We start from the raw sequence: 52,679 nt of genomic DNA, 5'->3' as shown, positions 1-52,679 counted from the left end.
ACCTTGCGGGTGATGGCAGTGGTCTGGGCCAGCGTGCTGCCCGGCACCGTCTCGATCTTCACCTGGCTGAAATCGGTGTTGGTGGTCGGCTGGAACGTCATCGGCAGAGTCGCAAAGGCGATGATGGTGGCGCCGAAGGCGGCAAAGCCCATGCCTAGCGTCCAGACGCGATGATCGGTGAAGAAGCCGGCCATCCGGTTACCAAAGCCGCCACGCGCGCGGCGTTGCTTCGCCTTCTCGTCGTTCAACGACCAGCGCAGCACGCTCATATAGCGGTCCATCAGCCAGCCTTCGCCATGGCTTTCCTCGCCATGGGCTTTCAGGAAGTAGGCGGCGATCATCGGCGTGATGAGGCGCGCGACGGCCAGGCTCATGAGCACCGATACGACCACGGTCATGCCGAACTGGATGAAGAACTGGCCTGACATGCCGGGCATCAGCGCGACCGGCAGGAAGACGGCGACGATCGCCATGGTAGTGGCCAGCACGGCCAGGCCGATCTCGTCTGCCGCATCGATCGACGCCTGATAGGCGCTCTTGCCCATGCGCATGTGGCGCACGATGTTCTCGATCTCCACGATCGCGTCGTCGACCAGCACGCCCGCCACCAGACTCAGCGCGAGCAGCGAGATGCTGTTGAGCGTGAAGCCCAGCATGTCCATGAACCAGAAGGCGGGAATTGCCGACAGCGGTATCGCCAGCGCGGAAATCATCGTTGCGCGCCAGTCGCGCAGGAACAGGAAAACGATGACGACAGCCAGCACCGCGCCCTCGATCATCGCCGCCATCGCGCTATGATATTGTTCCTTGGTGTAATCGACGCTCGAATAGAGCTGCTTATACTCGACCTTGGGATTTTCCTTCCGCAACTGGTCCAGCACCTTCATCGCATTGTCATAGACGGTGACGTCGGACGATCCCTTGGCTTTTTCCAGACTGAAGCTGGTGACCTGACGGCCGTTCATCAAAGCCAGGCTGCGCTGTTCGGCATACATGTCGCGCACCGTGGCCAGATCGGACAGCTTGACTGTACGACCGCCGGAAATGGCGATCTGGGTATCGCCCAAAGCACGGGCGCTGGTGGCGTTGCCCAGCACGCGGATCGACTGTTCGGCGCCCGCGATTTCCGTACGCCCGCCCGCAGCATTCAGATTGACCTGCTGCAACTGCGCGTTGACCTGCGCGGCGGTAACGCCATAGGCCTGCAACTTGGCGGGATCGACGATGACGCGAATTTCGCGACTGACACCGCCGCCGCGCCGGACCGCCGCCATGCCGCTGACCGACAGCAGCCGCTTGGCGATGGTGTTGTCGACATACCAGGACAGTTCCTCCAGCGTCATGTCGGTCGCTTCAGCGCTGAAATAGGCGATCGGGCCGCCGTCGATGTCTACACGCTGGACCTGCGGCTCCAATATGCCGTCGGGCAGGTCGCTGCGAATCTGATCGACGGCGTTCTTCACGTCCGCCACCGCGCGATCGACCGGCGTGCCGATCTGGAACTGGACGTTGGTCAGCGACTGGCCTTCGGACGCGAAGGAGGTGATGTCGTCCACGCCGCTGATCCCGCGCACGGCGGCCTCGACCCGCTGGGTAACCTGGGTTTCCAGTTCGGTGGGCGCCGCGCCCGGCTGCGACACGGTGACGCTGACCATCGGGAAGCTGATGTCGGGATTATTGTTGACGTCCATCCGCATGAAGCTGACGATGCCGGCCATCATCAGGGCGGCGAACAGCACCAGCGGCGTCACCGGGTTGCGGATCGCCCATGCGGACATATTGCGAAAATTCATGACGCGCTTCCTTCACCGGGCGCGGTCAGGCGCCCGTTCCTCCCGATGTCTCCGATGCGGACGTCCGCCCGCGCCGATCTGTCAGCGGCCCTTGGCCAGTTCCGGCTTCACCTTCTGCCCCGGCGTCAGGAAGGCGCCGGCGGAGGTGACGATCTGTTCGCTGCCGGTAATGCCGCTGGTCACGGCCACGCCATTGTCGGACACCTGGCCGACGGTCACGTCGCGCCGTTCCACCTGGCCCTTGGCATTGACGATATAGACGAAGCTGCCCTTGGGATCGCTCTGCACCGCCGATTCCGGCAACAGCGGGGCGCTGCCAGACCCGCTGGTCAGCAGCGCCGATGCAAAGCCGCCGGGGCGGATTGCCGGATTATATGGGATGGCGATACGGGCGATGCCCTGCCGGGTCTGTGGATCGACCACCGGCGACACCTGCCACACCCGGCCGGCAAAGGACTGGCTGCTGCCGATCGGCGTGACCGTGGCACTGTTGCCCGTGCGCAAGGTCGCCAGATCGCCTTCGGCCACCTGCGCCTGCATCTCCATCTCGCCATCCTTGGCCATGCGGAACAGCGTCCCGCCGCCGGCCTGGACGATCTGGCCGGGCTCGACCGTGCGGGTCAGCACAAGGCCCGCGGCGGGCGCGCGAATGTCGAGCCGCCCGGTGCGGGCCTGCTGCTCGGCCAACTGGGCGGCCGCCACGCGCACCTGCGCTTCGGCCTGATCGCGGGTCGCGGTGCGCTGGTCGATGTCGGCGGCGCTGATGAAGCCACGGCCGACCAGCGCCTTGGCGCGATCGAGCTGCGCCTGCGCGAGCTTGGCGTTGGCGCGCTGCACCTCCACCTGCGCGGCGAGCGAGCGGACCTGTTCGGCCTGAACGGAGCGTTCGACGGTGGCCAGCACCTGTCCCGCGCGCACCCAGTCGCCCGGCTGCACCAGCACGCGTGTCACCATGCCGCCTTCGCCGACCACGCCGACCGGCATGTCGATCCTTGCGGCGAGCGATCCGGTCGCACTGACGGTGCGGGCGACGGTGGACCGGCCGGGGCTGACGACGGTCACGACCGGCACGGAAGCGGTGGGTGCAGCGGCATCGCCGGCTTTTTCTCCGCGCATGGATATAAATGCCGCTGCGGCCACCAGCACAACGATCACGCCGCCGCCGATCAGCAGCAGGCGCTTGCGCCGCCGGCGTGCATCCTCATCGTCGATAATCGTCATGGAATCGCCCACCAACTGGGTTTCGTAATTCATCCCGCTTCTCGTCTCTCCGGCGCTTCCGCCCTGTTGGCAACTGTGTTATATGAATATATCACCACCCTCAAGCCCCAATATCATGGTTCGAAGCAGGACGGCAAAACGATAATGTGCGGCCGACGGGTTCGGAATGGCGGCATATCGTGCCGTTCCTGTCCCTGTGGCCACATTGACTTGCCAAAAATGCGGGACTGTGGCGCAATGGGCACCGGGTCGATGCTATTATATAAAAAGGGAACGCAGCATGGACTTGCTGGGATGGATCGTGGTCGGCCTGCTTGCAGGCGCGATCGCGCGACTGATCATGCCCGGCCGCGATCCGGGTGGATGCGTGGTTACGATCTTGCTGGGGATAGCCGGGGCTTTGCTCGCCGGTTTCGTCGGGCGCCTCGGGGGCTTTTACGCACCGGGCCAGAAGGCCGGGTTCGTCGCCGCGATATTGGGAGCGGTGGCCGTACTGGCCATCTACCGCTGGTTCGCGGGGCGGCGTTGAAACAAAAAAAGAGGCTGCGCGGTGGCGCAGCCTCTTTTGCTTTTGGGTAATGTCGTGCGGGTTTAACGCACCGATCCGCGACGGACCAGATTGACGATCGCCAGCAGGATGATCGCGCCGACCAGCGACACCAGGAAGCTGTACAGCGTCAGACCTTCGTTGATCGAGCCACCACTGAAGATCAGGCCGCCGATGAAGGCGCCGACGATACCTACGACAATGTTAAGCAGGATGCCCTGCTGCGCGTCGGTGCGCATGACCATGCTGGCGAGCCAGCCGATGATGCCGCCGACGATAAGCCACAAGATGATGCCCATGATACTCTCCTTGACCACGCCCCCAGCGTGTTGGGTGCTGCATTCAACGGAGCAAAGGGCGTCCCGTTCCATGGACGAAAAATGATTCCGGGACGGAAACTATCTTGGCTTTGCGCTGTTTGTACGCGTCGCCATGCAAAAGGGGCCGCCGGATTTGCTCCGACGGCCCCTTTCATGTCCGCGTTCGGATCGTCCGGATGACGATCAATATTTCTGCTGCCGCTCATAGAGCGACTTATAATATTGGATGCGGGTGACGCGCAGGCCGTGCATGCCCGACCGGTCGACGGCGCGCTGCCAGCCGGCAAATTCCTCCAGCGTCAGATTATAGCGCGCGCAGGCTTCGTCCACGGTCAGCAGACCGCCATTCACCGCCGCGACCACTTCCGCCTTGCGCCGCACCACCCAGCGGGTCGTGTCCGCAGGCGGCAGGCTGTCCAGCGTCAGGGGCTCTCCAAGCGGCCCGACGACCTGGGCGGGCTTGATTTTCTGGTTCTCGATCATTCTTACCCTCAAAGTGCGGCACTGGCGTTACCGATTTCGGCCTTGTTCCCCTATTATGTGCGTCAGCCCTGAAGAACGGCTAAAGCGCCACGGTAAACATCGCCTTCATCTTTCCTGCCCCCTGGCTAAACGGCTCGCGATCAACGGGTTAAAGCTTCCCGCGAGACGCACGGCTTCGATCTTGCCGCCGGAACGTGGCGCGAAAATTCCCGCCAGTTCCTGGATCCAGTCATCGCTTCCGCCCTGCCCCCGCAGGACGCCCGCCACCGCCTGCGCGGTGGGACTGGCCGCCTGTGCAGCCGCCGTGGCAGCCCGCAAAAACGGCCAGGCCGGCACGCGCGGCCGGCTGAGGGGTCTGGGAACACCGGGCTTCAGCCCGCCGCCCCGAAGGAAACTCAGATCCATGCCCTCTCTTTTACGGACCAATGGATAAGGGTCCGTAAACTTGGATTGGCTTTCGTGACTCGTCCGGTCGCCCTTTCGCGTCGATCCGGCCCGATTGGGGCCAAATGGGCGTCACACTTTGTTAACTTTTGCGAAGCGACGCCCCTTGCACTATATGCCCGCCTATGCAGCCCCAGTTTCAGCTTCCCCAGCCGCTCGACCAGCGGCGCATCGTCGTCGCCATGTCGGGCGGCGTGGACAGCAGCGTCGTCGCCGCGCTCGCCGCGAAGACCGGCGCCGAAGTCATCGGCGTCACGCTCCAGCTCTATGATCATGGCGCCGCCGTCGGCCGCACCGGCAGCTGCTGCGCGGGGCAGGATATCCGTGACGCGCGCGCCGTCGCCGACCGCATCGGCATCGCGCATTATGTCTTTGATTATGAAACCGCCTTCCGCGATTCGGTGATCGCCGACTTTGCCGATGAATATATGGCTGGCCGCACCCCCATCCCCTGCGTGAAGTGCAATATGGGGGTGAAGTTCACCGACCTGTTCCAGATCGCGCGGGATCTGGGCGCCGACTGCCTGGCTACCGGCCATTATGTGCAGCGGGTCGAGGGCGCGGCGGGCGCGGAACTGCATCGCGCCGCCGATCCGGCCCGCGACCAGAGCTATTTCCTGTTCGCCACGACTCAGGCGCAGCTCGACTATCTGCGCTTCCCGCTGGGGGGGCTGCCCAAGCCGCAGGTGCGCGAAATCGCCGCCGAACTCGGCTTGTCAGTGGCTTTGAAGCCTGACAGCCAGGACATTTGCTTCGTGCCCGACGGTGATTATGCGAAGATCGTGCGGAAACTACGCCCCGACGCGGATGAGGGCGGCGATATCGTCCATATCGACGGGCGCACGCTTGGCCGGCACAAGGGGATGATCCATTTCACTGTGGGTCAGCGCAAGGGGCTGGAGATCGGTGGCCAGCCCGACCCGCTCTATGTCGTGCGACTGGACGCCGAAAGCCGCCGCGTGATCGTCGGGCCGAAGGCGGCGCTGGCGGTGTCGGGCGCGCGTCTCTCCGATATCAACTGGCTGGGCGGCGACTTCACCGGGCCGCTGACCGCCAAGGTGCGGTCGATGGCCAAGCCGGTTCCGGCGCGGCTGGATGGCGATCGCCTGCTCTTCGACGCGCCGGAATATGGCGTTGCTCCGGGGCAGGCGGCGGTCCTCTACGCCGGCGACCGCGTGCTGGGCGGCGGCTGGATCGCACAGACGCAAGCGGCGATGGCAGAGGCGGCGTAACAGCACCCACCTCGTCATGCCGGGCTTGACCCGGCATCCCGCTTTTCTTGGGGCGTAACAGAGAAGCGGGATCCCGGCTTCCGCCGGGATGACGGGCTTTTATCCTGAGATACCATTCGGAAAAAACAATATTCCGACGCACAAAAAGATGCCGCCACTCATCCAAAAGGCCAGAAGCAGCGCGAGCATCCAAAAACGGAATGGCTGATCTTTTCTGCGGCCAGAAAAGGCAAATCCCCAATAGGGCGCTTCCATTGTGCCGCTTCGGAAGCCGTCCAGCAGTTGCCACCCGGTAATCGTTGAAAGGGCCAATCCGACGATAGGTCCAACAATGGCCTCATCCACCTTCGTTCTCCGTGCTTCGGTCAAATGGCGAATATCTTAGGTTCTGCTGCCTCGCAAATATTGACCAAGCAATCATAGGCATCCCCCCAAACCTTGCCCTTTTACGCCCCCGCGCGTAAGGCGCGCGCGTCATGACTCGTTCGCTCACCTTCGCCATCCCCAAGGGCCGCATCCTCGATGAAGCGCTGCCCCTGCTCGCCAAAGCCGGTATCGAGCCGGAGGCGGAGTTTCATGACAAGAAGAGCCGGGCGCTGCGCTTCGCCACCAACCGGCCCGACGTGTCGATCATCCGCGTGCGCGCCTTCGACGTTGCTACCTTCGTCGCCCATGGCGCGGCGCAGATCGGCATCGTCGGCTCCGACGTGGTCGAGGAGTTCAACTATTCCGAACTCTACGCGCCGGTCGACCTCGATATCGGTCATTGTCGCCTGTCGGTCGCCGAGCCGGTCGACGCCGTCGACGAGGATCAGGCCGCGATGAGCCATGTCCGCGTCGCCACCAAATATCCGCATCTCACCCGCCGCTATTATGAAAAGCGCGGGCTTCAGGCCGAGTGCGTGAAGCTGAATGGCGCGATGGAACTCGCCCCCTCGCTCGGCCTTTCGCGCCGGATCGTCGATCTCGTCTCGTCGGGCGCGACGCTGAAAGCCAATGGCCTCGTCGAAACCGACATCATCATGCAGATCAGCGCGCGCCTGATCGTCAACCGCGCCGCGTACAAGATGCGCTCGGCCGAACTGTCGCCGCTGGTAGAGGCGTTCCGCGCAGCCGTGGGGGTGAAGGATGCCGCTTAAGCTCTCCACCACCGATGCCGATTTCGCATCCGCCTTCACCGCGCTGGTCGATGCCCGCCGCGAAGCGGACGAGGATGTGTCGCGCGATGTGACCGCGATCCTGAAAGCCGTGCGCGCCGGGGGCGACGCCGCGCTGGCCGATTACACCCAGCGTTTCGACTGCCACGACCTGAACGTCAGCGGCTGGGCGGTCACCCCGGCGGAAACGCGCGCAGCGCTCGACACCCTTTCGACGGACCTGCGCGACGCGCTCGAACTCGCCGCCGCGCGCATCACCGCCTATCATGAAAAGCAGAAGCCGCAGGACAGCGACGGCGTGGACAGCGCCGGCGTGCGCCTCGGCGCCCGCTGGAACGCAGTCGATGCGGCGGGCCTCTATGTGCCGGGCGGCCGCGCCGCCTATCCCAGTTCGCTGCTGATGAACGTCATCCCGGCAAAGGTCGCGGGCGTAGAACGTATCGCCATGGTCACGCCGACCCCCAATGGCGAGATCAACCCACTCGTCCTCGCCGCCGCGCAGATTGCAGGGATCGAGGAAATCTGGCGGGTCGGGGGCGCACAGGCCGTTGCCGCGCTCGCCTATGGCACCGACCGGATCAAGCCTGTGGATGTCATCACCGGTCCCGGCAATGCCTGGGTCGCCGAAGCCAAGCGCCAGCTTTACGGCGTCGTCGGCATCGACATGGTCGCCGGCCCGTCTGAAATCGTCGTCGTCGCCGATGGCAAGAATGATCCCGAATGGACCGCTGCCGACCTGCTCAGCCAGTCGGAACATGATCCGACCAGCCAGTCGATCCTCTTCACCGATGACGCAGCCTTTGCCGATGCGGTCGCCGCCGCCGTCGAGCGTCAGATCCCGACGCTCTCCACCAGCGCGGTTGCGCGTGTGAGCTGGGAGGCCAACGGCGCGATCATCCTTGTGCGCGACCTCGATGAAGCCATGCCGCTGGTCGACCGGCTCGCCGCCGAGCATCTGGAGCTGGCCGTGGACGACCCCGACCGCTATTTCGCGCAAGTCCGCCACGCCGGCTCGGTCTTCCTGGGTCGCATGACGCCCGAAGCCGTGGGCGATTATGTCGCGGGGCCGAATCACGTCCTGCCGACCGGCCGCCGCGCGCGCTTCTCGTCGGGCCTGTCGGTGCTCGACTTCATGAAGCGCACCAGCTTCCTCAGCCTCACGCCCGATGCCATCGGCGCGATCGGCCCCGCCGCCGTTGCGCTGGCGCGGGCGGAAGGGCTGCCCGCGCACGCTGCCTCGGTGGCTTTGAGATTAAGATAAGCTCCGTTCGCCCTGAGCGAAGTCGAAGGGCACGCCTGAGCATAAGCGAAGGCATTAGACCTCACTGCGTTCGGTCATGGGCTTCGACAAGCTCAGCCCGAACGGTTATGGACAGATTGATATGAACGACCGCTCCAAATCCCGCTCCGCCGCGCGCCTCGCCGCGGTACAGGCGCTCTATCAGCTCGAAATGGAAGGCACGCCCCTCCATTTGCTGCTGCACGAATTCCATCAGCACCGCCTTGGCGCCACGATCGAGGATGTCACCTACGCGCAGGCGGAAGAGCCGTTCTTCGACGATATCGTGCAAGGCGTGGATCGCCGCCGCGACGAGATTGACGGCCTGATTACCGCCCGCCTGTCGAGCGGCTGGAGCCTAGAGCGCCTCGACAAGCCGATGCGTCAGATATTGCGCGCCGGCACCTATGAACTGCTCGCCCGCGCCGATGTCGGCACTGGTACGGTCATCAGCGAATATGTCGATGTCGCCCACGCCTTCTACGACAAGCGCGAATCCGGCTTCGTCAACGGCCTGCTCGATGGCGTGTCGAAGGACGTGCGGAAGTAAAGCGCGCGTCCGCGCGCCCGTATAGAGTGGGATCATGTCCGCCGAATCCCGCTTCCTCACCCTGCTGCGTCTGCTGGCGCATGATCCTGCCGCGCAAGGGCTGGTGGATGATGTCGCGGTGTTGCCGATCGGCGGCAGCCGCCTCATCCTCACCAGCGACACGATGGTGGAGGGGGTCCATTATCTCCCCACCGATCCGCCGCAGGATGTCGGCTGGAAACTGGCGGCGGTGAACCTGTCCGACCTCGCGGCCAAGGGTGCGCGGCCGGTCGGCTGCCTGCTCAACTATGCGCTGTCGGGCGACGAAAGCTGGGACGAGGCCTTCATCGCAGGCCTTGGCGAAGCGCTGGACCGCCACGCCATGCCCCTGCTGGGCGGCGATACGGTGAAGATGCCGGCCGGCTCCGCCCGCAGCTACAGCCTGACCGCCATGGGCGAAGCGATCGGACCGGTCCCCACCCGCACCGGCGCGCAGCCGGGTGACCGCCTCTATGTCACCGGCCCGGTCGGCGATGCGGGCATTGGCCTCACGCTCGCCACCGACGATCCCGCCGCTTCGGGGCCATTGGTCGAAGCCTATCGCCGTCCGCGTCCGCGTCTGGCGGAAGGCGCGCTGCTCGCTCCCGTCGCCAGCGCGATGATGGACCTGTCCGATGGCCTGCTGATCGACGCATCGCGCATGGCGCAGGCCAGCGGCGTCGCCATCACCATCGACCATATCCCGCTGTCGCTCGCGCTGGAAAAGGTGCGCGGCGCGAGCGTCGCCGTACAACTGGCCGCTGCGCGGGCGGGCGACGATTATGAACTGCTCTTCGCTTTGCCCCATGGCGCAACGCCGCCGGTGCGCGCCATTCCTGTCGGCCATGTCGCCGCAGGATCGGGCCTGATCCTCAAGATCGACGGCGCCGTCATCCCGCTGCCCGACAGCCTTGGCTGGGAGCATGGCTAACCCTTAGCTGCCGCCCAGCACATTGATGGTGAAGGCCAGGATACCAAGGTTGAACAGGAAGGCGGCAAGGCACTGGAACAGCACCGTCCGTCGCATCGCACTCACCGTCACCGACACGTCGGACGTCTGGAAGGTCATGCCCAGTGTGAAGGCGAAATAGAGAAAATCCCAATAGCCCGGCTCATCCGTATCCGGGAAATCCAGCCCGCCCCGATCCTGCCCCTTATCACCGGGCAGGTAGAAGATATGGGCATAATGCATCGCATAAACGAGGTTCGAGAAGAGCCAGGCAATCAGCAATGTCGCCAGCAGCAGCGCGATGCTGATTGCATTCGGCCCGCCATGCTGGCTCACCGCCACGCCAACCGCGACCAATATCACTAGACTGACGATCCCGGTCAGCAGCAGCATCAATTCCCGATTCGCGTCGTTCGCCTGCGCATTGCGCCGCATCGTCGCGGACGTAGCGTCGATGAGCGGCACGACCGACATCATGAAGGCGAGGGCGGCAATGTCGAATCCCGCCATCACCGCTTCATGCCAGGGCAGGATCAGCGCCAGCGGCACGATAACCGCCAGCAGCGCCAGAAACATGCCATAGCGCCAGGGAAAAAGGGGAGGGCCGCGCATGACCGGCATCAAAGGCCCAAAAGCCACGCTTTACAAGCGCCTTGCCGTCGCATCGCTAACGATTCCTTCACCATGAGCGGGTAGCGCTGGGCATGTGGGAAAAGAAGCGCAATCCGAGACCGTCGCCCGAGCGGTGATGAAGGTCGCCAAATTGTCTGGCGACCTGGGCATCCGCACGCTCGACCTTCAGGCAGACATTAGCGAACTGGCCGATCGGGTGACGCATCAGGCGCGCACGATCGAGGCGATCAATGGCGCTGCGTCGCAATTGTCGCGCGATGGCGACAGCGTGGCGATGGCGGGACAGGCCGCACGCGAGCAGGCGGTCGCCGCCCGTGCGATCATTGACGATTCGGGCCGGCAACTCTCCACCGCCAATCATAATTTCGTCGACCTGATCGAACAGGTCAGTCGCATCCATGCGCGGCTGGACGGCTTTGGCGAAGCATTGAAGACCGTCGCCCATGTCACCAGCGTCATCAGTGGCATTGCCAGCCAGACCAATCTTCTCGCGCTCAATGCCACGATCGAGGCAGCGCGCGCCGGGGACGCCGGGCGCGGCTTTGCCGTGGTCGCGTCCGAAGTGAAGAAGCTGGCGCAGGAAACCACGGCGGCGACCCATACGATCGAACAGTCGATTGCGGCGCTGACCGGCGAGGCGGGGGGCATGCTGGCCAGCATCACCCATGGCGCCCAGACCGCGCGCACCGCCCTCAACGACACCAAGAACATAGAGGCGCTGGTGGACCGGCTCGGCGCGCTGATGCAGGGCCTGTCCAGCAACAGCGAGACGATGGCCGGCCGGATCGCGTCGATGGTGGGGTCTGCCGGCGAGATCAGGGGCGGGCTGGCGGCACTGGCCAGCACCTCGACTGACAATGCTGACGGGCTGCAACGCCTGTCCGGTCGCGTCTCCACCGCCAGCGACGATACCAACGACCTGTTGCAATATCTGGCCGAAAGCGGCGTCGATATTCCCGATTCGCCCTATATCGACTTCAGCCTGGAGAGCGCCCGGCAGGTCAGCCGCGCGATCGAGCGGGCGATCGATGCGGGCGAAGTGAGCGAAGCCGCGGTCTTCAGCGAATATTATGCCCCGATCACCGGTACAAACCCGCCGCTCTTCACCCATCCGGTGCAGGATGTGATGCTGCCGGCCGCGCGTGCCGCGCAGGAACAGGCGCGCAACTTCCCCGGCCTGTTCGGCATGACCTTCACCGATCGCAACGCCTATGGCGCGGTCGCCATGCCCGAACGCGCCCAGCAGCAGCGGCCGGGCGACGAGAAATGGAACATGGAATATGCGCGGCAGGGCGTCGTGTTCGACTTCCCCGACACGCGCGAGCAGGCGAAGATCACCCAGCCTTTCTGCATCAAGGCTTATCGCCGCCTGACCGCGCAGGGCGACGTCATCCTGCTCAAACAGGTGATCGCCTCCATCCATGTGAAGGGCCGCCATTGGGGCATTCTCCAGATGGCCTATCAGGATCAGGGCTGAGCATAAGCAAGGGGTGAATGGATCGGTTTCGGATTGGGGCAGGTCCGGTATCGGCCAGAAATGGACATGCTCCCCCTCCTGTTCACGGGAGGGGGCTAGGGGGTGGGCGGGACGTCGCCACAGCCCACCCCGCTGCGACTAACGCGCTGCGCGCGCAAGTCTCGCTGCCCCTCCCGCGAGCGGGAGGGGAATGGCAGCAATCCACCCTTAATGACTCTCCACCCCCTTGCTCCGCAGCCCCCTTGCTCTATGTCGCTGGGACATCCTCTTCGGGAGCAGTCATGGGTCGCCTTGTCAGCATAGCCAGAGGCGTGGCGATCACGCTGTTATTTGCCGTCATCGCTTTGTGCCTGGCGATTACTTTCGTACCGCCCTTCCTCGACCGGATCTATTATGAAGGGCCGGTCAGCCGCCATTATGACGGCGCCCATTTCTTCAATCCCGATGGCGCGATCGAAACGCCCGCACCGCCGGGTACCAGTCGGCAGGGCTTCATCGCCCGCTGGTTGATGGGCAATGATGATCGCCCGCCATGGCCGATCGCCATCGCGGTCAAGCCTGCGCGCCCGGCGCCCTTCGCCGCGCCGCGCGGCATGGTCGCGACATGGGTCGGCCATGCGACGGTGCTGGTGCAGGCGGCTGGCCTCAATATCCTGACCGATCCGATCTGGTCCGACTATGCCAGCCCCCTGCCGCCGTTGGGACCGAAACGGGTAGCGAAACCCGGCATCCGCTTCGACGACCTGCCGAAAATCGACCTGATCGTCCTCAGTCACAATCATTACGACCATATGGACTTGCCCACGCTAAAGCGGCTGTGGGAGCGGGACCGGCCGAGGATCGTCACCAGCCTGGGCAATGATGCCATCCTGAAGGCGCAGGGCATCCCGGCGACGGCGCTGGACTGGGGCCAGTCGGTGAGCGGCGCGGCGCTCAACGGGCTGGCCCCGCAAGCGGTGATCCAGTGCGGCAATTACGAACATTGCCCCGACTATCGCGTCCATGTGACCCGCAACCATCATTGGGGCAGCCGCTGGGGCACTGATCGCAACCGGGCACTCTGGTCGAGCTTCCTGATCGAGACGCGGGCGGGCAATATCTTCTTTGCCGGCGATACCGGCGCGGGCGACATGGGCTGGCCCTATGAGGCGAAGCGCTACGGTCCGATCCGGCTGGCGCTGATCCCGATCGGCGCCTTCCGTTTTTGGAAGGGGCAGATGGCGTCGGACGCGCATATCGGTCCGGCGCAGGCGGTGGAGGTGTTCGAACGGCTGGGCGCGTCAACCGCGATCCCGATCCATTGGGGCACGTTCCGCCTGTCCTACGAACAATGGGACACGCCGCCCAAGATGCTGGACCTCTATCTGCGTTGCGCCGGGATCGACCGAAAGCGCTTTGCTCCGCTGCGCATCGGCCAGAGCCTGCCGGTGCCGACGGTCAGCCCGGTGCCGATCGGCGCGAAACGCTGCGACGAGCGGGCGATCCGTGCGCTGGAATAATCCCGGACTTATCCACAGGCCATGCACAGGGTCATACAGCGACTGATCACAGGCTATACAGAGATGATGCACAGGAGAGTCCACAGGTGACGCAGCCGGATGAACAGCCGATCAGGCAGGCGGGGCAATGCCTGTGCGGCGCGGTCCGTTTCGACGCAACCATTGCCGATGCGACCATGGGCGCCTGCCATTGCGCCATGTGCCGACGCTGGTCGGGCGGCGTGTTCCTGTCTGTCGCCTGCACCGACATCCGCTTCGCCGATCCCGATGCGCTGGGCGTCTATGCCTCGTCAGACTGGGGCGAGCGGGGCTTCTGCAAAAGCTGCGGCAGTTCGCTGCTGTGGCGGTCGAAGGATGGCGCCCATCTGGCGGTGTCGATCCAGGTCTTTGCCGATCCGGGCGCCTTCCCCTTCGCTACGCAGATCTTCATCAAGGAAAAGCCCACCAGCTATCATTTCCGCGAATCGACGCGGGACATGACCGGCGCGCAGGTCTTCGCCGCCTTCGTGCCCGGCCAGAATAATTAGCAATCCCCAAGCCGCTCGATCGTACGGCGCAGCTTGATGACGGCGCTATGGGTATTGCCCGACGGTTCGGGAATGCGCGCGATGGTCTGGATATCGAGACGGACATAGGTTTCACCCATGCTACCCTCTGCCCGCACGGTCGGCGTCACCTCCGTCGCGCCCCATTTGCGCGGGGTGCAACGGGCGAGGCCGGAAACGGCATGGCCGTCATGCGTCCATTGTTCGACGCTGCAATCGGGAATCCGCGCGCTGATCAGGCGGGTGGCCTCCTCCCGATCGCGCAGGCGCGGTTCGCCGCACAGTTGCTCGTCCTTGACCGCCGCGTTCAACTGGTCGGTCAGGCCGCGCCGCAGTTCCGACAAGGGCACGGAGCGATCGTCCAGCGTCACGCCGATCACCTGCGTCTGGTCGCGCCAGAGGCCCAGTCTGGGCGGATTGGCGGGATCGTCTGCCGCTGGCGCGCAGCCCGCGAACGTCACGATCGACCCCGTTACCATCATCCATCCCCGCCGTCGCATTGCCTGTCCCCGATAACCTCGCCGGGACAGGTTAGGCGGCGACGCTTACCCAAGCCCTAATGGCCCAAGCCCTAATGGCCCAAGCCCTGATGACGGATCATCCTGGCTTGACGCAATCGCCGGTGCGGGTGCCGGTCAGGTCATGGGTGGTGCGCAGGACGGGCTTGCCGCCTTCCGTCTTCGTCATGGTGGTGCCCAGCGTCAGGGAATCAGCGGTGTAATTGCCCTCGACCACGATTTCCGACGTGCCGGCGCCCGCCTTGCAGCTCAATGTCGCGATCAGCCGCCCCTTGCGCGCCATCTTGTCCTTGTAGCTGCACGCCGTTCCTTCCTTGCTCGCGATCGCATCGGCGTCCGGCAGGCCATCCTTGTCGATGGCGATGCACAGCTTGTCCTCGCCGATCTGCTTCAAGGCTTCCTGATATTCGGCCGGCGTCACGGTGGGGGTGTTGTAACCGGTGGTCTTGCGGGTGAGTGTCCATTGCCCTGCCTGCATCAGGACGGGCGCCTCTTCCGCTTCGGGTGCCGGGGCGGGGTCGCTGCTGCAGCCGGCCAGGCCCAGGGTGCTGCTGCATATAAAGGCCAGCGGCAGCGCCGCATGCCAGGTCGTTCGCATATCCTCTCCCCTGTTCTCATCTAGGAACCGGACAAAGGCTCTACCGCTTGGGCACGGAGCGCAAGGGAAATTATCGCCGCCGCCGGGTGGGCGCATGGAAGTCGGCCGGCTTGTCCGCCACCCATGCCAAGAAGCGAGCGATGCCGGGCTGAGCGCGCAACGCCGGGGCGTCTGCATAGGCGCATGCCAACTCCGCATTGGACAGCGTCGCATGGATGGTGCGGTGGCAGATCGGGTGCAGCGGCACGACCGCCCGGCCGCCCCGGCTCCTGGGTAGCGGATGGTGCCACTCGACCCGCCGCCCCAGCGGCCGCTCGCACAGCCAGCAGCGATCCGGCGCGTCAGTCGGCAATATTGTCCACACCATGCTCATCGACGAGCGCCTTGACCAGATGGCCGCGCTGGGACCGGCCGAACCGGTTGAGCGGCAGGGCATAGAGTTCGGTCAGGAAACGCCGGTCCCAGTCGGTCAGGTCGATCGCCTTGTCCTGCGGCCCGAACAGGTTGAGGATGGAGGGCACTGCTGGCAGCGTCCGGCCACGCACCTCGCTCAGGCCGACGAAGGCGGCATAGTTGGTGGCGGCATTGAGCGATACGCCCTCCGCCCGGTTGACGTCGATGATGACGGTCGCGGCGGACAGCATGCGGATCGCCTGGGTCCGGATCAGGCTGGGCGCGAAGGAGCCCCCCGACGGCACGCCATCGGGCAGCATGGAAGCGCCGGCCTCGCTGTTGCCGCCGGTCACGGGTGATGGCGTCGAGCCGGTCATCGCGCCATCGCCCGATCCGATGCCGATCATGTACCACCAACGTATCGGTGCCTCGCTCTCCAGCAGCGCGCGTCGCTCCGGTCCCTCCACCTGCGCCATGCGGCCGGGCGCCTTGTTGTCGATGATCGACACGACCTCCTTGCCATCGCTGACGAACGCCACCAGGAAATTGGTGTCGCAATTTTCCTTGGCCAGCGGCGCGCCGATCGCCTCGATCGTCGCACGCAGGCGGTTGACGACGATCCGAGCATGGTCGGGCGACAGGCCCTTCACCTTGGGGCAGACGCCTTCCACCCAACGGGCGACGCTGCGACTGCCCTGCACCACGCCCAGCCTGCGGACGAAATCATTGGCCTTGGCGCGCACTTCCTCGCGGGTCAGGTGCTGGCCCTCGACCACAATCGTCTCGCCCTCCTGCGCCAAAGCGGGGACGGGCGCCAGCAGCAGCGCCAGGACTGGTCCGACCGTCAGGCGCAACATCACTGGCCCTCGGTACAGCTATCGCCGATCCACTTGCCCTCCGACCGGGCGGTCATCGCCATGGTCATATTCTGCGGCCCGCCCGCCATCTTCATATCCATGTCCATTGCATAGCTTTCCGGCGCATAGGTGCCGGACATGGTGGCGTTCATCGTGCCGCCCTGCGACTTGCAGGATATCTGCCCCTTCACCGAACCGCCCTTCGCCTCGAACCCGCCATAGGTGCAGTCCTTATTCTCCTGCCCCGCGAACATCTCGCCGCTGGGATTGGCGGCCTGCTCGGGCGTGATGCAATATTTGAGGCTGGTCTGGCTCATCATGCGCTTCATTTGGTCCTTCATATTGGCCGGGGCGCCGGGCATGTCGGACAGGTCGATATCCTTGACGGTGAAGCGGCCTTCCCACTGGCCGGGCTTCAATTGCACCTTGTCGACCTCTGCCTTCACCTCCGCCTTGCTCATCGCGTCGGTGGCAGCGATGTCTCCGGTCTTGTCGCCGGGCTTGTCCCCACAGGCGGCAAGGCCCGCCAGTACCATGAGCATCATGACCGTTCGGCGCATCGTCATCCTCCCTGTTCCTGTCCTGAAACAAACATATCAACGCTGCCGAACGGTTCAATGACGCGGCACAAAATGAAACATGTTCTTTATTTGTTCTATTTCTCCTGCTAGGTGCCAGGGTCGAACTTTGGGGGGAGTTTGTATGCAGCGGACGATGTCGAGCGAAAGGGTCGCCTTCAGCCTCTATCTGCGGACCGGCCATCGTATTGCGCCGGCAGCGGTCGAAGTGAAGTTCAATCCTTGGCATGACGAGGAGAATGGGCGATTCACCTTTACAGGGCAGGGGCGCTATTTTGGCGCTGGCGGCCGCTCGGCTGGCCCGGCGACGGCTGACTCTGGAAAGGCGCGAGACGATGATGCCGTACCGGATCGCAGTCGCAATCGGGCGGATCATCCGGATAATCATGCGATCCATATCGTACAGTCGGGCGATTCGCTTTCTCGTATCGCTGCACAACGACAGGGTCTGACGGCGCGCGATCTGGCCTGGCTCAACCAGCATGCCATCGATCAGCCCTTGCGAGTGGGGCAAAGGATCAAGCTGCCGCATCAGGCCTATCTGGATGCCAGCCAGGCGGCCAAAAATAATTTCCTTGGCCTGGCCCATTATATGGAGCGCCATGGCGGCAAGCTGCCGCCAGACCCTGGCAAAGCGCCATCGCTGGAAAGCCAGATTCTCGATGCAAACTGGAAGCGGGAGACGAAGAATGGCTATGACTTCCATATCGATGTCGTTGCGCGCAACCGAAAGACATTTGGCCAATTGTCTTTGGCGCAAAAGCTGGTGCGTTCACGCCGCAATCAGGCGGCGGCAGGCAAGCCTGACCGGCTGGCCAGCGATGACGGTGGTCATTACATCGCTGCTCGCTTCAACGGCCCCCGCGACAGCTTCAACCATTTCGCCCAGGATGCGAGTTTTAACCGCGGCGCCTATCGTGTCATGGAAGATCAATGGGCCAAGGAATTGCACGCCGGGCATAAGGTATTCGTGGTCATCGAGTCACTTTACCACGGAACGTCGAAACGTCCTTATCAACTCAATGTTTATTGGGAGGTTGATGGCCAAAGAGCCAGCCAGAAATTCCCAAACGAAGCGAAAGGCAAAGTCGGTGGCAAAAGATAAGTTCGATATTTTGAGCCATCTCTTCAATCAGATTGGCGTAGAACTGGTTGATATCGTCGGGGGAGAACCTGATGGCATATTGCTTTACGTCGAAATCGGAGAGGGTTGGATCAGTCCAAATATATTCAAGGATGAAGGCGCCCAGATTCGTTATTTCGACGAAGACGACGAAATGCTGTCCGACCTGATTTGGGAAGCCTGGTATGCCGAGCCCGATGAAGGCGGCATCAAGCGCTGGTCGATCATGGAATATGAAATCAAGGATGGGAAAGTCGATATCAGCTTTCGTTTTCCTGACGAAGTGAATGTCGAAACAATCAGCATGGAACGCCGCCAAGCCGCCCTGCGCGCGCGGTTCGGCGACAAGCCGGTCGTCTATCCGCCCATGCCCAAAGGCGCGTTCGAACTGAAGCCCTGATCCCGATTGCACCGCAGCCCCAAGCCCCCATATTGCACCCATGTCGATTCAGATCCGCACCACGCTCGATGAACCGGAAACCGGCGAGGGTTTCGTCCCCCATCGCCCCGCGCGCCCTGAAAAGAGCGAGGGGGGGCGGCCCTTCACGTTGGTCAGCGACTATGAACCCTCAGGTGACCAGCGCACCGCGATCCCCGAACTGGTGGAGCAGGCGCTGGCGGGCGAGAAGGATCAGGTGCTGCTGGGCGTCACCGGTTCCGGCAAGACCTTCACCATGGCCAAGGTGATCGAGGCGTTGCAACGGCCTGCGCTGATCCTGGCGCCCAACAAAATCCTCGCGGCGCAGTTATATGGGGAATTCAAGAGCTTCTTCCCCGACAATGCGGTCGAATATTTCGTCAGCTACTACGACTATTACCAGCCCGAAGCCTATGTCGCGCGGTCGGATACCTATATCGAGAAGGAGTCCAGCGTAAACGAGAGCATCGACCGGATGCGCCATTCGGCCACCCGCGCGCTGCTGGAACGGGACGACGTCATCATCGTGGCGTCCGTCTCCTGCCTCTATGGCATCGGGTCGGTCGAAACCTATTCGGCCATGACCTTCTCCATGAAGAAGGGCGGGATCGAGGATCAGCGCGAGATTATCCGCAAGCTGGTCGCGCTCCAGTACAAGCGCAACGATGCGGGCTTTGCGCGCGGCAATTTCCGAGTGAAGGGCGACAATCTCGAAATCTTCCCGTCGCACTATGAGGATACGGCCTGGCGCATCAGCTTCTTCGGCAACGAGATAGAGGATATCGTCGAGTTCGACCCGCTGACTGGCAAGAAGGTCGCGAGCCTCGACTATGTGAAGGTCTTTCCCAACAGCCATCACGTCACGCCCGGCCCGACGCTGAAGCAGGCGATGGAAGCGATCCGCTTTGAGATGACCGAGCGTCTCAAGGAGCTGGTCGAGGAAGGCAAATTGCTGGAGGCGCAGCGGCTGGAACAGCGCACCAATTTCGATCTGGAGATGATCGCGGCCACCGGCAGCTGCGCGGGGATCGAGAATTATAGCCGCTTCCTGACCGGCCGCCTGCCGGGCGAGCCGCCGCCGACCCTGTTCGAATATCTGCCCGAAAACGCCATGCTGTTCGTGGACGAAAGCCACCAGACCGTGCCGCAGATCGGCGCGATGGCGCGTGGCGATCATCGACGCAAGATCACGCTGGCGGAATATGGATTCCGCCTGCCCAGTTGCATCGACAATCGCCCGCTGCGCTTCAACGAATGGGATGCGATGCGGCCGCAGACGGTCAGCGTGTCCGCCACGCCCGGGCCCTGGGAAATGGAGCAGACCGGCGGCGTGTTCAGCGAACAGGTGATCCGCCCAACCGGGCTGATCGACCCGCCGGTGGAGATCAAGCCGGTCGAGGATCAGGTGGACGATCTGATCAACGAATGCCGCAAGGTCGCGGCGCAGGGCTATCGCACGCTCGTCACCACGCTGACCAAGCGCATGGCGGAGGATCTGACTGAGTTCATGCACGAGGCAGGGATCAAGGTCCGCTACATGCACTCAGATGTGGAGACGCTGGAGCGTATCGAACTCATCCGTGACCTGCGGCTGGGCGTCTACGATGTGCTGATAGGCATCAACCTGCTGCGCGAGGGGCTGGATATTCCCGAATGTGGGCTGGTGGCGATCCTCGACGCGGACAAGGAAGGATTCCTGCGCTCCGAAACCTCACTGATCCAGACGATCGGCCGCGCGGCGCGCAACGTCGAGGGACGCGTGATCCTCTATGCCGACCGGATTACCGGCAGCATGGAGCGCGCGCTCAACGAAACATCGCGGCGGCGCGAGAAGCAGGAAGCCTATAATCTGGAGCACGGCATCACGCCGACCACGATCAAGCGCAATATCGGCGACATCATCGCCCATGTGTCGAGCAAGGATCAGGTTACGGTGGAGACCGGGCTGGAGGATCGCCCGCACCTCGTCGGCCACAATCTGCGCGCCTATATCGAGGATCTGGAAAAGAAGATGCGCGCGGCGGCAGCGGATCTGGAGTTCGAGGAAGCCGGGCGGATCAGAGATGAGATCAGGAAGCTGGAGGCGGAGGAATTGGGCTTGCCGGCGGCTGAGCAGGTGGCAGCGCCGCGCGGGCGGGCAACCGAGGGGAAGCCGGGAACGCGGAAATTGCGCTATGGGAAGGTGCAGAAGAAGTTTGGGCGGTAAATTATTTTGCTACACAAGTCACTGATTATAGATCATTTCAACTATATGTTGATTTTCTTCTTGTGGACATGGCAATTTTTATTAGTATTAAAAGGCTTGCCTTGAATAATGAGACAAGCCCATGGTCAAACCCGCCAAACTTTTTCAGCGCCTGCTACAAGGTAGCCGAAACCTCAGCTTTCGCGATTTCCAGCGCCTTCTCGAAGCTTTCGGATTTCGTCTGACGCGGGTGAGCGGCAGCCATCATGTCTATGGCCGCACCGGCCTTGACCGTCCGCTCATCATCCAGCCCAACGGCAAGGACGCCAAGAGCTATCAGGTCGAGCAATTTCTTGATATGGTCGAAGCCTACGGCCTCAGCATGGATGAATGATGGACCATCATTACCATATCAATATCTTCTGGTCGAAAGAGGACAGGCTCTGGATTGCCGACGTCCCCGACTTGAAGCCCTGTTCGGCGCATGGTGGTACCCCGGCCGAGGCCATTGCCGAAGTGCAGATCGCCATTGGCCTGTGGCTCGATTTTGCCCGCGAGCGCGGTCACCCCATTCCAGAAGCCCGCTATCGCCCGGCCATCTACGCGGCGTGAACGTAATCCGTTATGCTTCGTCTGGAAGGACGATGATACCCATGACGTCGAAATCACAGATTATCACTGATCCCGACTGGCTGCATAACGCCCATGCCGGCGAGATGCTGCTGTCGGAATTCATGGAACCGCTCGATCTGACCGTCGAGCAGATGGCCGAACTGATCGCCGTATCGCCTGATCGCATTGCGTTGGTGATTGATGGCAAACGCCCGATGGACGGCGAACTCGACCTGCGGCTTGGCCGTTATTTCGGCATGTCGGAAGGCTTTTTTCTGCGGTTGCAGGATCAGTATGAACTGCTGGAAGCCAAGCGCGCGCTGAACGGCGAACTGGATCGCATCGTTCCGCGCGCAGCCTGACCCGCGACTTCCCTCAATCCAGCCGCTGCAACTCGATATTGCGAAATTCGATCGGATGGCCTTCGCTTTGCAGGGCGATATAGCCGCGCTTCAATTGCAGCGCGCCTCCGGCTGCCGTGATCAACGGTTTGGCGTCCGCATCTTCCGGGTCGAGTTCGATGCCGGAATAGCGCAGCACTGCCTTGCCATCGATATAATGGGTCACCTCGCCCGATGGCAGCACCTCCAGCTCAGCTCTGGTCCAGCGGCCGGCCGGCAATGGCAACCCGCTGGACAATATGCAGTGGCGCGGATCGCGCTTGCCCTCAAACATAACCGTGGTGCCCGGCGTGCACACATTGCCGCTCGGCTCCTCCGTCGGACGCGGCGTAGCCAGCAGCTGCATTTCCAGACTGACGGGGAAATCCTGATCGCGGCGCATCGTCTCGGGCGGCTGTGCATGGAACATCAAACCACTATTGGTCGTCTGCCAAACCTTGATGCCGGGCAGAGGCTCCCCAAACAGGCGATATTCGAACCGGATGCGATAGGCGCCGAGCGGCTCTTTCCAGAAAAGATGACCGAACTCGCCATCAAAACGCTGATAGTTGACATGGGACACGCGGATCGCGCCGTCCTGCACGATGAACATGTGGAGCGGATCTTCGCCCAGCGCCCGGCCAGTGATCTTGGGCGTCCAGCCGTCGAGCGTCTGGCCATCGAAGATGCGCTGCCATCGGGGTTCCGGCGCCGGCGCAGCCCCCATCAGCAGCGCCATGGCGGCGATCGCAAATATCTTCATCCCTCGACCACCTCTCCCCGGCATTTCAACATCAGGATCGTGCGTGATTACGACTGTTCGTCCAGCCGCACCTGACCTTTACGCCTTGTACAGCGCGTCCAGTCGCTCTGCGTAGCGCTTGCGGATCACATGCCGCCGGATCTTCATCGACGGGGTCATTTCCTCATTTTCGATGGCGAAGGGTTCGTCGGCCAGGATGAAGCGACGGACCCGTTCCAGCACGGACAGGTCATCATTCACGCGATCGACCGCCGCGCGCAACGCTGCCTGATAGGCGGGGTTGGCGGCCACGCTATCGAGGGCCACGCCCTGTTCGATCGCCCATTCGCGGGTCCATTCCGCGTCCGGCACCAGCAGCCCGACCAGATAGGGACGGCGGTCGCCATGCACCATTGCCTGACCGATCTCGCTCTGGAGCGTCAGCATGCCCTCGACCTTCTGCGGCGAGACATTGTCGCCCTTGTCGTTGACGATCAGATCCTTCTTGCGATCGGTGATGCGGATGCGCCCCTTGGCGTCGATCTCGCCAATATCGCCCGTATGCAGCCAGCCGTCCTTCAGCGCCTTTTCCGTCTCCGCCGGGTTGCGCCAGTAGCCGTGCATCACCAGTTCGCCGCGCACCAATATCTCGCCATCCTCGGCGATGCGCACCTCAACGCCATCAAGCGGCGGGCCGACCGTGTCCATGGCGATGCCGGCGGCGGGCCGGTTGCAACTGACCACCGGCCCGGCCTCGGTCTGGCCATAGCCTTGCAACAGCGTCAGCCCCATCGCCTGAAAGAACAGCCCGACATCGGGGTTGAGCGGCGCCCCGCCCGATACCAATGCCTTCATCCGCCCGCCAAAGCGCGCGCGAACCTTGGGGATGAGCGTGCGCGAGAGCAGCAGCTTCATCGGCGCATCGAGGATGCTGCCCTTGCCCGCGGCCTCCTTTGCCGCGATGCGGATCGCCTGGCCCAGCAGATAATTGGGGAATTTGCCCTGCTTCTCGATCGATTTGATGATGCGCGTGCGCAGCACTTCGAACAGGCGGGGCACGACGACCATGATGGTCGGCCGGGTTTCCTCGATATTGCTGGCGAGCTTTTCGAGTCCCTCGGCATAATAGATCTGCCCGCCCAGCAGCATCGGCAGGAACTGGCCGCCGCTATGTTCATAGGCATGGGAGAGCGGCAGGAAGGACAGGAATAGCTCGTCATCCCAGCCGAAATCCTCCGCCACGACCTTGCCCGCGCCTTCCACATTGGCGAGGATCGCACCATGATGCTGCATCACGCCGCGCGGCGCGCCGCCGGTGCCGCTGGTGTAGATGATGCAGGCCTGATCGTTGCGGGTCGCGCTCTGCGCCGCCGCGATCGCGTCCACATCGCCTGGATGGGCCGCGAGCAGGTCGCTCCACAAATGGCAGGCACAAGTGCCCTGTGCACCGCGCAGCGGTTCCATGCCGATGACGAACGCGGCCTGCGAACGGACCACAGCGGGCATCAGCGCCTGCGCCAGCTTGGCGGTCGACACGATGACGGCGCGGGCGCCGCTATCGGTCAGGATATGCTGGTGATCGCGCGTGGTGTTGGTGGTGTAGGTCGGCACGCTGATGCAGCCCGCCGCCATGATGGCGAGGTCGGCAATGCAGAATTCGGGCCGGTTCTCGCTGACCAGCATCACCGGGTCGCCGGGCTTCAACCCCTGCGCCTTGAGCGCTGCCGCAAGCGAGGCGACCTGCCGCGCGACCTCCGCCCAGCTGAGCGATTGCCACTGGCCGCCGCTCTTGCGCGACAGGAAGGGCGCGTCGCCCTTCTCCTGCGCGCGCGCGAAGAACATCGTTACCAGATTGGGGAATTTCTCAATGGCCCTCAAGGCTCGACTCCTGCGGTTTCCGGCGCGTCTGCTGCGCGCCTCCTCGTTAGACAAGGCTATAATGACGCCTTGCCGTAACGACCATGCTTTTCCGTTGGTTTCGTGGAAAGCCGTTCCTAATCTGATTAGGTCAGATTAGGAACGGCTTTAAGGTTTTGGGTTCGCCGCGTTTTCCGAGTCAGCAGGTGATGCCACCCGCTTTGAAAATGCTTCAGTCGAACAATCCGTCCTGCCCGCCGGCTGGCGGGTTGAGGCCCAGATGTTTCCAGCCCGGCCCGTTGAGGCAGCGGCCCCGCGCGGTACGGGCGATCAGGCCCAACTGGATCAGATAGGGTTCGACCACTTCTTCGATCGTGTCGCGCGCTTCGGACAGGCCCGCCGCCAGCGTTTCCACGCCGACCGGCCCGCCGCGATAGATATCGGCGATCATCATCAGATAGCGTCGATCCATCAGGTCGAGGCCCAGATGATCGACCTCCAGCCGCATCAGCGCGGCATCGGCGACTTTTCGATCCACGGTCGGCGCACCCGCAACATTGGCGAAGTCGCGCACCCGGCGCAGCAACCGCCCGGCGATGCGCGGCGTGCCCCGCGAACGGCGCGCAATCTCGATCGCGCCGTCGGACGTGATGGCAAGGTCGAGCAGCCGCGCCGCCCGGCGCACGACCAGTTCCAGTTCGTCCACCGTGTAGAATTGCAGCCGTACCGGAATGCCGAAGCGATCGCGCAGCGGCGTCGTCAGCAACCCCTGCCGGGTCGTCGCGCCGACCAAAGTGAAGCGCGGCAGGTCGATCCGCACCGAGCGGGCGGACGGCCCTTCGCCGATCATCAGGTCGAGCGCGCGATCCTCCATCGCAGGATAGAGGACTTCTTCCACCGCCGGGTTCAGCCGATGGATTTCGTCCACGAACAGGACGTCGCCCTCATCCAGATTGGTGAGCAAAGCGGCAAGATCGCCCGATTTGGCAATGACCGGGCCGGACGTGGCGCGAAAGCCCACGCCCATTTCCTTGGCGACGATCTGCGCCAGCGTGGTCTTGCCCAGACCCGGCGGGCCGAAGAACAGCACATGGTCAAGCGCATCGCCCCGCGACTTGGCCGCCTGAATGAAGATACGCAGATTTTCCCGCGCGGCCTGCTGGCCCACAAATTCGTCAAGCGACTTGGGACGCAGCGCCGCGTCGACATCCTCGGGGCGTCGCGCGGGGGTGATGAGGCGGTCGTCGGTCATGGGCGATCCTCCCTACCACCGTCATGCTGAACTTGTTTCAGCATCCATGGCGCGGCGAATCCAATGCAAGCGCGGGCAAACCGAGAGTGACGGAAAGGTCGATCCAATGCGGATTGTCTGCTTCGATAAGATTGATCTTCCACTGACGATGCCATCGCTTCAGTTGCTTCTCGCGCAATATCGCCTGTTCCATAGTATCGCACATTTCGTAGCGGACGAGCCGATGCACGCCATATCGACTGGCAAAACCCGGCAGCGCATCGGTGCGATGTTGCAGCAAACGACCCAGAAGGTTGGATGTGACGCCAATATAGAGTGTGCCGTAGGGCTGGCTTGCAAGAATGTAGACGCACGGTTCCTTCATGCCGACCTCCGTCCGATGATGACGGCAGAATGGATGCTGAAACAAGTTCAGCATGACGAGCGTACAAACCCTTCACTTCGCCGCCTTCCGCAACGCCAGCCTGACCAGCGCGTCCAGACTTGCGCCTTCGCCCAGATCCTCTTCAGCGGCGGCCACGGCAACGCTCGCTTCATGCGGCTTGAAGCCCAGATTCTGGAGCGCGGACAGCGCGTCGGCGCTGAAACCGCCGGTCGGCAACGCCACGCCGCCGCTCACCCCGACCGGTCCGCCACCGGGCGCGGCGCCGATCTTGTCCTTCAGTTCGTTGACGATACGCTGCGCCAGCTTGGGACCGACGCCGTTCGCGCGCGAAATCATCGCCTTGTCACCGGCCGCGACGGCGCGATGCAGGTCGTGGGGCTCCAGCGCGGACAGGATCGCCAGCGCCACGCGCGACCCCACGCCCTGCACATGGGTGAGCAGCCGATACCAGTCGCGCTCGTCCGCACGGGCGAAACCGACCAGGCGGATCGCATCATCCGAAACCAGCATTTCGGTGTGGATCGTCACCGCCTCGCCCACCGGCCCCAGTGCTGCGAGCGTGCGGGACGATGCGCCGACCAGATAGCAGACGCCACCCACATCGATGATGGCATGGTCGATGCCGCTACTGTCCAGCAGCCCCTTGAGTTTCGCGATCATAGCTTCCGCCCTTTGGTCATGATCTGTTCTTTACAGCCTGTTACGACACGCGCCAGCACAAAGCGCGGCACCTTTTTGCGACTGGCGCGTAGTGCAGGCCGACTTGCCGCAAAAAAAAGAGGATCGCCGATGCTGATGACTGCCCCCCTGTTGTCGCCGAAGGATTTCGAATTTCCCTCGATCATGCTGTCGGGCGTGGTCGACCATGGCATGTATCTGCATTTCAAGAACTGCCTGTCCACCGCGCCGCAGACCGGCCTTGTCGTGGTAGAACTCTCCACCCTGGGCGGCGACCCGGAGATCGCCCGGCTGATGGGCGAGGATATCCGCTTCCATTCCGACCTCTATCCCGATCGGCGACTGGTGTTCATGGGGCGCACGGCGGTTTATTCGGCCGGCGCCACCTTCATGAGCTTCTTTGCGACCGAGAATCGGTACCTCACGCGGGGTACCCGGCTGATGATCCATGAGCGGATCATCACCAAGACTATCCAACTGGCCGGGCCGCTCTCCACCTGCATCGCAACGCTGAAGGCGACGCTGAACGAGATCGAATCGTCCATCACGATCCAGAATGAGGGGTTCGCCAACCTGATCCTGGGATCGCAGGTGACGATGGAGGAACTGCTCCAGAAGGCACCGGAAAACTGGTATCTGGAAGCGAACGAGGCGCAGGCTCTGGGGCTGATCGCCGGGGTGCTTTAGAGTATTTTTAAGTCATCTGGCGCGAATGACGGCTCGCAAAATGCGGAAAACAAAAAACTCTTACAGCGACCCCATAAGCGCCAGTGCCACGCCGCTGACCACCAGCATCAGCCCGGCCACTTCGCTGCCGCGCATCCGTTCCTTCAGGTAGAAATGGCCGAACGCCATGGTGAAGGCGACCTCGATCTGCCCGACGATTCGCACCAGCGCGACCGGTGCGGTGGCGAATCCGGTGAACCAGCAGGCGCTGCCCAGAGCCGACAGCAGGCCGACCTGCCCCGACACGCGCCAACTGGCCAGCACCCGGCGCATCTCGCCCGGCTCGCGCCAGACCAGCCACGGGCCCTGCATCCCCGTCTGGACCAGCACTGTCGCCACCAGCACCAGCAAGGCAGCAAGGATGCGGTCGTCGCCGCCCACGCTCTGGGTCGCGCGGCGGATGCCGATCGCGGTCAACGCAAAGAAGAATCCCGACGCGATACCCGTCAGCGCCGCCGGCTGCGTGAGCGCTCGGAGGAAATCGCCCGGTCCCATTCGCTTGCCGCCAGTCGACAACAGCATCACCCCCATCACGCCGCAACCGATCCCGGCCCAGGCCAGCGGATGGAGCCTTTCGCCTAGCAACAGGAAGGAGAGCAGGGCACCCTGCACCGCTTCGGTCTTGGAATAGGCCGTGCCAACCACGAAATTGCGATGTTTGAACGCCATGATCAGCAAATTGGTGGCGATGATCTGCGCCAGTCCGCCCGCCAGGCAGAAGAGCAGGAAGAGCGGTCCGATCGCGGGCAGGGGCGCTGGCACAAGCAGCCTGTATCCACCCAGCAGCAACAGGGTAAAGGGGATACCATAAAGATAGCGGACGAGGCCCGCGGCATTGATCGACAGGCTATGGCTGACCCGGCGCTGCACCGCGGTGCGCCACGCCTGCACCGCGCCCGCAATCAGCGTCGCGGGTAGCCAGATGGGAGAGGTAATCATGCCGCCCCTATACAGGGCAAGCCGCCCGCGTCATCCCAGCGAGACGATCAGCGTGAGGAAGAGCGAGAGCGACACGCAGGCAAAGCCATAGAGCAAGGGCAGCCGCAGCAGCGCCCCCGCGCGCGAAAGGCTGTAGGCGTCCTTCAACTGGCGGTACATGTGCCAGAGCGCGAACAGGATCAGGCCCAGCGTCATCAGACCGCTCGTCACATGCACGGCGGTCAGGATCATCGACAGCGAGAAGAGCAGTGACATGAACGCGATTGAATAAGTGACGTAGATCGCATGGTCGTACATCTTGAAGCGACGGCTGAACGGGAAGAGCAGCCACAGGAAGGGCAGCGAGATCAGGATCAGCGCCCAGGAGAATTTATAAGCATTGGCCTTGAGCTTATAATAAGCGAATTCGGGATTCTTGGCCGCCGCGCTCACCACGCTGCCCACGCTTTTCGCGACGCCGCCCTGCACGCCTTCGCCCAATAGCGAATTGGTGAGGCCGCTGGCCAGCGACAGGCCGGCGCGATCCGATCGTGCCTCGACCAGATTCTCGTTCAAGGCTTCCTTGCGCGCGTCGGAAAGGCCCGGCTGCGCCAGCTTCGCCTCGATCTTGCGGATATCGGCATCGGCTTTGGCCTGTTCCTTGCGCAGTTCGGCCTGCGCCTCCTTGTTCATCCGGACGCCCTCGACTGCGCCTTCCGGCCCATGATGGCTGGTCAGCGAGAAAATCGCGTACATCAGGAAGGCGCTGAACAGGAACAGCGCGAAGGGCGACACGAATTTCGCCCGTTCGCCATGGATATAGCGGCGCGTCAGCTTGCCCGGCCGCAACGCCAGTTCGGGCAGGGTGGCCCAGATCTTGCCCTCGAAATGCAGCACGCCATGCGCCAGGTCATGGCCGATCGCGGCGAAGCTGCGATGCAGATGCGCCGCCTGCCCGCATTGCGCACAATAAGCGCCGGCCACGGTCGCGCCGCAATTGAGGCAGGCGCCATGGCCAGCCTGATTCGCTCCATGCCCGGCTTCGCCATGCCCCGGCTCGACCGTGCGCGCCAGCATCCCCCCGGTGATCGCATCACCTGCTGCTTCGATGTCCCCTGTCATGGGGCGGGAGGATATCAGCGGTGTATCAGTTGCACCAGACGGCTTGAAAGCCTGTCAGCTCGGCTTGGCGCCTGGGGGCAAGGCATGGGGTAAACCCTGCCGTCCCATCGTCCAGTTCGCCTGCAACCGCACCAGCGGATTGGGTGCGCACCATATCTCGCCGCTGTCGCACAGCCCCGTCACCCAGATCAGATTATGCTCCTGCCCATAGTCGATGACGGCCAGGGCATAGCCTTTGCCCTTACCTTCGACGGTGACGGGCAAAGGCGGGTCGAGCTGGGTGAAGGACATGGGGTTCTCCGGCATGAAGGATGCCGGTGAGAATGCGGGGCAAGGGTCGGGGTTCCGGGTGTTTAACCGAGATCAGTCACTTACTCGATCCTCCCCATCTTGGGATGGGGAGGATAGGAAAGTCACGCGCCTTCGAGCAGCTTCTCTTTCTTGATCTTCTCCTGCCATACCAGCGGGGCGAGGCGGTGGACATTCTGGCCTTCACTGTCGACGGCCACGGTGACGGGCATGTCCTCCACCGTGAATTCGTAAATGGCTTCCATGCCCAGATCCTCAAAGCCCACGACCTTGGCTTCTTTGATAGCGCGCGCGACGAGGTAAGCCGCACCGCCGACCGCCATCAGATAGGCGCTCTTGTGCGTCTTGATGCTCTCGGTCGCGGCCGGACCGCGCTCGGCCTTGCCGACGCAGGCGGCCAGCCCCTGTTCCAGCATCATGTCCATGAAGCTGTCCATGCGGGTCGCGGTGGTGGGACCGGCCGGGCCGACCACCTCGTCACGCACCGGATCGACCGGGCCGACATAGTAAATGACGCGGCCCTTGAAATCGACCGGCAACGCCTCGCCCTTGGCCAGCATATCCTTGATCCGCTTGTGCGCGGCGTCGCGACCGGTCAGCATCTTGCCGTTCAGCAGCAGCCGGTCGCCATGCTTCCAGCTCTGCACCACGTCCGGCGTCAGATTGTCGAGATCGACCTTGATCGCTTCCTTGCTCGGCTTCCAGTCGACCTGCGGCCAGTCGGACAGTTTGGGCGTCTCCAGATAGGCGGGGCCGGAGCCGTCCAGCGTGAAATGCGCGTGGCGCGTGGCGGCGCAATTGGGGATCATCGCCACCGGCTTGCCCGCCGCATGGCAGGGATAGTCGTGAATCTTGATGTCCAGCACGGTGGCCAGGCCGCCCAGACCCTGCGCGCCGATGCCCAGCGCATTGACCTTGTCGAAAATCTCGATCCGCAGTTCCTCGATCTTATTCTGCGGGCCGCGCAGCTTCAGCTCGCCCATGTCGATCGGGTCCATCAGGCTTTCCTTGGCCAGCGCCACCGCCTTTTCCGCCGTGCCGCCGATGCCGATGCCCAGCATGCCCGGCGGGCACCAGCCCGCGCCCATCTGCGGCACCATTTCCAGCACCCAGTCGACGATCGAATCGCTGGGGTTCATCATCTTGAACTTTGTCTTGTTTTCGGAGCCACCGCCCTTGGCTGCGACGTCGATCACGACCTTGTTGCCCGGCACCATTTCCACGTTCAGCACGCAGGGCGTGTTGTCCTTGGTGTTCTGGCGCGAAAAGGCGGGATCTTTCAGAATCGACGCGCGCAGGCGATTTTCGGGGTTGAGATACGCCTTGCGCACGCCGTCATCGATGATGTCCTGCATTGACCGGCTATTGTCGTCCAGCCGGCACTCCATGCCCCACTTCACGAAGACATTGACGATGCCGGTGTCCTGACAGATCGGTCGGTGGCCTTCGGCGCACATGCGGCTGTTGGTCAGGATCTGGGCGATGGCGTCCTTGGCCGCCGGATTGGCTTCGGCTTCATAGGCCGTGCCCAGCGCCCGGATATAATCCATCGGATGATAATAGCTGATATATTGGAGTGCGTCGGCGACGCTCTCGATGAGGTCGGCGGTCTTGATGAGCGTCATCTACCCTGGTCCCTATCTCTGGCGGCCCGCCTCTGCACGGCGGGTCTTCGCTAAGGGGCAGCGGCTAGTGCGGAATCGCCTTCAAGTCCAGTGAGACACGTTCGCAAAAGCAACCCGTCTACCCTTCGGCATAGGGGAAAAGAGGCCACCAGGGCTGCTTCTCCGCCAGCACGCGGGCAAAGCTCGGCCGCGCCTCCAGCCGCGCCAGATAGGCGGCCAGCACGGGATGGTCGCTGCTCAGCGGCTGCACCTTGTCGGCATAGAAAAGCGCGGGTGCGGCAGCGCAGTCGGCCAGAGTGAAGCTGTCGCCCGCCGCCCATTTGCGGCCCGTCATCCGCGTCTCCAGCATTGCATAGCTTTTCGCCAGCAGCGCGCGGGCCTGTTCCACTCCCGTCGGATCGCGCTGCGCTTCAGGCCGCAACCGGTCGGCGACGATCGCCTGCATGGGCGCCATCACATAATTGTCGAACAGCCGGTCCATCAGCCGCGCCTCCAGCGCCGCATCGGGATCGGCCGGGAAGGGGTGGAATATGCCCGCCTCATGACAGGCCATATATTCGATGATGATGCTGGCCTCGCCGATCGTGGCATTCCTGGACGGATCGTGCAGCACGGGGAATTTGCCGATCGGCCATAATTGCTGCCACGCCTCGGCCACGCCCGCATCCTCCAGCATCCGGGGGGTGAAGGGCGCGCCATTTTCATAAAAGGCGATCAGCACCTTCCAGCAATAGGAAGAGAGCGGGTGGTAGTAGAGAATCATCCGATATCCTCCTGTCGACCACAATATCTTGTGCCTGCCATCCTGTTTCGCCGTTCATAGACGCCTGGCCATGACGGTTGCGATGACGATCCCTGTCATCGCTTTTAGACCTTCGTCGGAAAATCGGTGGCAAGGATTTTTTATTTTTTATCTGCCCTCACCCCCCTTGCCTTTTGTGGGGGCAAGGCAACTCCGCGCGTCGCCCGATGGCCCGTCGGCGAGATGACTCATTTTGCCGACGGACGGTTTCATCATCCTGTCATGACGCGATGATTCGGCTCTTGATCCGGTCAATAGTTGGAGGCACTATCTGTGGTATCGGGTCAACGGGGGTCACCCAACAGATTGTGATTGCATCGCTGGACTATTTTCCGGCGATAGGGGCTTTTTGTCTCTGCAATCGGTCGGTTGGGCCTATTTCCGTCCCCGCGCCGATGGGGTTCATGCTAGGATGCGCGGCTTGTCGCGACCCGCTGAGCCGAATCGAACGGAACAGGAACAACGGGGACTCGCATGGACTTTCGGGATAGTGGACAAGGTGGCGACGTGGCGACTGTGATGGATGATCTGGTGGAAGAGGCGAAGGCTGTGACGGCGGCGGAAGCTCCGGCGGCTGAGCCTGTGACCTCCTCGACCGTATTGGCGCGCCGCTTTCCGGTGGTGACGGATTCCTCGCGCGACGCGCTGCTGACCGAATTCGGCAAGGACACGTTGAACGACCGCTATCTGCTGCCCGGCGAATCCTATCAGGATCTGTTCGCCCGCGTCGCGGCGGCCTATTCGGACGATGCCGACCATGCCCAGCGCGTCTACGACTATATCTCGAAGCTCTGGTTCATGCCCGCCACTCCGGTCCTGTCGAACGGCGGCACCGGTCGCGGCCTGCCGATCAGCTGCTATCTGAACTCGGTGGACGACAGCCTGGAAGGCATCGTCAACACCTGGAACGAGAATGTCTGGCTTGCTTCGCGCGGCGGCGGCATCGGCACCTATTGGGGCGCTGTGCGCGGCATCGGCGAGCCGGTCGGCCTCAATGGCAAGACCAGCGGCATCATCCCCTTCGTCCGCGTGATGGACAGCCTCACCCTCGCGATCAGCCAGGGCAGCCTGCGCCGTGGTTCGGCCGCCTGCTATCTCGACGTCTCGCACCCGGAGATCGAGGAGTTCCTCGAAATCCGCAAGACGTCGGGCGACTTCAACCGCAAGGCGCTGAACCTGCATCACGGCGTCCTCCTGACCGACGAGTTCATGGAGGCCGTGCGCGACGGGTCCGAATTCAACCTGCGCAGCCCGAAGGACCAGTCGGTGCGCGGTACCGTCAACGCCCGCGCTTTGTTCCAGAAGCTGGTCGAAGTGCGCCTCGCCACCGGCGAGCCCTATATCGTCTTCAGCGACACGGTGAACCGCATGATGCCCAAGCATCATCGCGACCTGAACCTGAAGGTGTCGACGTCGAACCTCTGTTCGGAAATCACCCTGCCGACCGGCACCGACCATCTGGGCAATGACCGCACCGCGGTCTGCTGCCTGTCGTCGATGAATCTGGAAACCTGGGACGAGTGGAAGGATCATCCGACCTTCGCGGAAGACATCATGCGCTTCCTCGACAATGTGCTTCAGGACTATATCGACCGCGCCCCGCCGGAAATGGCCCGCGCCAAGTACAGCGCCAGCCGCGAACGCTCGGTCGGCCTTGGCGTCATGGGCTTCCACAGCTTCCTTCAGGCGCGCAACATCCCGTTCGAAGGCGCCATGGCCAAGTCGTGGAACCTGCGCATCTTCAAGCATATCAATGCCAAGGTGAACGAAGCCTCGATGCTGCTGGCGCAGGAGCGCGGGCCGTGCCCCGACGCCGCCGACATGGGCGTGATGGAACGGTTCAGCTGCAAGATGGCGATCGCGCCCACCGCGTCAATCTCCATCATCTGCGGCGGCACATCGGCCTGTATCGAGCCGATCCCGGCGAACATCTACACGCACAAGACGCTCTCGGGCAGCTTCGCGGTCAAGAATCCGTACCTCGAAAAGCTGCTGGTCGCCAAGGCGAAGGACAGCAGCGCGGTGTGGAACTCGATTCTGGAGCGCGGCGGCAGCGTCCAGCATCTCGACTTCCTCAGCCCGGAAGAAAAGGACACGTTCAAGACCAGCTTCGAAATCGACCAGCGCTGGCTGCTCGAACTCGCGGCCGACCGCACCCCCTATATCGATCAGGCGCAGTCGCTGAACCTGTTCATCCCGGCCGACGTCGAGAAGTGGGATCTGCTCATGCTCCACTTCCGCGCCTGGGAACTGGGCATCAAGTCGCTTTATTATCTGCGGTCCAAGTCGGTTCAGCGCGCGGGCTTCGCGGGCGGCGTGGAGGCCGACAACACGATCGACGCACCCACATTCCAGATCGGCGAGACGACCGACTATGACGAGTGTCTGGCTTGTCAGTAACTTCGATCAAAGTGGTACTTTGACCGTGTAGGAGAATGGCCTTGACGGATGGTTGGGTCTTTCTGTCGGTTACTGTTTTAATCGCAGTCGGCGTATTTCTGAATGGCGTGCGCTTCTCACGAATGAGGAAAAATCCATTCGTGGGGCGCTCGCTGTTCGGACAGCCAATTCAAGGCACGGAATTGTCGATCCATCACATCCGATGGATCGGCAAAATTCAGATGATCTTCGCGCCGGTTTTTCTGCTGTTTGCCGCTGCAATGACTTTCGGATTTTTTGGCCCTGTTGAGGGCATCACGATAATCAAATTTAACTGAGGTCCACCATGCCCCTTCTTCAAGCCAGCAAGGTCTACAAGCCCTTCGAATATCCCTGGGCCTATGAATATTGGAAGCGCCAGCAGCAACTCCACTGGCTGCCCGAGGAAGTGCCGCTGGGCGAGGATTGCCGCGACTGGGCGCAGAAGCTGTCCGATCACGAACGCAACCTGCTGACCCAGATTTTCCGCTTCTTCACCCAGGCCGACGTGGAAGTGCAGGATTGCTACCACGAAAAATATGGCCGCGTGTTCAAGCCGACCGAGGTCAAGATGATGCTGACGGCGTTCAGCAACATGGAAACGGTCCACATCGCCGCCTACTCGCATCTGCTCGACACGATCGGCATGCCTGAAAGCGAATATAGCGCCTTCATGCAGTATAAGGAGATGAAGGACAAACACGACTATCTGCAACAGTTCGGCGTCGACAGCGACGAGGATATCGCCCGCACGCTCGCCATGTTCGGCGGCTTCACCGAAGGCTTGCAGCTCTTCGCGTCCTTCGCGATGCTGATGAACTTCCCGCGCTTCAACAAGATGAAGGGCATGGGCCAGATCGTCACCTGGTCGGTCCGCGACGAAACGCTCCATTGCGAGGGCATCATCAAGTTGTTCCATGCCTTCTGCGCCGAACGCCAGTGCCTGACCCCGGCGGTCAAGGACGACATCATGGACATGTGCCAGAAGACCGTCCGCATCGAGGACGCCTTTGTCGACCTCGTCTTCGAAATGGGTCCGGTCCCCGGCATGACGCCCAAGGACATCAAGAAATATGTCCGCTACATCGCCGACTGGCGTCTGGGCCAGCTGGGCCTGAAACCCATCTACATGATCGACGAGCATCCGCTCCCCTGGCTGACCCCGCTGCTGAACGGCGTGGAACATGCCAACTTCTTCGAAACCCGCGCGACCGAATATTCGAAGGGCGCGACCCGTGGCCAGTGGAACGACGTCTGGGACGCCTTCGATCGCCGCCAGAAGGTCAAGGGCAGCGAACCCGCCAATGCGGACACCGACCCCGACATGTTCAAGGCGGCCGGGATCGCGGCGGAGTAAGGGATTGGCCAAATTGCACTGAGATAAGGCGAAAGTGGAACCAGCATGCCCGTCATCTTCCGCATTGATGGCTGCCGGTTCCACTTTTTCGCCAACGAAGGCGATCCGCGCGAGCCAGTGCATATTCACGTCGCCAAACCCGATGCCGACGCGAAGTTCTGGCGATATCCCGATGTCGAACTGGCCTATAATCGCGGCTTCGATGCACGCAGGATAAGCGGCTTCGGGATATTGTCGAAGCCCGGCGCGCCGAGATAGAGGATGCTTGGAATGACTTCTTCGCCTAGGCCAACAGATGTTCGCTTCGATGAAGCGCAAATGTGGGTGGATCTCGAAGATGGCCGCACGCTCGGTATTCCTCTCATCTGGTTCCCGCGTCTTTTGCACGCGACGTCCGATCAGCGCGCTGACTTCTTCCTTAGTCCCAGCGGCCTCCATTGGGACGAGATAGACGAGGATATTTCTGTCGCTGGCCTTCTGGCCGGCCGCGGCGATCAGACCCGATCGCGCAAGGCTGCCGCCTGACCGCAACTCCGTCCATAACGGACCCATCTCCCGCCAAAATGGCGGGAATCGCGCTATGCTCGTTCCATGATCGAGCCAGCCCCCGTCAGTAACTTCCAGCCCCACGACGCTCCGTTGCACGCCTATGTCTGCAATGTCTGCGGCAGCGATCATGTCACGCGCGAAGCCTGGGTGGCATGGGATGTCGCCGCGCAGGTCTGGGTGCTGGAAGTCGCCTTCGACTATGCCCATTGCCATCGCTGCATGGGGGATGCGCGGCTCGACCGTGTCATCCTGATCAGTCCGCCCCCGGCTGCGGTTGCGATCAGCAGCGCCGCGCATAGCGCGCCGGGGTGAGGCTTCCTTAACCGCGCGGGCTTATGCTGCGCCTCATGTTCTTCGGCGTCCGTCTTCGCTCGCTCTTCACCAGTCGCTGGTTTGCGCTGCTCTGGGCCGTGCTGGTGATCCTGACCGCGATCCAGTTCGTCGGCCCTGGCCCTGACAAGGATGAGCAGGCGCAGGGCGACAATGCCACTGCGGCCGATGGCCTGACCAACGAACAGCGTCAGGCGATCGCCAACGCCTTCTGACCAGCTGCCACCATGCCGTGCTGTCCTATTACCGCAGGCCGGGCTATGATTGCGCAGCGCATCCGACTGCCTGCATCACCACGCAACAATATGTCGGCAATAGGACATGCAATGTCGCAATCGGCGGGAAATATGCGAAGTTAAGGCGCGCGTTTCCCATTTTCGCCGCTTCCGTCACAGCCTGTCCGCCACCTGAATGGGGCGCTTTTGTTCCGTTCATGCAACATCCTTCATGGTCATGGGTTCTACCGCCACGACCAGAGAGGGAAGGAGCCTCATCCCATGATATTTTCGCTCAAACGGGCCATCGCCGCCCTGTCGCTCGGCGCAATGGCGCTGACTGGCATCGCCGCGACCCCGGCCGCCGCCCAGTCGCGCCGCGACGTGCGGGAGCATCGCCGCGATGTGCGGGACGCCCGGAAGGATTATCGCCGCGATGTGCGGGACGCGCGCCAGGATCATCGCCGCGATGTCCGCAGCGCGAACCGCGACCTGCGCAATGATCGTCGCGACTGGCGTCAGGACCGCCGCAACGATTATCGCCGGCCCGGCCGCCCAGTCTACAGCTATGACTGGAACCGGCCCGACCCGCGCTATGGCCGCGGCTATCAGGCCAATCGCTATTATCGTGGCGGCTATGCCCCGATCCGCGTCGATCGCCGCACCCGCATCTATCGCGGCAATGATAATCGCTATTATTGCCGCCGTTCGGATGGCACCACCGGCCTGATCGTCGGCGCGGCGCTGGGCGGCCTGCTCGGCAACCAGATCGCACAGGGCGAATCCAACCTGCTGGGCACGCTGATCGGCGGCGGCGCCGGCGCGCTGCTCGGCCGCGAGATCGACCGTGGTGGGGTCAGCTGCCGCTAACCAAAGCATTTTGAAGTCGTCTGGAACAGATGACGACTAGCAAAATGCGGAAAACAAAAGACTTTTAGGGCATGGTGCGATTCAGTTCGGTTACATCATGCCCTAACACCACGGATGGCGGCTGCCGTCCCAGCGTCGGGCCAGTCCTTCGGCAACCAGCTGTTCGCCGATCGACTGGCCCCCGCGCGTCACGACCCTGAGCGCACGGCCATAGCGATCGGTCGCCCGCCCCTCGACCTCCAGCGAGAAGGGGCCGTCATTCATCAGCGCCTGCAAGCGCCGCGTCGCCCGCGTCCCCAATTCGCCCTCCGCCGTGCAGCGCGGCCCATGGGTTTCTGGCGTGTCGATGTCGGATATCCGGTATTTTTCGCCCCGGAACCAGAATGTGTCGCCGTCGACCACGCAATTGGTCCCGCCGCCGTTATGGCAATAGCCGAAATCGGCATACAGACTATCGGTCGCGACCGGGGCGGGCTGGCTGCGGGGGAGCATTGCCGGCCGATCGAACCGGGCCATCCAGTCCGGCCCATACCAGCCCAGCAACAGCCCCAGGCATAAGGTATAGATCAGCGCCGATCCGCTAAAGACCGCACTCTTTCGCGGGCGTTGGAATCGCGCGACATTACCAGCCCGCCGCGCTTCCGCGATCCATGCCTGCTGCACCCTGTCCCTGTTCGACGGCCGCTGCCGCCCTGTCCCGAATATCGCCATCACCCGGCTCTAGCGATCGACGGGCAAAGGGTTCGTTAAAGCCGCTCCACCTTTCCGCCGATCCGGCGCAAGCGTGATTTGACCCCCGTCAATGCACGGCCGTAGCGCGCTGCCATGCTGCACCGGTCCATCCGAAACGGAGCCGATCGATGAACGCCGCTGCGCCGCCCAGCCCCTATGCCCGCATCGGCGGCGACCGGCCGGTCCGCGCGCTCGCCGATCGTTTCTACGATTTGCTGGAAAGCGATCCGGCCTATGCGGACTTGCGCACCATCCACGCGGCGGACCTTGGCCCGGTACGCCATGGCCTGGCCCGTTTTCTCGTCGGCTGGCTTGGCGGCCCGCGCGACTGGTTCGAACGCGGGCCGTGCATCATGTCGCTGCACCGCGCCTTTCCGATCACCCCGGCGCTGGCCGATCAATGGGCGACCGCCATGGCCTGCGCCATTGCCGGGGCGGACGATATCGATCCGGCGCTCGCCGACGCCATGGCCGAAGCGCTCGGCCATATGGCGCGCGGCATGATCAATTTCAGCCTGAACCCCGGCAGCAGCGCCGCTGCTTAATCATCGTCCTCGGTCGGCCCGTAGGCGTCCTCTTCCTCGTCATCCATCTGCGGCTCGCCGGCATAGGCATCCATGTCGATCCGGCCCGACCGGTCCATCTCGGTCATCTTGTCGACCAGATCGGGGGTATCATCCGGGATGATCTGGGCAGGGTTGGTTCGCCCGCCATGCTCGCTCTCCCCAGCCCGATCGGTCGATCGTGCCCGTGCATCGTCCGCGACATCCTGCGCCTGTGTGCCGACCTCGGCCTGCTCGCTATTCTCTTCATAATCCCGGTCGGGGGTAGGGGGCGGCTGTGAAGGGGCCATCGTATCTCTCCTTGACTAGGCCCCACCAACGGTCGGCCAGTTCTCTCGTTCCGGAAAATACTGGACAGTCCGCAGTCTAGGGCGCAAAGGCCGCTACGATCCTTTCGCACTGCAACAGGAATCTCCATGTCCCGCCAGCTCATTTCCTCCGGCTCGCCCTTTGAGGCGCAGGTCGGCTATTCGCGCGCCGTCGTCCAGGGCGACTGGTGCTTCGTCGCCGGCACCACCGGCACCGATCCCGAAACCAAGACCATGCCCGAAGACGTGGTCGAACAGGGCCGCAATGCGCTGAAAGTCATCGGAAAGGCGCTGGACGACGCCGGCTTCTCCTTTGCCGATGTGGTGCGCGTCACTTACTACATCACCGACGCCGCCTATTGGGACGTGATGGGCGACATTGCCGGCCCGGTGTTCGGCGACATCCGCCCGGCCGCCAGCTGCGTCATCGCCGGCCTCGTCAAGCCGGAGATGAAGATCGAGATCGAAGTCACCGCCTTCAAAGGGTAACAGGAGCAGCGCATCATGATTACCATGTATGGCATCAAAAATTGCGACACGATCAAGAAGGCCCGCAACTGGCTGGACAATGAGCGCGTCACCTATAATTTCCACGACTATAAAGTCGCCGGCGTCGACAAGGCGAAGCTGGAGGAATGGGTGATGGAGCATGGCTGGGAAACCATCCTCAACCGCTCCGGCACCACCTTCAAGGCGCTGGATGCCGGTGACAAGGCGCATATCGATGCGGAAAAGGCGATCCTGCTGATGATCACCAACCCCTCGATGATCAAGCGCCCGATCCTCGATACCGGTCGCGAAACCATCGTCGGCTTCAAGGCCACGACCTACGAAAACGCGCTGCAAGGCGTGAAGGCGTGATTGGGCGGGGGCTGGCGCGCATCGGGTTGATCCTTTTGATGAGCCTCATCCCCCTCTCTACGGCTTCGGCCGAACCGCTGCTGATCGCCCATCGCGGCGCCAGCGGCGAACGGCCCGAACATACGCTGGCCAGCTATGAGCGGGCGATCGACCAGGGTGCCGACTTCATCGAGCCGGATCTGGTGCTGACCAAGGACGGCGTCCTCGTCGCCCGCCATGAAAATGAGATCAGCGGCACCACCGATGTCGCCGATCATCCCGAATTTGCCGACCGCAAGACGACCAAGCGGATCGACGGCATCGACATGGTGGGCTGGTTTACGGAGGATTTCACCCTCGCCGAACTGCGCACGTTGCGGGCACGGGAACGGTTGCCTGACCTGCGCCCGGCCAACAAACGCTTCAACGACCTCTATCTCATCCCGACCTTCGAAGAGATTTTGAAGCTGGTCCGCGCCAAGGAAGCCGAAACCGGCCGCCGCATCGGCCTCTACCCCGAAACCAAGCATCCCAGCTATTTTGCGGGCATCGGCCTGCCGCATCAGGCCGCGCTGCTCGATCTGCTCAGCCGCTACGGCTATCAGACGGAGGCCGACCCGGTCTTCATCCAGTCGTTCGAGGTCGGCAATCTGAAGGCTCTGCGCGCGGCGACCCGCCTGCGCCTCATCCAACTGGTGGATGGGGAGGGTGGCCCGGCCGATCTGCCCGGCACGACCTATGCGGATATGCTGACGGTGCAGGGGTTGAGCGACATTGCTGCCTATGCCGATGGCCTTGGCCCGACGGCGGGGCAACTGATCGACGCACAGGGGCCGACGGCTTTGGTCGGCCGCGCCCATGATGCGGGCTTGCAGGTCCATGTCTGGACGCTGCGGATGGAAAACAGCTTCCTCCCCGCCCAATATCAGCGCCCCGACGATGCGCAGGGGCGCGGCGACTTTGCCGGCTATGTCCGCGCCATCGCCAACACCGGCGTCGATGGCATCTTCAGCGACTTTCCGGGACAGGCGAAGGCGGCCCTGACGCCCGCCAATCCCTGATCGTAGCCAGAGCGCGTCGATCCGAGAAAACTTCTTTGTCCACGGCCTCGCTTGACTTGCCAAAGCCCGCCGGCACGCGAATAACGGGGCCATGTTGTCCCAGAAGACCCGTTATGCCATTCGCGCGCTTCAGCATCTTGCCGATCGCTACCGCCAGGGTCCGGTGCCCCTCAACGAAATCGCCACGCGGCAGAATATCCCGTCCAAATTCCTGACGGTCATCCTGTCCGAACTGTCGCGCGAAGGGCTGGTTGCGACCCAGCGCGGTAGGGATGGGGGCTATTGGCTGGCACTGGCACCGGTCGATATCAGCTATGGCGACATCGTCCGCCTGACCCGCGGCTCGCTGGCGCTCACCCCTTGCGCCAGCCGCTTTGCGCATGAAAGCTGCACGAACTGCCTGCCCGAATCGGAATGTCGCCTGCACCGCGTGATGCTGCGCGTCCGTGACGAGACGGCCAAGGTGCTGGACAGCATCAGCCTGGCCGAACCTTTTGCGGCGATGGACGAGGCATGACCTTAATAAGCCCTCCCTTTCAAGGGAGGGGTTGGGGTGGGTGCGAGCATAGCGAGCCTCCAGCCTATCGTTGATAGAGCGCCGCTGATCCCCCTCTCTTCTTTCAAGGAAAAGGCTGATCCGGTAGGATCAGAGAGGGGTTGCGCCCATGCCTCCGCTTCGCCACATCAGCCATATGACCACGCCGCCGCTCAAAGCCACGCTCATCCCCGTCACGCCGCTCCAGCAGAATTGCACCCTCTTCTGGTGCACGGAAACGATGCGCGGCGCCTTCGTCGATCCGGGCGGCGACCTGCCGGTGCTCAAGCAGGCGGTGGCCCAGTATGGCGTCACGATCGAGAAGATCCTCGTCACCCATGGCCATATCGACCATTGCGGGCAGGCCGGCGTGCTGGCCCGCGACCTTGCTGTCCCGATCGAGGGACCGCATGAGGATGACCGTTTCTGGATCGACCGACTGCCACAGGATGGTGAACGCTGGGGCCTGCCGGGCGAGAGTTTCGAGCCGGACCGCTGGCTGAACGACGGCGATCAGGTAACGGTCGGCAACCTCACCTTCGACGTGTACCATTGCCCAGGCCACACGCCCGGCCATGTCGTCTTCCACCACGCGCCCAGCAAGCTGGCGATCGTGGGCGATGTGCTGTTCCAGGGGTCGATCGGCCGCACCGACTTTCCGCGCGGCAATCATCAGGATCTGATCGACGCGATCACCGGCAAGCTCTGGCCGCTCGGTGGCGAAACCGCCTTCGTCCCCGGCCATGGCCAGATGAGCAATTTCGCCCATGAACGCCGCACCAATCCCTTTGTCGCCGATTCGGTGCTGGCGGGGTAGTTTGCCCTGACTGTGGTGGCGGAAGGAGAAAGTCTGATCAGAATCGCGTATTGCGTCGCCTGCGCTGCTTCTTTCCCTGTCGCTCTGGACAGCATAATGGATTGGTGCGGATATGAAGGATATTGCGCGCGGAACTCATTCGTTCAGATTGTGATGGCGCTCATGCCGTCCATCGGTTTGGGAACGTCCACCAGCTATATCGTCTATCGCTTGATGCGACGTTTCTCTCCCGATTGAGGGGGGAGGGCACTCGCTTACCCCCGTGCGGCCATCGCCGGCGGCGCTGTGACCTCCCGCGTCGCGCCATAAGCGATACTGAGCGCAACCCCCGCCATCACCAGCATCACGCCCCAGGTCAGCAGCGCGCCGCCCGCGCGCCATAAAGTGGGCTTATCGGCATCCATGCCGAACGCATGGACCACCCGCGCCACCACATAGACCAGCGCGCCGATCCACAGTCCTAGCGATGCGCCCGCCGCCATCTCCACCAGCGCGAAGAGAATCAGCACGATCGGCGTATATTCCACGAAGTTGGCATGCGCCCGCATCCGCTTGGCCAGCAGGCCGTTACCGGCGTCGCCATGCAATATCTTGTCCTTCACGCGGAACCGAGCACAGCGAATCGCCAGCCACATGTTCAACAGCGCGCAGGCGGCGGCAAAGGTCAGCGTGATCGGCAACAACATGGACTATCCCCTCGATTTCACGGCCTTTACCCTAGCTTGCCGGGGAAGTGGGGCAAGGAAGGACTTGCACCCCGAACAAAAACCGCTATAGGCGCAGGGCTTCACGATCACCCGGGCCGCATGGGTCTGCGGCGCCGTTGGCGTCAGCTTTTCCATGGGAACTGGCCGGTCGTACAACTTGATTGATATACGGAACAAGGTGCCGACATGGCTGTCCCCAAGCGCAAAACTTCTCCCTCCAAGCGCGGCATGCGCCGTAGCCACGATTCGCTCCGCGTCGAAGCATTCCAGGAATGCTCCAACTGCGGCGAACTGAAGCGTCCCCACAATCTGTGCGACGCCTGCGGGCATTATAACGGCCGCGAAATCGTCGCCGTCGGGGCGTAAGCCCGTCTCTCTACTCCGCAAAGGGGTGCTCTAAAGTGTCAGGCCAACCGCGAATCGCAATCGACGCGATGGGCGGGGATGAAGGCGTGCACGTGATGATGGCGGGGGCCGCATTGGCCCGCCGCCGGCATGACGGTTTGCGGTTCACCCTGTTCGGCGACGAGGTGCGGATCAAGGCGGCGCTCGACCAGCACCCGAATTTGCGGGCGGCGTCGGACGTGGTCCATGCCGATACGGTCGTCGACGGCTCGGACAAACCGAGCGTCGCGATTCGCAAGAAGAGCAGCTCCATGGCGATGGCCATCGCCGCCGTGAAGGCGGGGGAAGCCGGCGCTGCCGTCTCCGCCGGCAATACCGGCGCGCTGATGGCGATGGCGAAGCTGGCCCTGCGCACCATGCCGGGTGTCGATCGTCCTGCGCTCGCGGCCCTGCTGCCGACGCTGGGCGACAATGACGTCGTCATGCTGGACCTGGGCGCCAATACCGAATGCGACGCCCGCAATCTCGTCCAGTTCGCGGTGATGGGTGCCGCCTATTCGCGCATCGCCTTCGATCTTGAGCGGCCGCGCGTGCGCCTGCTCAACATCGGCACCGAAGATTTGAAGGGCACGGACGAGATCCGGGACGCCGCTGCCGTGCTGCGTAGCGCCACCAGCCTGCCGCTCCAGTTCGACGGCTTCACCGAAGGCGACAAGATCGCCCGCGGTGACGCCGACGTCATCGTGTGCGACGGCTTCTCCGGCAATGTCGCATTGAAGACGGCAGAGGGCACCGCCCGCTTCGTCACCGATGTTCTGCGCAAGGCGTTCACCAGCTCGATTCGCTCGAAGATCGGCTTCCTGATCTCGAAGCCGGCGATGCACCTGCTCAAACATCATCTCGATCCCAACAATCATAATGGCGCGGTCTTCCTTGGCCTCAACGGCGTTGTGGTGAAAAGCCATGGCAGCGCCAACGACAAGGGCGTGGCCAATGCCGTGCATGTCGCCGCCCGGTTGCTGGAGGAAGATATCACCCGTCGCATCGCCGCCGACATGGCCGGCATCCAGTCGCTGTCAGCCGCCGCGTCCAAGCTGGAGCAGCCCGTCAAGTGATCCGCCGGTCCATTTTGCTCGGCACGGGTTCGGCCCTGCCCGTCCGCACCGTCAGCAACGCCGAACTGGCGGAAACTGTCGACACCAGCGACGAATGGATCGTCGAACGCACCGGCATCCGCAACCGCCATATCGCCGGTGACGGCGAAACGACGGCATCGCTCGCCGCCGACGCCGCTGCCAAGGCGATTGATGCAGCTGGCATCACCGCGCAGGATATCGACCTCATCATTCTGGCGACGGCAACCCCGGACCAGACCTTTCCCGCCGCCGCAACCAAGGTGCAGGCGGCATTGGGCATCAACGATTGCGTCGCCTTCGACGTCGCGGCCGTTTGCTCTGGCTTCCTCTATGCCGTGACCGTGGCGGACAGCATGATCCGTTCGGGCGCTGCAACACGTGCACTGGTGATCGGATCGGAAACCTTCAGCCGCATCCTCGACTGGGAAGATCGCACCACTTGCGTCCTATTCGGCGACGGTGCCGGCGCCGTCGTGTTGGGTGCGGAGGAAAGCGCGGATGCTGACCCGAAGACCGCGCGCGGCATCCTCTCGGCCAAATTGCATGCCGATGGCCGCCACAACCAGCTTCTCTATGTCGATGGTGGTCCGTCCACGACCCAGACCGTGGGCAAGCTGCGCATGAAGGGGCAGGAAGTGTTCCGCCATGCCGTGGTCAACCTTGCTTCTGTGCTCAAGGAAGCGATGGAACTGGCGGGGCTCACCCCGGACGATATCGACTGGCTGGTCCCGCATCAGGCCAATGCCCGCATTCTCGACGCGACCGCGCGCAAGCTGAAATTGTCGCCCGACCGGGTGGTGGTGACGGTGGACCGCCACGCCAACACCTCTGCGGCCTCGGTGCCGCTCGCGCTGGACTATGCGGTGCGTGACGGCCGGATCAAGGCGGGCGACCTCATCGTGCTGGAAGCGATGGGCGGTGGCTTCACCTGGGGCGCCTGCGTTCTGCGGGTGTAACCTCTCGTCCGTAAACCATAGCTACCGCTTGCCAAAGCGCCGCGAATCAATCACATTTCCAGATGACCGTCCGGGGGGGAGGGTCACTGGGCTTGAATGAGGGGATGGTCGATGACCGGCAACGGAACGCTGACGCGTGCGGATCTGGCAGAAAGCGTGAATCGCCATGTGGGCCTGTCGCGGGCCGAGGCGGCGGCGCTGGTCGAATCGATCCTCGAACATATGTCCACCGCGCTGGAGCGTGGGGAAAATGTGAAGATTTCCAGCTTCGGCACCTTCGTCCTGCGCGACAAGACGGAACGGATGGGCCGCAATCCCAAGACCGGCGTTGAAGTGCCTATCGAACCGCGCCGGGTGCTGACCTTCCGCGCCAGCCAGACGATGCGCGATCGAGTCGCCTCCGCCTGAAAGAAAAGCGCTCCGCTCGCCAATCATTGGGTTGCGTCGGCGTAGGATGCGGTCTTTTGCCGACTCTAATCGGCAGATGGCCGCTTTTCCAATATTACCATCGCTTTACCATGGTTGACCTTGGCGCGATTATGAGTGCAACATCCCTGTCATGGAAAAGGCAGAGGGTGCATTTCTGACCATCAGCGAGCTGGCTGGCGAACTTGGTCTTCCCCAACATATTTTGCGCTATTGGGAAACGCGCTTTCCCCAGCTGCGTCCGCTGCAACGATCCGGCAATCGTCGCTACTACAGGCCCGCCGACGTCGCATTGGCGCACCGCATCCACCAATTGCTCAATGTCGAGGGGTTCACCGTCAAGGGAGCGCAAAAGGCGCTGGTGGACGGCAATGGCACAGAATCCGTCGCGCCATCTGCCGCGCCGACCGCCTCGCTGGAGCAGGCAGATCTTCTGACCCGCCTGCTCGCGATCCGTACCGACCTTGCCAAGGCGATCGGCGACTGAAAGACGTTACTTCGCCGGCGCGCGATAGGGGATGAAGTCACCCAGCGCGCAGGCGCCCGACATCATGCCGGTCATCCGGTCGGCGGTGGTGGTGAAGTCGCCCCGGCACAATTGCGATCCGAAGCTGCGCACGATCATGATGTCGCCGGCGGACAGGCCGTTGCAACTGCCGATCAGCTCATTCTTGTACACCAGCTTGCGGCTGACCCTGTAGAGCAGCACATTATTGCTGATGACGGTCAGGTTGGTCTGCGGCTCGCGATTGATGCAACTGATCTTCTCGCCCGCCACCTTGCCGGCCAGCGCCTTGTCCAGGGTCGCCGCCTGCTTCTCGGTCAGCGGTTTCGGCTCATAGCTGCCGGTACAACCCGCCAGCAGCAGCGCCGTCGCTATCATCCCCGCGCGCCCGATCAACGCCATCATCGCGACTCTCTCCACCGTCATGCCTCAAGGACGCCATCATAGCGCAAAAACCGTCAGGCCGCGTCCTTCGCCGCCCGTCGTTCCGCCAACTGCGCAACGCTGTCAGCGCGCATGAAGATGTTGGTGGCCCGCTCCAGCCTTATGCTGGTCGGCACCGTCGCCTCTCCCCGCGCCCGCGCGACCTCGACCGCTGCGACCCGCTGCGCCAGCGCATCATTGTCTGGTTCCACGCCCAGCGCGAACCGGCCGTTGGAGAGGGTATATTCATGCGCGCAGTACACGGTCGTCTCGTCGGGCAGGGCGGCGAAGCGCGCCATATTGGCGAACATCTGCGCCGCCGTCCCCTCGAACAACCGGCCGCACCCCATGGCGAACAATGTATCGCCGACGAACAGGATGCGGTCATTGGCCAGATGATAGGCGACATGGCCCGCCGTATGCGCCGGCACCGCCATCACCGTCGCGCCATGGTCGCCGATGCGCACCGTGTTGCCTTCATCCACCGTCCGGTCCAGCGTGCCGATCTTCTCCGCCTCGGCGGCGGGGCCCGTTATGATACAGCCCGTCGCCGCCTTGATCGCCAAATTGCCGCCGACATGGTCGCCATGCCAATGCGTGTTCCAGATCTGGCCGATGGTCCAGCCGCGCGCAGCCGCCGCTTCCAGCACCGGGTCCGCCACGGCGGGGTCGATCGCCACCGTCTCGCCGCTCGCCGGGTCATGCAGCAGCCAGACATAATTGTCGTTGAGGACAGGGATGCGAACGACCTCCAGCATGGCGCTTACCAGGCTCCGACATTGGGCATGGATACCCAAGGCTCAGCCGGCTCCAGACGCCCGTCCTGCAACAGTTCGATCGAAATATTATCCGGCGTGCGCACGAAGGCCATATGCCCGTCGCGGGGCGGACGATTGATCGTAACGCCTGCGTCCATCAATGTCTGGCACGTTTCGTAGATATTCTGGACCTGATAGGCGATATGGCCGAAATTGCGCCCGCCATCATAGGTTTCGCCCGCGCTGCCATCGGTCGGCGGCCAGTTGTAGGTCAGTTCGACCTGCGCATCCTCATCCCCCGGCGCGGCGAGATAGACCAGCGTGAATCGGCCCTGTTCGCTGTCGAAGCGCTTAACCTCTTTCAGGCCCAGCAGGTCGAAAAAGGCGATCGTCTTGTCGACGTCGGTGACGCGGATCATGCTATGCAGGAATTTGGGCAAGATAGTCTCCGTTCGTCGCTGGAAAGCAACGGTTCATCTCGGTGATTATAGATAGGCCCCCAAGATAAGGTCGCGCATCACCGGACGGAAGAGGAAAGCGGACAATGGCTTTGGAAATGCGGGACAAGATATTGCTGGGCAGCGCGGCGCTACTGGCTTTCGGTGTGATATCGGGCGGCTATCTGCTGGGCGACGGGTTGAAACGTGCCAAGGCGGCGGACCGGTCTGTCACGGTACGGGGCCTTGCCGAAAAGGATGTGACGGCGGATCTCGCCACCTGGTCGATCAGCTATTCGGCCACAGGCTTTGACCTGCCCACCGTACGCGCCGAAATAGACAGCAACACCAAGGAGTTGCAGGCCTATTTCATGAGCCTCGGTTTCAAGGCGGGCGACCTGACGCCGACCGGCGCCGGGGTGAATCAATATCTCAACAATGGCGTCAACAATATCACCATCACCCAGCGCATGTTGCTGCGCACCACCGATATTGCTCGCGCGCAAAAGGCGGTGGCCCAGCAGTTCGACCTCGTCCGGCGCGGCGTGACGCTTCAGGAAGGGTCGGGCATGAAATATAGCTTCACCAAACTGAACGACGTCAAGCCGGACATGGTCGCCGCCGCCACCCGTGATGCGCGAGCCGCCGCCGAACAATTCGCCAAGGATTCGGGCGCCGGCGTGGGTGGCATCAAGAGCGCGACTCAAGGCTATTTCTCGATCGACGCCCGCGATGGTGAGGGCGGCGACGGATCGAGCGACACGCCCTACAAAAAGGTGCGCGTCGTCACGACCGTCGACTTCTATCTCAAATAGGCGGGCGCCTCAGCAGCGACCCCGGCGGCGTTCACGGCGTGAGCAATCGCTCTTGTCACCGATGATCGCGCCGGCGGCGCCGCCAATCACTGCGCCCTCGGTGGTGCCAAGGCCGGTCGCGCTACCCACGATCGCGCCGCCCGCGCCACCGATCAGTCCGCCGCGCGTCGCCCCGCGCGAGCAGGCCGTGGTGGCGGTCGCCGCGACGACCAGCAGGCAGATGCCTACAATCTTCTTCCAATGACTGTCCAACTCGCTGTCTCCTTCATCCAATCCCGCTATGGACAGGCGAACGGGCCGGGCGCGGCGGCAGTTCCGTGACAAAGTCTTGCTGGCCAGACTGGAGTGGAGGCTTTTATCTGTCCCACACAACGCCGTTCGCCCCGAGCCTGTCGAAAGGCGCTTTCTTACAGCATGAGAAGAATGGCGCTTCGACAAGCTCAGCCCGAACGGAACGAATTTAGAAATTGATGTCCTAACTGCCCGTTTTTGCCGCAGGAAGCCGCGACAGATTGTCCGCCGCCGCCTTGCCCGCTGGCGCATCCGGAGCCAGCTTCGCTGCCCGGCCCCAGGCAGCGCGGGCAATATCCTCATGGTCGGTCAGCACCGCGATATTGCCTTCTTCCAGCGCAACCGAGGCATCATCAGGCGACAATTGCACGGCCCGCGCGATATGCGCCTGCGCCAGCCGCATGTCGCCGGTGCGGCGCGCCAGCGTCGCCGATAACAGCCAGGCGAGCGGGTCTTTCGGTGCCTGTGTCAGGGCGATGTCCAGCGAATCGCGCGCCGCTTCCATATCGTTCAGCGCCACCAGCGCGCGCGCACGGTCCAGATGCACCTCGCCCTTTTCCAGCCCGTCGGGCAGTCCGCGCGCCAGCGCCGCATCGAAATCGCTCCGCGCCTTGGGCAGGTCACCGCTCGCCATCGCGGCATTGCCGGCTTGCGCCCACAGCCGCGCCGCCTCAACCATCTCGCCGCTGCGTTCGGCTTCCTCGGCCGCCTGTTCGAAGGCGACGATCGCCGGCGTCCAGCGCTCCGCCCGCGCATAGGCAAAGCCCATGCAGTGCCGGGCATAGAAGCTGCCCCCTTCGATCCGCCATTTCTGGGCGAAGGCGACGCCAGCATCAGGCGATTCGATCGCCTGGTCCAGACAGGCCTGGAACGGCGCGGCGAATTTCGCGGGAATGGGCACCTTGCCATCCTCCCGCGCTGGCGCGGCCGCCGGGGCAGCCGCCGCAGCGGCGGCCGCAGCGCGCTGCTCCTGCTTTTGCTTGCGGCTGCGATTCATCACCGCCTCGATCTCGGGATCATAGGCCTGGAGCAGGAGCGGCAGGAGCAGGAAGGGCATCAGAGGCTATCCAGGAGAGTGGCGACGGTGCGGATCAACAACGCGATGTCGCCGTCGCGGGAAAGGCGATGGTCGCCATCCTTAATCAGCAACGTCTGCACATCGGATGAACGCAGCTTGCCTGCTGCCTTGACTGCGACATACCATGGCACATCCCGATCCTGTTGCCCGTGCAGCAACCGCACCGGGCAATCGATACCGATCTCGCCCTCCAGCAACCGCAATGCCTGCCCCGATTCCCAGAAGCCCAAAGTCGTCACATAGGGCTGATCGCCATAGGGCGTCGGCTCCTCGATCCGCCCCTCAGTCTTCAGCAGCGCCTTGTCGGCATCGGTAAAGCCCCATTCGGTAAAATCGGGCGCAGCCGCAATGCCGACCACCCCCTTGACCCGGTCCGGCCGCGCCAGCGCCGCCAGCAGGGCCAGCCAGCCGCCCATCGACGATCCGACCAGCACGACCGGCCCTTCGATCATCTGGTCGAGCAACAACAGCACATCGTCGCGCCAACTGGCGAGCGTGCCGTCCGCGAACCGCCCCTCGCTGGCGCCGCACCCGGCATAGTCCAGCCGCATCATCGCCCGGCCCTGTTCTGCCGCCCACTGGTTAAGCGCCACGGCCTTCCCGCCTTCCATGTCGGACATATAGCCCGGCAGGAAGACGATGGTTGGTCCGGTCCCGGCTTGATGCCGATAGGCAAGGCGCAACCCATCGGGCCGGGCGAACAGCGCGGGCGGGGAAGCGGGAACATCGGTCACGATCGTCATCCTTATAGTCTGGCAGAACGGAACCTGCCTTAGCCTCCCATAGACGTCGGGAACAGCCAATGACCGGCACGATGCACCCCGCCATCGGACCGGAATGAAGTTTTTTCGTCGCCGATAAAAATAATCCGGACAATGCGTTGACAGCATTGGAGGCCACCGTTAGAGGCGCACTCCTACCCCGTGCCCAGATGGCGGAATTGGTAGACGCACCAGCTTCAGGTGCTGGCGATCGCAAGGTCGTGGAGGTTCGAGTCCTCTTCTGGGCACCATTTGTTCTTCCGGAGAAGTCCGGACTGATCGAAAAAACCGCTGGAAACAGCGGTTTTTTTGTGTCCAGCGTCCACCGGTTTCCGCTCGTGGATTTGGAAATCCAGGGTCGCTGAGGGTATCTTTGCGGGTATCGGCCAACATGGCCGCTGGAGATACCCTCATGGCACTTTCAGCCCTCGCATTGTCCAAATCAAAGCCGCGCGACAAGCCCTACAAGCTCGCTGACGGGCATGGTCTCTATCTGTTGGTGACGCCGCAAGGCGGTCGCTACTGGCGCATGAATTATCGCTTCGATGGCAAAGCCAAGACAATGGCGATGGGCGTCTTCCCATTGATCACCTTGGCGGAAGCGCGGGAGAAAAGAGAGGAGGCCCGCAAGCTCCTAGCGGCCGGCTCGGATCCGACTGCAACGCGAAAGGAAATTGAAGCCCTCGAAGCCTTCGAGGCGACCACTGGTTTTCGCACCGTTGCCGAGGAGTGGCTCGCCAAACGAGAAAGGGAAGGACTTGGGGATGTCACCATCGGCAAAATCAAATGGCTTCTCGAATTTGCTTACCCCAGCCTAGGCGATCGTAAGATGAGCGAGATCACGAGCATGGAACTCCTTGCTGTCTTGCGGGAGGTCGAAGGGCGAGGCCGCCATGAAACTGCCAGGCGACTGAGGAGTGTTTGCGGCAGGGTATTTCGTTACGCGATTGCAACAGGAAGAGCGGAGCATGATCTCTCCGCCAATCTTCGCGACGCTCTAACGACACCAAAGGTGAAGCATCTGGCTGCCATCACCAACAGCCAGCAGGTCGGGCCGCTGATGCGTGCGATTGATGGTTTTGACGGTCATGCGGTGTCAATCGGCGTGCAAACGGGACCCCTTATCGGCGCGCAAAAGGGACCCCCTGTCAGGATTGCGCATGGATGATGTAACGCGCTTCCTTGCGCTGCGCGCGGCGTAGGGAGGGCGTAGCCCGACCG

Annotated in this window: 68 protein-coding genes and 1 tRNA gene (1 of these 69 running past the window's edge); 38 read left to right on the top strand and 31 right to left on the bottom strand. The window is 63.0% G+C overall.

The features are described 5' to 3' along the window. Both RQH62_RS14190 and RQH62_RS14185 read right to left on the bottom strand, forming a co-directional pair. Positions 1-1,793, bottom strand: partial view of an efflux RND transporter permease subunit gene (locus tag RQH62_RS14190; protein ID WP_311269384.1) — the 5' portion only. 1,381 nt of this gene lie to the left of the window's left edge; 1,793 of the gene's 3,174 nt are visible here — the first part of the coding sequence; the start codon lies at positions 1,791-1,793; its stop codon lies off the left edge, out of view. A gap of 81 nt (positions 1,794-1,874) precedes the next feature. Further along, positions 1,875-3,047 (bottom strand): efflux RND transporter periplasmic adaptor subunit, encoded by a 1,173-nt coding sequence (locus tag RQH62_RS14185; protein WP_311269383.1) that lies wholly within the window; start codon positions 3,045-3,047, stop codon positions 1,875-1,877. A gap of 247 nt (positions 3,048-3,294) precedes the next feature. On the opposite strand from RQH62_RS14185, the gene RQH62_RS14180 reads away from it, so the two are divergent. Beyond that, a complete protein-coding gene (locus RQH62_RS14180; protein WP_311269382.1) occupies positions 3,295-3,543 on the top strand; it encodes a GlsB/YeaQ/YmgE family stress response membrane protein in 249 nt (82 codons plus the stop codon). A gap of 62 nt (positions 3,544-3,605) precedes the next feature. Here the strand turns inward: RQH62_RS14180 and RQH62_RS14175 are convergent, their stop codons facing one another. From RQH62_RS14175 to RQH62_RS14165, 3 genes are all read right to left on the bottom strand, one after another. Continuing rightward, the gene (locus RQH62_RS14175) at positions 3,606-3,860 is read right to left on the bottom strand and encodes a GlsB/YeaQ/YmgE family stress response membrane protein (protein WP_093082464.1); all 255 of its coding nucleotides are present in this window, start codon (positions 3,858-3,860) and stop codon (positions 3,606-3,608) included. Between the two features lie 204 nt (positions 3,861-4,064). Continuing rightward, entirely contained in the window at positions 4,065-4,364 is a 300-nt protein-coding gene (locus tag RQH62_RS14170) for a DUF1153 domain-containing protein (RefSeq protein ID WP_120251221.1), read from the bottom strand. Positions 4,365-4,469: 105 nt separating this feature from the next. After that, a complete protein-coding gene (locus RQH62_RS14165) occupies positions 4,470-4,769 on the bottom strand; it encodes a hypothetical protein (protein ID WP_311269381.1) in 300 nt (99 codons plus the stop codon). A gap of 164 nt (positions 4,770-4,933) precedes the next feature. Here RQH62_RS14165 and mnmA point away from each other — a divergent pair, with 164 nt between their 5' ends. Further along, positions 4,934-6,040 (top strand): tRNA 2-thiouridine(34) synthase MnmA, encoded by a 1,107-nt coding sequence (mnmA, locus tag RQH62_RS14160; RefSeq protein WP_311269380.1) that lies wholly within the window; start codon positions 4,934-4,936, stop codon positions 6,038-6,040. Between the two features lie 99 nt (positions 6,041-6,139). Here mnmA and RQH62_RS14155 read toward each other — a convergent pair whose 3' ends face one another. Continuing rightward, positions 6,140-6,385: a hypothetical protein gene (locus RQH62_RS14155; protein WP_311269379.1), complete on the bottom strand. Its 246-nt coding sequence runs from the start codon at positions 6,383-6,385 to the stop codon at positions 6,140-6,142. Between the two features lie 131 nt (positions 6,386-6,516). Between RQH62_RS14155 and hisG the strand changes: the two genes are divergently transcribed. The 4 genes from hisG to thiL all read left to right on the top strand — a co-directional run bounded on the left by hisG (position 6,517) and on the right by thiL (position 9,975). Continuing rightward, positions 6,517-7,179, top strand: a complete 663-nt coding sequence (hisG, locus tag RQH62_RS14150; RefSeq protein ID WP_311269378.1) for an ATP phosphoribosyltransferase — start codon at positions 6,517-6,519, stop codon at positions 7,177-7,179. Then, entirely contained in the window at positions 7,169-8,458 is a 1,290-nt protein-coding gene (hisD, locus tag RQH62_RS14145) for a histidinol dehydrogenase (RefSeq protein ID WP_311269377.1), read from the top strand. The genes hisG and hisD overlap by 11 nt, the downstream gene beginning before the upstream one ends. Positions 8,459-8,579: 121 nt before the next feature. Beyond that, entirely contained in the window at positions 8,580-9,026 is a 447-nt protein-coding gene (nusB, locus tag RQH62_RS14140) for a transcription antitermination factor NusB (protein ID WP_311269376.1), read from the top strand. 34 nt (positions 9,027-9,060) lie between these two features. Next, entirely contained in the window at positions 9,061-9,975 is a 915-nt protein-coding gene (gene thiL / locus RQH62_RS14135; RefSeq protein ID WP_311269375.1) for a thiamine-phosphate kinase, read from the top strand. A 3-nt stretch (positions 9,976-9,978) separates the two neighbouring features. Here the strand turns inward: thiL and RQH62_RS14130 are convergent, their stop codons facing one another. Continuing rightward, complete coding sequence (locus tag RQH62_RS14130; protein WP_311269374.1) at positions 9,979-10,605, bottom strand: DUF1345 domain-containing protein; 627 nt, start codon at positions 10,603-10,605, stop codon at positions 9,979-9,981. 136 nt (positions 10,606-10,741) lie between these two features. Here RQH62_RS14130 and RQH62_RS14125 point away from each other — a divergent pair, with 136 nt between their 5' ends. The 3 genes from RQH62_RS14125 (at position 10,742) to RQH62_RS14115 (ending at position 14,129) form a co-directional block, all read left to right on the top strand. Continuing rightward, positions 10,742-12,103, top strand: coding sequence for a methyl-accepting chemotaxis protein (locus RQH62_RS14125; RefSeq protein ID WP_311269373.1), 1,362 nt, complete (start codon positions 10,742-10,744; stop codon positions 12,101-12,103). Between the two features lie 281 nt (positions 12,104-12,384). Beyond that, entirely contained in the window at positions 12,385-13,602 is a 1,218-nt protein-coding gene (locus RQH62_RS14120; RefSeq protein ID WP_311269372.1) for an MBL fold metallo-hydrolase, read from the top strand. A gap of 86 nt (positions 13,603-13,688) precedes the next feature. After that, positions 13,689-14,129: a GFA family protein gene (locus tag RQH62_RS14115; RefSeq protein ID WP_311269371.1), complete on the top strand. Its 441-nt coding sequence runs from the start codon at positions 13,689-13,691 to the stop codon at positions 14,127-14,129. On the opposite strand, the gene RQH62_RS14110 is transcribed toward RQH62_RS14115, so the two are convergent. The 5 genes from RQH62_RS14110 to RQH62_RS14090 form a co-directional block, all read right to left on the bottom strand. Beyond that, positions 14,126-14,629: a hypothetical protein gene (locus RQH62_RS14110; RefSeq protein ID WP_311269370.1), complete on the bottom strand. Its 504-nt coding sequence runs from the start codon at positions 14,627-14,629 to the stop codon at positions 14,126-14,128. The genes RQH62_RS14115 and RQH62_RS14110 overlap by 4 nt on opposite strands. A 115-nt stretch (positions 14,630-14,744) precedes the next feature. Further along, complete coding sequence (locus RQH62_RS14105) at positions 14,745-15,263, bottom strand: DUF3617 domain-containing protein (RefSeq protein ID WP_311269369.1); 519 nt, start codon at positions 15,261-15,263, stop codon at positions 14,745-14,747. A 70-nt stretch (positions 15,264-15,333) separates the two neighbouring features. After that, positions 15,334-15,636 (bottom strand): HNH endonuclease, encoded by a 303-nt coding sequence (locus RQH62_RS14100; RefSeq protein ID WP_311269368.1) that lies wholly within the window; start codon positions 15,634-15,636, stop codon positions 15,334-15,336. Continuing rightward, the gene (locus tag RQH62_RS14095) at positions 15,605-16,513 is read right to left on the bottom strand and encodes a hypothetical protein (RefSeq protein ID WP_311269367.1); all 909 of its coding nucleotides are present in this window, start codon (positions 16,511-16,513) and stop codon (positions 15,605-15,607) included. Before RQH62_RS14095 ends, RQH62_RS14100 begins: the two co-directional genes overlap by 32 nt. Further along, positions 16,513-17,073, bottom strand: coding sequence for a DUF3617 domain-containing protein (locus tag RQH62_RS14090; protein ID WP_311269475.1), 561 nt, complete (start codon positions 17,071-17,073; stop codon positions 16,513-16,515). The genes RQH62_RS14095 and RQH62_RS14090 overlap by 1 nt, the downstream gene beginning before the upstream one ends. 79 nt (positions 17,074-17,152) lie before the next feature. On the opposite strand from RQH62_RS14090, the gene RQH62_RS14085 reads away from it, so the two are divergent. From RQH62_RS14085 to RQH62_RS14060, 6 genes are all read left to right on the top strand, one after another. Further along, positions 17,153-18,196, top strand: coding sequence for a DNA/RNA non-specific endonuclease (locus tag RQH62_RS14085; RefSeq protein WP_311269366.1), 1,044 nt, complete (start codon positions 17,153-17,155; stop codon positions 18,194-18,196). Then, positions 18,132-18,614 (top strand): hypothetical protein, encoded by a 483-nt coding sequence (locus RQH62_RS14080; RefSeq protein WP_311269365.1) that lies wholly within the window; start codon positions 18,132-18,134, stop codon positions 18,612-18,614. Before RQH62_RS14085 ends, RQH62_RS14080 begins: the two co-directional genes overlap by 65 nt. A 40-nt stretch (positions 18,615-18,654) precedes the next feature. Further along, positions 18,655-20,838 (top strand): excinuclease ABC subunit UvrB, encoded by a 2,184-nt coding sequence (gene uvrB / locus RQH62_RS14075; RefSeq protein ID WP_311269364.1) that lies wholly within the window; start codon positions 18,655-18,657, stop codon positions 20,836-20,838. A gap of 121 nt (positions 20,839-20,959) precedes the next feature. Then, entirely contained in the window at positions 20,960-21,211 is a 252-nt protein-coding gene (locus tag RQH62_RS14070) for a type II toxin-antitoxin system HicA family toxin (RefSeq protein WP_311269363.1), read from the top strand. Then, complete coding sequence (locus RQH62_RS14065; RefSeq protein WP_311269362.1) at positions 21,208-21,429, top strand: type II toxin-antitoxin system HicB family antitoxin; 222 nt, start codon at positions 21,208-21,210, stop codon at positions 21,427-21,429. The genes RQH62_RS14070 and RQH62_RS14065 overlap by 4 nt, the downstream gene beginning before the upstream one ends. A 41-nt stretch (positions 21,430-21,470) precedes the next feature. Further along, positions 21,471-21,791, top strand: a complete 321-nt coding sequence (locus RQH62_RS14060) for a HigA family addiction module antitoxin (RefSeq protein WP_311269361.1) — start codon at positions 21,471-21,473, stop codon at positions 21,789-21,791. A 13-nt stretch (positions 21,792-21,804) separates the two neighbouring features. Here RQH62_RS14060 and RQH62_RS14055 read toward each other — a convergent pair whose 3' ends face one another. The 5 genes from RQH62_RS14055 to ruvA form a co-directional block, all read right to left on the bottom strand. Then, positions 21,805-22,572 (bottom strand): DUF1080 domain-containing protein, encoded by a 768-nt coding sequence (locus RQH62_RS14055; protein WP_311269360.1) that lies wholly within the window; start codon positions 22,570-22,572, stop codon positions 21,805-21,807. A gap of 78 nt (positions 22,573-22,650) precedes the next feature. Beyond that, a complete protein-coding gene (locus RQH62_RS14050) occupies positions 22,651-24,393 on the bottom strand; it encodes an AMP-dependent synthetase/ligase (RefSeq protein ID WP_311269474.1) in 1,743 nt (580 codons plus the stop codon). A 247-nt stretch (positions 24,394-24,640) separates the two neighbouring features. Next, positions 24,641-25,660, bottom strand: coding sequence for a Holliday junction branch migration DNA helicase RuvB (gene ruvB / locus RQH62_RS14045; protein WP_311269359.1), 1,020 nt, complete (start codon positions 25,658-25,660; stop codon positions 24,641-24,643). A 37-nt stretch (positions 25,661-25,697) separates the two neighbouring features. Beyond that, complete coding sequence (locus RQH62_RS14040) at positions 25,698-26,024, bottom strand: GIY-YIG nuclease family protein (protein ID WP_311269358.1); 327 nt, start codon at positions 26,022-26,024, stop codon at positions 25,698-25,700. 72 nt (positions 26,025-26,096) lie between these two features. Then, positions 26,097-26,705 (bottom strand): Holliday junction branch migration protein RuvA, encoded by a 609-nt coding sequence (gene ruvA / locus RQH62_RS14035; protein WP_311269357.1) that lies wholly within the window; start codon positions 26,703-26,705, stop codon positions 26,097-26,099. Positions 26,706-26,834: 129 nt separating this feature from the next. Between ruvA and RQH62_RS14030 the strand changes: the two genes are divergently transcribed. After that, on the top strand, positions 26,835-27,410 hold the full coding sequence (locus tag RQH62_RS14030; RefSeq protein WP_311269356.1) for a peptidase S14: 576 nt from the start codon (positions 26,835-26,837) through the stop codon (positions 27,408-27,410). A gap of 60 nt (positions 27,411-27,470) precedes the next feature. Here the strand turns inward: RQH62_RS14030 and RQH62_RS14025 are convergent, their stop codons facing one another. The 5 genes from RQH62_RS14025 to RQH62_RS14005 all read right to left on the bottom strand — a co-directional run bounded on the left by RQH62_RS14025 (position 27,471) and on the right by RQH62_RS14005 (position 32,186). Beyond that, on the bottom strand, positions 27,471-28,388 hold the full coding sequence (locus RQH62_RS14025) for a DMT family transporter (RefSeq protein ID WP_311269355.1): 918 nt from the start codon (positions 28,386-28,388) through the stop codon (positions 27,471-27,473). A 30-nt stretch (positions 28,389-28,418) separates the two neighbouring features. Then, entirely contained in the window at positions 28,419-29,489 is a 1,071-nt protein-coding gene (locus RQH62_RS14020; RefSeq protein WP_311269354.1) for a DUF3667 domain-containing protein, read from the bottom strand. 54 nt (positions 29,490-29,543) lie between these two features. Then, entirely contained in the window at positions 29,544-29,780 is a 237-nt protein-coding gene (locus RQH62_RS14015) for a hypothetical protein (protein ID WP_311269353.1), read from the bottom strand. A gap of 122 nt (positions 29,781-29,902) precedes the next feature. After that, entirely contained in the window at positions 29,903-31,423 is a 1,521-nt protein-coding gene (locus tag RQH62_RS14010) for a fumarate hydratase (RefSeq protein ID WP_311269352.1), read from the bottom strand. Between the two features lie 118 nt (positions 31,424-31,541). Continuing rightward, positions 31,542-32,186: a glutathione S-transferase family protein gene (locus RQH62_RS14005; RefSeq protein ID WP_311269351.1), complete on the bottom strand. Its 645-nt coding sequence runs from the start codon at positions 32,184-32,186 to the stop codon at positions 31,542-31,544. 513 nt (positions 32,187-32,699) lie between these two features. Here RQH62_RS14005 and RQH62_RS14000 point away from each other — a divergent pair. From RQH62_RS14000 to RQH62_RS13965, 8 genes are all read left to right on the top strand, one after another. Continuing rightward, a complete protein-coding gene (locus RQH62_RS14000) occupies positions 32,700-34,625 on the top strand; it encodes a ribonucleoside-diphosphate reductase subunit alpha (protein ID WP_311269350.1) in 1,926 nt (641 codons plus the stop codon). Positions 34,626-34,666: 41 nt separating this feature from the next. Next, positions 34,667-34,942 (top strand): hypothetical protein, encoded by a 276-nt coding sequence (locus tag RQH62_RS13995; RefSeq protein WP_311269349.1) that lies wholly within the window; start codon positions 34,667-34,669, stop codon positions 34,940-34,942. Positions 34,943-34,950: 8 nt separating this feature from the next. Then, positions 34,951-36,000: a ribonucleotide-diphosphate reductase subunit beta gene (locus RQH62_RS13990; RefSeq protein WP_311269348.1), complete on the top strand. Its 1,050-nt coding sequence runs from the start codon at positions 34,951-34,953 to the stop codon at positions 35,998-36,000. A gap of 45 nt (positions 36,001-36,045) precedes the next feature. After that, positions 36,046-36,258 (top strand): DUF4160 domain-containing protein, encoded by a 213-nt coding sequence (locus tag RQH62_RS13985; RefSeq protein ID WP_311269347.1) that lies wholly within the window; start codon positions 36,046-36,048, stop codon positions 36,256-36,258. Positions 36,259-36,270: 12 nt separating this feature from the next. Further along, positions 36,271-36,525 carry a DUF2442 domain-containing protein gene (locus RQH62_RS13980; protein ID WP_184268859.1) on the top strand — a complete coding sequence of 85 codons (255 nt, stop codon included), beginning with the start codon at positions 36,271-36,273 and terminating at the stop codon, positions 36,523-36,525. Between the two features lie 66 nt (positions 36,526-36,591). After that, the gene (locus RQH62_RS13975) at positions 36,592-36,861 is read left to right on the top strand and encodes a hypothetical protein (RefSeq protein ID WP_311269346.1); all 270 of its coding nucleotides are present in this window, start codon (positions 36,592-36,594) and stop codon (positions 36,859-36,861) included. A gap of 23 nt (positions 36,862-36,884) precedes the next feature. Beyond that, the gene (locus tag RQH62_RS13970) at positions 36,885-37,094 is read left to right on the top strand and encodes a hypothetical protein (protein WP_311269345.1); all 210 of its coding nucleotides are present in this window, start codon (positions 36,885-36,887) and stop codon (positions 37,092-37,094) included. Positions 37,095-37,376: 282 nt separating this feature from the next. After that, positions 37,377-37,964 (top strand): glycine zipper 2TM domain-containing protein, encoded by a 588-nt coding sequence (locus RQH62_RS13965; protein WP_311269344.1) that lies wholly within the window; start codon positions 37,377-37,379, stop codon positions 37,962-37,964. A 102-nt stretch (positions 37,965-38,066) separates the two neighbouring features. On the opposite strand, the gene RQH62_RS13960 is transcribed toward RQH62_RS13965, so the two are convergent. After that, positions 38,067-38,675, bottom strand: a complete 609-nt coding sequence (locus RQH62_RS13960) for a thermonuclease family protein (RefSeq protein WP_311269343.1) — start codon at positions 38,673-38,675, stop codon at positions 38,067-38,069. Positions 38,676-38,824: 149 nt separating this feature from the next. Here RQH62_RS13960 and RQH62_RS13955 point away from each other — a divergent pair, with 149 nt between their 5' ends. Beyond that, positions 38,825-39,241, top strand: a complete 417-nt coding sequence (locus tag RQH62_RS13955) for a group II truncated hemoglobin (protein WP_311269342.1) — start codon at positions 38,825-38,827, stop codon at positions 39,239-39,241. Here the strand turns inward: RQH62_RS13955 and RQH62_RS13950 are convergent. Beyond that, complete coding sequence (locus tag RQH62_RS13950) at positions 39,238-39,549, bottom strand: hypothetical protein (RefSeq protein WP_311269341.1); 312 nt, start codon at positions 39,547-39,549, stop codon at positions 39,238-39,240. The two genes, RQH62_RS13955 and RQH62_RS13950, sit on opposite strands and share 4 nt — an antisense overlap. 126 nt (positions 39,550-39,675) lie before the next feature. Between RQH62_RS13950 and RQH62_RS13945 the strand changes: the two genes are divergently transcribed. The 5 genes from RQH62_RS13945 to RQH62_RS13925 all read left to right on the top strand — a co-directional run bounded on the left by RQH62_RS13945 (position 39,676) and on the right by RQH62_RS13925 (position 42,820). After that, positions 39,676-40,056: a RidA family protein gene (locus RQH62_RS13945; RefSeq protein ID WP_120251192.1), complete on the top strand. Its 381-nt coding sequence runs from the start codon at positions 39,676-39,678 to the stop codon at positions 40,054-40,056. A 15-nt stretch (positions 40,057-40,071) separates the two neighbouring features. After that, positions 40,072-40,428, top strand: coding sequence for an ArsC family reductase (locus tag RQH62_RS13940; protein WP_120251191.1), 357 nt, complete (start codon positions 40,072-40,074; stop codon positions 40,426-40,428). Further along, the gene (locus tag RQH62_RS13935) at positions 40,425-41,468 is read left to right on the top strand and encodes a glycerophosphodiester phosphodiesterase (protein ID WP_311269340.1); all 1,044 of its coding nucleotides are present in this window, start codon (positions 40,425-40,427) and stop codon (positions 41,466-41,468) included. Before RQH62_RS13940 ends, RQH62_RS13935 begins: the two co-directional genes overlap by 4 nt. Before the next feature lie 91 nt (positions 41,469-41,559). Next, positions 41,560-41,985, top strand: coding sequence for an Rrf2 family transcriptional regulator (locus tag RQH62_RS13930; protein WP_120251189.1), 426 nt, complete (start codon positions 41,560-41,562; stop codon positions 41,983-41,985). 175 nt (positions 41,986-42,160) lie between these two features. Continuing rightward, on the top strand, positions 42,161-42,820 hold the full coding sequence (locus RQH62_RS13925; protein WP_311269473.1) for an MBL fold metallo-hydrolase: 660 nt from the start codon (positions 42,161-42,163) through the stop codon (positions 42,818-42,820). A gap of 254 nt (positions 42,821-43,074) precedes the next feature. Here RQH62_RS13925 and RQH62_RS13920 read toward each other — a convergent pair whose 3' ends face one another. After that, positions 43,075-43,506 (bottom strand): MAPEG family protein, encoded by a 432-nt coding sequence (locus RQH62_RS13920; RefSeq protein ID WP_311269339.1) that lies wholly within the window; start codon positions 43,504-43,506, stop codon positions 43,075-43,077. Between the two features lie 207 nt (positions 43,507-43,713). Between RQH62_RS13920 and rpmF the strand changes: the two genes are divergently transcribed. The 5 genes from rpmF to RQH62_RS13895 all read left to right on the top strand — a co-directional run bounded on the left by rpmF (position 43,714) and on the right by RQH62_RS13895 (position 46,877). Beyond that, positions 43,714-43,893, top strand: coding sequence for a 50S ribosomal protein L32 (gene rpmF, locus RQH62_RS13915; protein ID WP_066606737.1), 180 nt, complete (start codon positions 43,714-43,716; stop codon positions 43,891-43,893). A gap of 68 nt (positions 43,894-43,961) precedes the next feature. Further along, positions 43,962-44,987 carry a phosphate acyltransferase PlsX gene (gene plsX, locus RQH62_RS13910; protein ID WP_232016087.1) on the top strand — a complete coding sequence of 342 codons (1,026 nt, stop codon included), beginning with the start codon at positions 43,962-43,964 and terminating at the stop codon, positions 44,985-44,987. Then, complete coding sequence (locus tag RQH62_RS13905; RefSeq protein WP_311269338.1) at positions 44,984-45,964, top strand: beta-ketoacyl-ACP synthase III; 981 nt, start codon at positions 44,984-44,986, stop codon at positions 45,962-45,964. The genes plsX and RQH62_RS13905 overlap by 4 nt, the downstream gene beginning before the upstream one ends. 111 nt (positions 45,965-46,075) lie before the next feature. Next, complete coding sequence (ihfA, locus tag RQH62_RS13900; RefSeq protein ID WP_120251184.1) at positions 46,076-46,372, top strand: integration host factor subunit alpha; 297 nt, start codon at positions 46,076-46,078, stop codon at positions 46,370-46,372. A 151-nt stretch (positions 46,373-46,523) separates the two neighbouring features. Then, positions 46,524-46,877 carry a MerR family transcriptional regulator gene (locus RQH62_RS13895; RefSeq protein WP_311269337.1) on the top strand — a complete coding sequence of 118 codons (354 nt, stop codon included), beginning with the start codon at positions 46,524-46,526 and terminating at the stop codon, positions 46,875-46,877. A 6-nt stretch (positions 46,878-46,883) separates the two neighbouring features. Here the strand turns inward: RQH62_RS13895 and RQH62_RS13890 are convergent, their stop codons facing one another. From RQH62_RS13890 to RQH62_RS13880, 3 genes are all read right to left on the bottom strand, one after another. Next, positions 46,884-47,273, bottom strand: a complete 390-nt coding sequence (locus RQH62_RS13890; protein WP_405053554.1) for a hypothetical protein — start codon at positions 47,271-47,273, stop codon at positions 46,884-46,886. An 80-nt stretch (positions 47,274-47,353) separates the two neighbouring features. Beyond that, positions 47,354-48,076 (bottom strand): hydroxyacylglutathione hydrolase, encoded by a 723-nt coding sequence (gloB, locus tag RQH62_RS13885; RefSeq protein ID WP_311269336.1) that lies wholly within the window; start codon positions 48,074-48,076, stop codon positions 47,354-47,356. 5 nt (positions 48,077-48,081) lie between these two features. Next, a complete protein-coding gene (locus tag RQH62_RS13880; RefSeq protein WP_311269335.1) occupies positions 48,082-48,516 on the bottom strand; it encodes a VOC family protein in 435 nt (144 codons plus the stop codon). A 104-nt stretch (positions 48,517-48,620) separates the two neighbouring features. On the opposite strand from RQH62_RS13880, the gene RQH62_RS13875 reads away from it, so the two are divergent. Beyond that, complete coding sequence (locus RQH62_RS13875; RefSeq protein ID WP_311269334.1) at positions 48,621-49,328, top strand: SIMPL domain-containing protein; 708 nt, start codon at positions 48,621-48,623, stop codon at positions 49,326-49,328. A 9-nt stretch (positions 49,329-49,337) separates the two neighbouring features. Here RQH62_RS13875 and RQH62_RS13870 read toward each other — a convergent pair whose 3' ends face one another. The 3 genes from RQH62_RS13870 to RQH62_RS13860 all read right to left on the bottom strand — a co-directional run bounded on the left by RQH62_RS13870 (position 49,338) and on the right by RQH62_RS13860 (position 51,431). Continuing rightward, entirely contained in the window at positions 49,338-49,580 is a 243-nt protein-coding gene (locus RQH62_RS13870) for a glycine zipper 2TM domain-containing protein (RefSeq protein WP_311269333.1), read from the bottom strand. Between the two features lie 223 nt (positions 49,581-49,803). After that, positions 49,804-50,676, bottom strand: a complete 873-nt coding sequence (locus RQH62_RS13865; RefSeq protein WP_311269332.1) for a tetratricopeptide repeat protein — start codon at positions 50,674-50,676, stop codon at positions 49,804-49,806. Further along, on the bottom strand, positions 50,676-51,431 hold the full coding sequence (locus RQH62_RS13860) for an alpha/beta hydrolase (protein ID WP_405053552.1): 756 nt from the start codon (positions 51,429-51,431) through the stop codon (positions 50,676-50,678). Before RQH62_RS13860 ends, RQH62_RS13865 begins: the two co-directional genes overlap by 1 nt. A gap of 191 nt (positions 51,432-51,622) precedes the next feature. Here RQH62_RS13860 and RQH62_RS13855 point away from each other — a divergent pair. Together RQH62_RS13855 and RQH62_RS13850 are read left to right on the top strand one after the other, a co-directional pair. Beyond that, positions 51,623-51,709 (top strand) — tRNA-Leu (locus RQH62_RS13855). Positions 51,710-51,870: 161 nt separating this feature from the next. After that, positions 51,871-52,626, top strand: a complete 756-nt coding sequence (locus RQH62_RS13850; RefSeq protein WP_311269330.1) for a phage integrase central domain-containing protein — start codon at positions 51,871-51,873, stop codon at positions 52,624-52,626. The last annotated feature ends 53 nt before the right edge of the window (positions 52,627-52,679 follow it).

Origin of the sequence: Sphingobium sp. WCS2017Hpa-17 (assembly GCF_031843765.1) — a bacterium.
GTDB lineage: Bacteria > Pseudomonadota > Alphaproteobacteria > Sphingomonadales > Sphingomonadaceae > Sphingobium.
Note: the sequence above shows the minus strand (reverse complement) of the source record. Positions and strands in the feature narration are given on the sequence as shown.

Coding starts and splice junctions, on each gene's coding strand:
- RQH62_RS14185 (WP_311269383.1), bottom strand. CDS start 3,047: ATGAATTACGAAACCCAGTTGGTGGGCGATTCCATGACGATTATCGAC.
- RQH62_RS14180 (WP_311269382.1), top strand. CDS start 3,295: ATGGACTTGCTGGGATGGATCGTGGTCGGCCTGCTTGCAGGCGCGATC.
- RQH62_RS14175 (WP_093082464.1), bottom strand. CDS start 3,860: ATGGGCATCATCTTGTGGCTTATCGTCGGCGGCATCATCGGCTGGCTC.
- RQH62_RS14170 (WP_120251221.1), bottom strand. CDS start 4,364: ATGATCGAGAACCAGAAAATCAAGCCCGCCCAGGTCGTCGGGCCGCTT.
- RQH62_RS14165 (WP_311269381.1), bottom strand. CDS start 4,769: ATGGATCTGAGTTTCCTTCGGGGCGGCGGGCTGAAGCCCGGTGTTCCC.
- mnmA (WP_311269380.1), top strand. CDS start 4,934: ATGCAGCCCCAGTTTCAGCTTCCCCAGCCGCTCGACCAGCGGCGCATC.
- hisG (WP_311269378.1), top strand. CDS start 6,517: ATGACTCGTTCGCTCACCTTCGCCATCCCCAAGGGCCGCATCCTCGAT.
- hisD (WP_311269377.1), top strand. CDS start 7,169: ATGCCGCTTAAGCTCTCCACCACCGATGCCGATTTCGCATCCGCCTTC.
- nusB (WP_311269376.1), top strand. CDS start 8,580: ATGAACGACCGCTCCAAATCCCGCTCCGCCGCGCGCCTCGCCGCGGTA.
- thiL (WP_311269375.1), top strand. CDS start 9,061: ATGTCCGCCGAATCCCGCTTCCTCACCCTGCTGCGTCTGCTGGCGCAT.
- RQH62_RS14130 (WP_311269374.1), bottom strand. CDS start 10,605: ATGCGCGGCCCTCCCCTTTTTCCCTGGCGCTATGGCATGTTTCTGGCG.
- RQH62_RS14125 (WP_311269373.1), top strand. CDS start 10,742: ATGAAGGTCGCCAAATTGTCTGGCGACCTGGGCATCCGCACGCTCGAC.
- RQH62_RS14120 (WP_311269372.1), top strand. CDS start 12,385: ATGGGTCGCCTTGTCAGCATAGCCAGAGGCGTGGCGATCACGCTGTTA.
- RQH62_RS14110 (WP_311269370.1), bottom strand. CDS start 14,629: ATGATGGTAACGGGGTCGATCGTGACGTTCGCGGGCTGCGCGCCAGCG.
- RQH62_RS14105 (WP_311269369.1), bottom strand. CDS start 15,263: ATGCGAACGACCTGGCATGCGGCGCTGCCGCTGGCCTTTATATGCAGC.
- RQH62_RS14100 (WP_311269368.1), bottom strand. CDS start 15,636: ATGAGCATGGTGTGGACAATATTGCCGACTGACGCGCCGGATCGCTGC.
- RQH62_RS14095 (WP_311269367.1), bottom strand. CDS start 16,513: ATGTTGCGCCTGACGGTCGGACCAGTCCTGGCGCTGCTGCTGGCGCCC.
- RQH62_RS14090 (WP_311269475.1), bottom strand. CDS start 17,073: ATGCGCCGAACGGTCATGATGCTCATGGTACTGGCGGGCCTTGCCGCC.
- RQH62_RS14085 (WP_311269366.1), top strand. CDS start 17,153: ATGTTCTTTATTTGTTCTATTTCTCCTGCTAGGTGCCAGGGTCGAACT.
- RQH62_RS14080 (WP_311269365.1), top strand. CDS start 18,132: ATGGCCAAAGAGCCAGCCAGAAATTCCCAAACGAAGCGAAAGGCAAAG.
- uvrB (WP_311269364.1), top strand. CDS start 18,655: ATGTCGATTCAGATCCGCACCACGCTCGATGAACCGGAAACCGGCGAG.
- RQH62_RS14070 (WP_311269363.1), top strand. CDS start 20,960: ATGGTCAAACCCGCCAAACTTTTTCAGCGCCTGCTACAAGGTAGCCGA.
- RQH62_RS14065 (WP_311269362.1), top strand. CDS start 21,208: ATGATGGACCATCATTACCATATCAATATCTTCTGGTCGAAAGAGGAC.
- RQH62_RS14060 (WP_311269361.1), top strand. CDS start 21,471: ATGACGTCGAAATCACAGATTATCACTGATCCCGACTGGCTGCATAAC.
- RQH62_RS14055 (WP_311269360.1), bottom strand. CDS start 22,572: ATGAAGATATTTGCGATCGCCGCCATGGCGCTGCTGATGGGGGCTGCG.
- RQH62_RS14050 (WP_311269474.1), bottom strand. CDS start 24,393: ATGTTCTTCGCGCGCGCGCAGGAGAAGGGCGACGCGCCCTTCCTGTCG.
- ruvB (WP_311269359.1), bottom strand. CDS start 25,660: ATGACCGACGACCGCCTCATCACCCCCGCGCGACGCCCCGAGGATGTC.
- RQH62_RS14040 (WP_311269358.1), bottom strand. CDS start 26,024: ATGAAGGAACCGTGCGTCTACATTCTTGCAAGCCAGCCCTACGGCACA.
- ruvA (WP_311269357.1), bottom strand. CDS start 26,705: ATGATCGCGAAACTCAAGGGGCTGCTGGACAGTAGCGGCATCGACCAT.
- RQH62_RS14030 (WP_311269356.1), top strand. CDS start 26,835: ATGCTGATGACTGCCCCCCTGTTGTCGCCGAAGGATTTCGAATTTCCC.
- RQH62_RS14025 (WP_311269355.1), bottom strand. CDS start 28,388: ATGATTACCTCTCCCATCTGGCTACCCGCGACGCTGATTGCGGGCGCG.
- RQH62_RS14020 (WP_311269354.1), bottom strand. CDS start 29,489: ATGACAGGGGACATCGAAGCAGCAGGTGATGCGATCACCGGGGGGATG.
- RQH62_RS14015 (WP_311269353.1), bottom strand. CDS start 29,780: ATGTCCTTCACCCAGCTCGACCCGCCTTTGCCCGTCACCGTCGAAGGT.
- RQH62_RS14010 (WP_311269352.1), bottom strand. CDS start 31,423: ATGACGCTCATCAAGACCGCCGACCTCATCGAGAGCGTCGCCGACGCA.
- RQH62_RS14005 (WP_311269351.1), bottom strand. CDS start 32,186: ATGATTCTCTACTACCACCCGCTCTCTTCCTATTGCTGGAAGGTGCTG.
- RQH62_RS14000 (WP_311269350.1), top strand. CDS start 32,700: ATGGACTTTCGGGATAGTGGACAAGGTGGCGACGTGGCGACTGTGATG.
- RQH62_RS13990 (WP_311269348.1), top strand. CDS start 34,951: ATGCCCCTTCTTCAAGCCAGCAAGGTCTACAAGCCCTTCGAATATCCC.
- RQH62_RS13985 (WP_311269347.1), top strand. CDS start 36,046: ATGCCCGTCATCTTCCGCATTGATGGCTGCCGGTTCCACTTTTTCGCC.
- RQH62_RS13980 (WP_184268859.1), top strand. CDS start 36,271: ATGACTTCTTCGCCTAGGCCAACAGATGTTCGCTTCGATGAAGCGCAA.
- RQH62_RS13975 (WP_311269346.1), top strand. CDS start 36,592: ATGATCGAGCCAGCCCCCGTCAGTAACTTCCAGCCCCACGACGCTCCG.
- RQH62_RS13970 (WP_311269345.1), top strand. CDS start 36,885: ATGCTGCGCCTCATGTTCTTCGGCGTCCGTCTTCGCTCGCTCTTCACC.
- RQH62_RS13965 (WP_311269344.1), top strand. CDS start 37,377: ATGATATTTTCGCTCAAACGGGCCATCGCCGCCCTGTCGCTCGGCGCA.
- RQH62_RS13960 (WP_311269343.1), bottom strand. CDS start 38,675: ATGGCGATATTCGGGACAGGGCGGCAGCGGCCGTCGAACAGGGACAGG.
- RQH62_RS13955 (WP_311269342.1), top strand. CDS start 38,825: ATGAACGCCGCTGCGCCGCCCAGCCCCTATGCCCGCATCGGCGGCGAC.
- RQH62_RS13950 (WP_311269341.1), bottom strand. CDS start 39,549: ATGGCCCCTTCACAGCCGCCCCCTACCCCCGACCGGGATTATGAAGAG.
- RQH62_RS13945 (WP_120251192.1), top strand. CDS start 39,676: ATGTCCCGCCAGCTCATTTCCTCCGGCTCGCCCTTTGAGGCGCAGGTC.
- RQH62_RS13940 (WP_120251191.1), top strand. CDS start 40,072: ATGATTACCATGTATGGCATCAAAAATTGCGACACGATCAAGAAGGCC.
- RQH62_RS13930 (WP_120251189.1), top strand. CDS start 41,560: ATGTTGTCCCAGAAGACCCGTTATGCCATTCGCGCGCTTCAGCATCTT.
- RQH62_RS13925 (WP_311269473.1), top strand. CDS start 42,161: ATGACCACGCCGCCGCTCAAAGCCACGCTCATCCCCGTCACGCCGCTC.
- RQH62_RS13920 (WP_311269339.1), bottom strand. CDS start 43,506: ATGTTGTTGCCGATCACGCTGACCTTTGCCGCCGCCTGCGCGCTGTTG.
- rpmF (WP_066606737.1), top strand. CDS start 43,714: ATGGCTGTCCCCAAGCGCAAAACTTCTCCCTCCAAGCGCGGCATGCGC.
- plsX (WP_232016087.1), top strand. CDS start 43,962: ATGGGCGGGGATGAAGGCGTGCACGTGATGATGGCGGGGGCCGCATTG.
- ihfA (WP_120251184.1), top strand. CDS start 46,076: ATGACCGGCAACGGAACGCTGACGCGTGCGGATCTGGCAGAAAGCGTG.
- RQH62_RS13895 (WP_311269337.1), top strand. CDS start 46,524: ATGGAAAAGGCAGAGGGTGCATTTCTGACCATCAGCGAGCTGGCTGGC.
- RQH62_RS13890 (WP_405053554.1), bottom strand. CDS start 47,273: ATGATAGCGACGGCGCTGCTGCTGGCGGGTTGTACCGGCAGCTATGAG.
- gloB (WP_311269336.1), bottom strand. CDS start 48,076: ATGCTGGAGGTCGTTCGCATCCCTGTCCTCAACGACAATTATGTCTGG.
- RQH62_RS13875 (WP_311269334.1), top strand. CDS start 48,621: ATGGCTTTGGAAATGCGGGACAAGATATTGCTGGGCAGCGCGGCGCTA.
- RQH62_RS13865 (WP_311269332.1), bottom strand. CDS start 50,676: ATGCCCTTCCTGCTCCTGCCGCTCCTGCTCCAGGCCTATGATCCCGAG.
- RQH62_RS13850 (WP_311269330.1), top strand. CDS start 51,871: ATGGCACTTTCAGCCCTCGCATTGTCCAAATCAAAGCCGCGCGACAAG.